45 protein-coding genes (1 of these 45 running past the window's edge) are annotated in these 57671 nt (G+C 36.5%); 18 read left to right on the forward strand and 27 right to left on the reverse strand.

Translation table 11 applies throughout. The annotated features are described in order from the left end of the window. Positions 1-715 precede the first annotated feature (715 nt). Both FB551_RS22585 and FB551_RS22590 read left to right on the forward strand, forming a co-directional pair. Positions 716-3613 carry a SusC/RagA family TonB-linked outer membrane protein gene (locus tag FB551_RS22585; RefSeq protein ID WP_142019004.1) on the forward strand — a complete coding sequence of 966 codons (2898 nt, stop codon included), beginning with the start codon at positions 716-718 and terminating at the stop codon, positions 3611-3613. Between the two features lie 15 nt (positions 3614-3628). Next, positions 3629-5524, forward strand: a complete 1896-nt coding sequence (locus FB551_RS22590) for a SusD/RagB family nutrient-binding outer membrane lipoprotein (protein WP_047435766.1) — start codon at positions 3629-3631, stop codon at positions 5522-5524. A gap of 136 nt (positions 5525-5660) precedes the next feature. Here the strand turns inward: FB551_RS22590 and FB551_RS22595 are convergent, their stop codons facing one another. From FB551_RS22595 to FB551_RS22640, 10 genes are all read right to left on the reverse strand, one after another. Beyond that, positions 5661-6230, reverse strand: a complete 570-nt coding sequence (locus FB551_RS22595) for a hypothetical protein (protein WP_052187150.1) — start codon at positions 6228-6230, stop codon at positions 5661-5663. A gap of 7 nt (positions 6231-6237) precedes the next feature. Next, positions 6238-6771: a hypothetical protein gene (locus FB551_RS22600; protein WP_142019005.1), complete on the reverse strand. Its 534-nt coding sequence runs from the start codon at positions 6769-6771 to the stop codon at positions 6238-6240. Further along, positions 6768-9521, reverse strand: coding sequence for a COG1470 family protein (locus FB551_RS22605; protein ID WP_142019006.1), 2754 nt, complete (start codon positions 9519-9521; stop codon positions 6768-6770). Before FB551_RS22605 ends, FB551_RS22600 begins: the two co-directional genes overlap by 4 nt. Continuing rightward, entirely contained in the window at positions 9514-10314 is an 801-nt protein-coding gene (locus FB551_RS22610) for a WxL protein host-binding domain-containing protein (RefSeq protein WP_142019007.1), read from the reverse strand. Before FB551_RS22610 ends, FB551_RS22605 begins: the two co-directional genes overlap by 8 nt. A 104-nt stretch (positions 10315-10418) precedes the next feature. Then, positions 10419-10997, reverse strand: a complete 579-nt coding sequence (locus tag FB551_RS22615) for a hypothetical protein (RefSeq protein WP_142019008.1) — start codon at positions 10995-10997, stop codon at positions 10419-10421. A 174-nt stretch (positions 10998-11171) separates the two neighbouring features. Beyond that, a complete protein-coding gene (locus FB551_RS22620) occupies positions 11172-13517 on the reverse strand; it encodes a phosphocholine-specific phospholipase C (protein ID WP_142019009.1) in 2346 nt (781 codons plus the stop codon). An 82-nt stretch (positions 13518-13599) separates the two neighbouring features. After that, a complete protein-coding gene (locus FB551_RS22625; RefSeq protein ID WP_226798772.1) occupies positions 13600-15120 on the reverse strand; it encodes a SusD/RagB family nutrient-binding outer membrane lipoprotein in 1521 nt (506 codons plus the stop codon). Between the two features lie 20 nt (positions 15121-15140). Then, positions 15141-18281 (reverse strand): SusC/RagA family TonB-linked outer membrane protein, encoded by a 3141-nt coding sequence (locus tag FB551_RS22630; protein ID WP_142019010.1) that lies wholly within the window; start codon positions 18279-18281, stop codon positions 15141-15143. Between the two features lie 329 nt (positions 18282-18610). Further along, positions 18611-20215, reverse strand: a complete 1605-nt coding sequence (locus tag FB551_RS22635; protein WP_226798773.1) for an autotransporter assembly complex protein TamA — start codon at positions 20213-20215, stop codon at positions 18611-18613. A 150-nt stretch (positions 20216-20365) separates the two neighbouring features. Further along, complete coding sequence (locus FB551_RS22640) at positions 20366-21154, reverse strand: SDR family oxidoreductase (RefSeq protein ID WP_142019012.1); 789 nt, start codon at positions 21152-21154, stop codon at positions 20366-20368. Positions 21155-21452: 298 nt separating this feature from the next. On the opposite strand from FB551_RS22640, the gene FB551_RS22645 reads away from it, so the two are divergent. The 4 genes from FB551_RS22645 (at position 21453) to FB551_RS22660 (ending at position 28586) form a co-directional block, all read left to right on the forward strand. Further along, complete coding sequence (locus tag FB551_RS22645) at positions 21453-21911, forward strand: hypothetical protein (protein WP_142019013.1); 459 nt, start codon at positions 21453-21455, stop codon at positions 21909-21911. Between the two features lie 300 nt (positions 21912-22211). Next, positions 22212-25100, forward strand: a complete 2889-nt coding sequence (locus tag FB551_RS22650; RefSeq protein WP_142019014.1) for a SusC/RagA family TonB-linked outer membrane protein — start codon at positions 22212-22214, stop codon at positions 25098-25100. A gap of 26 nt (positions 25101-25126) precedes the next feature. Next, positions 25127-26635 carry a RagB/SusD family nutrient uptake outer membrane protein gene (locus FB551_RS22655; RefSeq protein ID WP_142019015.1) on the forward strand — a complete coding sequence of 503 codons (1509 nt, stop codon included), beginning with the start codon at positions 25127-25129 and terminating at the stop codon, positions 26633-26635. Between the two features lie 124 nt (positions 26636-26759). After that, positions 26760-28586, forward strand: coding sequence for an alkaline phosphatase (locus FB551_RS22660; RefSeq protein WP_142019016.1), 1827 nt, complete (start codon positions 26760-26762; stop codon positions 28584-28586). A gap of 224 nt (positions 28587-28810) precedes the next feature. On the opposite strand, the gene FB551_RS22665 is transcribed toward FB551_RS22660, so the two are convergent. The 5 genes from FB551_RS22665 to FB551_RS22685 form a co-directional block, all read right to left on the reverse strand. Continuing rightward, on the reverse strand, positions 28811-29809 hold the full coding sequence (locus FB551_RS22665; protein ID WP_142019017.1) for a phosphatidylinositol-specific phospholipase C: 999 nt from the start codon (positions 29807-29809) through the stop codon (positions 28811-28813). Positions 29810-30148: 339 nt separating this feature from the next. Continuing rightward, positions 30149-30832, reverse strand: coding sequence for a hypothetical protein (locus tag FB551_RS22670; RefSeq protein WP_142019018.1), 684 nt, complete (start codon positions 30830-30832; stop codon positions 30149-30151). Between the two features lie 221 nt (positions 30833-31053). Next, the gene (locus FB551_RS22675) at positions 31054-32274 is read right to left on the reverse strand and encodes a 3-phosphoshikimate 1-carboxyvinyltransferase (protein WP_142019019.1); all 1221 of its coding nucleotides are present in this window, start codon (positions 32272-32274) and stop codon (positions 31054-31056) included. Positions 32275-32344: 70 nt separating this feature from the next. After that, a complete protein-coding gene (locus tag FB551_RS22680) occupies positions 32345-32671 on the reverse strand; it encodes a nucleotide pyrophosphohydrolase (protein WP_034692883.1) in 327 nt (108 codons plus the stop codon). Then, positions 32671-34080 carry a hypothetical protein gene (locus tag FB551_RS22685; protein ID WP_142019020.1) on the reverse strand — a complete coding sequence of 470 codons (1410 nt, stop codon included), beginning with the start codon at positions 34078-34080 and terminating at the stop codon, positions 32671-32673. Before FB551_RS22685 ends, FB551_RS22680 begins: the two co-directional genes overlap by 1 nt. Before the next feature lie 184 nt (positions 34081-34264). Here FB551_RS22685 and FB551_RS22690 point away from each other — a divergent pair, with 184 nt between their 5' ends. Continuing rightward, positions 34265-34516: a type B 50S ribosomal protein L31 gene (locus tag FB551_RS22690; protein ID WP_002976190.1), complete on the forward strand. Its 252-nt coding sequence runs from the start codon at positions 34265-34267 to the stop codon at positions 34514-34516. A 103-nt stretch (positions 34517-34619) separates the two neighbouring features. After that, positions 34620-35780: a GlmU family protein gene (locus FB551_RS22695; protein ID WP_185150231.1), complete on the forward strand. Its 1161-nt coding sequence runs from the start codon at positions 34620-34622 to the stop codon at positions 35778-35780. A gap of 77 nt (positions 35781-35857) precedes the next feature. On the opposite strand, the gene FB551_RS22700 is transcribed toward FB551_RS22695, so the two are convergent. Genes FB551_RS22700 through FB551_RS22710 form a run of 3 tightly spaced genes read right to left on the reverse strand, consistent with a single transcriptional unit; the run spans position 35858 to position 38909 of the window. Further along, complete coding sequence (locus tag FB551_RS22700) at positions 35858-37009, reverse strand: hypothetical protein (RefSeq protein WP_142019022.1); 1152 nt, start codon at positions 37007-37009, stop codon at positions 35858-35860. Positions 37010-37036: 27 nt separating this feature from the next. After that, complete coding sequence (locus tag FB551_RS22705; protein ID WP_142019023.1) at positions 37037-37603, reverse strand: DUF6705 family protein; 567 nt, start codon at positions 37601-37603, stop codon at positions 37037-37039. A gap of 16 nt (positions 37604-37619) precedes the next feature. After that, positions 37620-38909, reverse strand: a complete 1290-nt coding sequence (locus tag FB551_RS22710) for a tumor necrosis factor receptor family protein (protein WP_142019024.1) — start codon at positions 38907-38909, stop codon at positions 37620-37622. 268 nt (positions 38910-39177) lie between these two features. Between FB551_RS22710 and FB551_RS22715 the strand changes: the two genes are divergently transcribed. The 6 genes from FB551_RS22715 (at position 39178) to FB551_RS22740 (ending at position 46085) form a co-directional block, all read left to right on the forward strand. Then, a complete protein-coding gene (locus FB551_RS22715; protein WP_002976192.1) occupies positions 39178-39687 on the forward strand; it encodes an RNA polymerase sigma factor in 510 nt (169 codons plus the stop codon). Beyond that, positions 39662-40351, forward strand: a complete 690-nt coding sequence (locus FB551_RS22720; RefSeq protein ID WP_142019025.1) for a hypothetical protein — start codon at positions 39662-39664, stop codon at positions 40349-40351. The genes FB551_RS22715 and FB551_RS22720 overlap by 26 nt, the downstream gene beginning before the upstream one ends. Before the next feature lie 16 nt (positions 40352-40367). After that, positions 40368-41654 (forward strand): DUF4252 domain-containing protein, encoded by a 1287-nt coding sequence (locus FB551_RS22725; protein ID WP_226798774.1) that lies wholly within the window; start codon positions 40368-40370, stop codon positions 41652-41654. Positions 41655-41665: 11 nt separating this feature from the next. Then, positions 41666-42169 (forward strand): DUF4252 domain-containing protein, encoded by a 504-nt coding sequence (locus FB551_RS22730; RefSeq protein ID WP_142019026.1) that lies wholly within the window; start codon positions 41666-41668, stop codon positions 42167-42169. 241 nt (positions 42170-42410) lie between these two features. Further along, the gene (gene guaB, locus FB551_RS22735) at positions 42411-43871 is read left to right on the forward strand and encodes an IMP dehydrogenase (RefSeq protein ID WP_047435716.1); all 1461 of its coding nucleotides are present in this window, start codon (positions 42411-42413) and stop codon (positions 43869-43871) included. Positions 43872-44219: 348 nt separating this feature from the next. Further along, complete coding sequence (locus FB551_RS22740) at positions 44220-46085, forward strand: GEVED domain-containing protein (protein ID WP_142019027.1); 1866 nt, start codon at positions 44220-44222, stop codon at positions 46083-46085. A gap of 54 nt (positions 46086-46139) precedes the next feature. Here FB551_RS22740 and FB551_RS22745 read toward each other — a convergent pair whose 3' ends face one another. From FB551_RS22745 to ruvC, 5 genes are all read right to left on the reverse strand, one after another. Next, the gene (locus FB551_RS22745) at positions 46140-46370 is read right to left on the reverse strand and encodes a KTSC domain-containing protein (RefSeq protein WP_310024930.1); all 231 of its coding nucleotides are present in this window, start codon (positions 46368-46370) and stop codon (positions 46140-46142) included. Positions 46371-46436: 66 nt separating this feature from the next. Continuing rightward, positions 46437-47129, reverse strand: coding sequence for a T9SS type A sorting domain-containing protein (locus tag FB551_RS22750; protein WP_142019028.1), 693 nt, complete (start codon positions 47127-47129; stop codon positions 46437-46439). Positions 47130-47134: 5 nt separating this feature from the next. Continuing rightward, entirely contained in the window at positions 47135-47728 is a 594-nt protein-coding gene (locus FB551_RS22755; RefSeq protein ID WP_082002042.1) for a phage tail protein, read from the reverse strand. Positions 47729-47901: 173 nt separating this feature from the next. Beyond that, positions 47902-48972, reverse strand: coding sequence for a DUF4407 domain-containing protein (locus FB551_RS22760; RefSeq protein WP_047435704.1), 1071 nt, complete (start codon positions 48970-48972; stop codon positions 47902-47904). Between the two features lie 151 nt (positions 48973-49123). Next, a complete protein-coding gene (gene ruvC, locus FB551_RS22765; RefSeq protein WP_047435701.1) occupies positions 49124-49678 on the reverse strand; it encodes a crossover junction endodeoxyribonuclease RuvC in 555 nt (184 codons plus the stop codon). 102 nt (positions 49679-49780) lie between these two features. On the opposite strand from ruvC, the gene FB551_RS22770 reads away from it, so the two are divergent. Together FB551_RS22770 and FB551_RS22775 are read left to right on the forward strand one after the other, a co-directional pair. Beyond that, complete coding sequence (locus tag FB551_RS22770; RefSeq protein ID WP_142019029.1) at positions 49781-50266, forward strand: hypothetical protein; 486 nt, start codon at positions 49781-49783, stop codon at positions 50264-50266. Between the two features lie 2 nt (positions 50267-50268). After that, the gene (locus FB551_RS22775; protein ID WP_142019030.1) at positions 50269-51627 is read left to right on the forward strand and encodes a T9SS type A sorting domain-containing protein; all 1359 of its coding nucleotides are present in this window, start codon (positions 50269-50271) and stop codon (positions 51625-51627) included. 36 nt (positions 51628-51663) lie between these two features. On the opposite strand, the gene FB551_RS22780 is transcribed toward FB551_RS22775, so the two are convergent. Then, a complete protein-coding gene (locus tag FB551_RS22780) occupies positions 51664-52101 on the reverse strand; it encodes a 2'-5' RNA ligase family protein (protein WP_226798775.1) in 438 nt (145 codons plus the stop codon). A 170-nt stretch (positions 52102-52271) separates the two neighbouring features. Here FB551_RS22780 and FB551_RS22785 point away from each other — a divergent pair, with 170 nt between their 5' ends. Both FB551_RS22785 and FB551_RS22790 read left to right on the forward strand, forming a co-directional pair. Further along, a complete protein-coding gene (locus FB551_RS22785; RefSeq protein ID WP_123279028.1) occupies positions 52272-52595 on the forward strand; it encodes a PadR family transcriptional regulator in 324 nt (107 codons plus the stop codon). Beyond that, positions 52592-53311, forward strand: coding sequence for a hypothetical protein (locus FB551_RS22790; protein ID WP_142019031.1), 720 nt, complete (start codon positions 52592-52594; stop codon positions 53309-53311). The genes FB551_RS22785 and FB551_RS22790 overlap by 4 nt, the downstream gene beginning before the upstream one ends. Before the next feature lie 15 nt (positions 53312-53326). Here FB551_RS22790 and FB551_RS22795 read toward each other — a convergent pair whose 3' ends face one another. The 3 genes from FB551_RS22795 to FB551_RS22805 form a co-directional block, all read right to left on the reverse strand. After that, positions 53327-54439: a serine hydrolase domain-containing protein gene (locus FB551_RS22795; RefSeq protein ID WP_226798776.1), complete on the reverse strand. Its 1113-nt coding sequence runs from the start codon at positions 54437-54439 to the stop codon at positions 53327-53329. 210 nt (positions 54440-54649) lie between these two features. Beyond that, entirely contained in the window at positions 54650-55360 is a 711-nt protein-coding gene (locus tag FB551_RS22800) for a Dph6-related ATP pyrophosphatase (protein ID WP_142019032.1), read from the reverse strand. 72 nt (positions 55361-55432) lie between these two features. Continuing rightward, positions 55433-57671, reverse strand: the 3' portion of a protein-coding gene (locus tag FB551_RS22805; RefSeq protein ID WP_142019033.1) for a methylmalonyl-CoA mutase family protein. It continues 1109 nt past the right edge of the window; only the last 2239 of its 3348 coding nucleotides appear in the window; the start codon falls outside the window, past its right edge; its stop codon occupies positions 55433-55435.

Consider the following 57671-nt stretch of genomic DNA (forward strand, 5'->3'; position numbering starts at 1 on the left):
CCAGTTTTTATTTTATTTTTAAAAATCCTTTATCATAACGATAAAGGATTTTTTTTTGCTTTATACCCAGCTCAGGTTTATGGGTAATGGGTAATAAGCAATGAGCAATGAGCAATGAGCAATGAGCAATGAGCAATAAATAATAGATAATAGATAATAGATAATAGATAATAGATAATAGATGTGACGTAGTAAGCAATCATAAATTATCAATTATCATTTACCACTTATTATTTGCAGCTTATTACTATTGTCACATACTCCAATTGTCACTCCGCAGAGTCTCAACAATTAGAATTAACTATATCTATTAAACTTAAGCATATTTCCTTTTTTACTTTTTAAATCCATAAATTGTATATGGGATTCCTGCGGAATGCCTCACTATTTAGGTGATCACTTATTAATAATCATTTATAACGCAACAGTCACTCCATAGTAATTCTAACAAATCCATTATTTCCTTCAACCCATCCCTGCAGAGTATTAAATTTAGACCATAGCCCATCTCACTTTATTTTCACTTAATCATTTAATTATCAAAAGCTTTTCACTCATAGTAATGATTTATGATATTGTGATTAAAAAGATTTGGTTGCTTTTATTAATAGATTTCGCATAAATAATTAGTGATTGTGTATTAATTTAGTAATAATTACGTTTATTTGTTGAAGTATCTTGTGATATTGTTAAATATATACCAAATCTAATTTTTATGAAAAAAACCATTTTTAAGGTTGGACTGCTCCAATCCTTATTCTTTTTCAGTGGATTGTATGCACAAACTGATTCAACTAAAGCGTCAAAAATTGACGAAGTAGTTGTTACAGCTTATGGTGTAAAAAAGGAAAAAAAAGCACTTGGATATTCATTCCAGGATGTGAAAGGACAAACCCTTGTCGACGCTAAAGAAAATAATGTTACCAATGCATTAGTAGGAAAAGTTGCCGGATTACAAGTGATTAAAGCAGGTTTTGGACCAGGTTCTTCCTCCAAGATTAATCTACGGGGTTTTAATTCTTTTACAGGAGATAATCAGCCTCTTATTGTGGTGGATGGAGTTCCGTTAAGTAATAACTTAGGATCAAAGGTTAAGCAGAATGGAAAAGATTCTAATAACGATTTCTGGAATCCGGATCTTGATATGGGAAATGGCTTAAGTGATATTAATCCGGACGACATCGAAAGCCTTTCCGTTTTAAAAGGAGGTGCTGCTTCTGCTCTTTATGGTTCCAGAGGTGGAAACGGTGTTATTTTGATTACAACCAAAACCGGTAAAAGAAGAGGAGGATTAGGAATTACATATTCTACAAGTTTAGGTTTTGAAAATATTTTTATGAAACCTGATTTGCAGCATAGTTTCGCACAAGGAAGTAATGGTTTACCCAATCTACAAGGGGTTGATAACACAACTTCCTGGGGACCCGCCTTTGAAGGATCAAATATGACGGTCCATGATAACTTAAAAAACTTTTTTAAGACAGGAACTACCGCACAGCATACATTGAGCTTTCAGGAAAGCATTGGTGAAGGATCAAGCTTATACACTTCTGCTAATTATTTAAACAGTAATAGCCAGATTCCGAATTCAAAATATGAGAGGTTCAATTTTATGGCAAAAATGAATTCTAATTTTGGGGCTAATAAAAGATGGACTACTGAGATGAAAGCCCAATATATGAGTGTTAAAGGGACAAACAGACCTTCTGCAGGGCAAGGGGATGCTAATTACTACCCAAGAATCCTTCTGATGCCTCAAAATATTGATGTAAGAGATTATCGTGAGGGACAGATGCAAAATGAAGTAATGTCGCGCTGGATAACCTCCAATGGAGTTAATCCTTATTGGACAGCCTATAATGCATTAAACGCTGATAAAAAAGATAGATTTTTATTAAACGGTTATCTTAAATATCAATTTAATAACTGGCTAAGTGCAGATGTAAGGCTAGGGACAGATTTCTATTCTTTAAATAATGATGCAAGGGTTTGGACGGGATCGGGCCGTAATAATTCTTATTCTACCGGTCAGCAAAAGTTTTATGAGAATAATTATATCATAAGTCTTAATGCTAAAAAAGATAATATTGTTGGTAAATGGGGAGGATCGCTTTCTGTTTATGGGCAAATGATGGAAAGCAGGGATAAGGCACTCTATTTTTCCACACAAAATCTTATTCTTGCCAATGTCTTCAGCACTTCTAATACGAGTGATCTTGCTTCTGTTACAACGACTGAAGTTGATATGTGGAAAAAAATTAATTCAGTATTTGCTGCTGCTGAAATTAATTATGACGGATATTGGTTTCTGAATGCTACGGCAAGAAACGATTGGTCTTCTACTTTGAATATTAATAACAGGTCTTATTTTTATTCTTCCGTGAGTACATCATTAGTTTTGACAGATATGCTGAAAAAATTAAATGGTACAACTTTAAATGCCTTAACATTTGCTAAACTTCGCGCGGCTTACGCAGTTACAGGAAATTCTTTACCACCCCAACAGTTATATAATACCTATACCGCTTCCACAGATCCAAGCGGACATATAGTGCTTACAAGAAATAAAATTCTTTTTAATTCAAATCTTCATGCCGAGAAACTTAAAAGTTTTGAAGTCGGGGCAGATATGAAGTTTTTTGACAGAGTATCTCTGGATGTAAGTTATTTTAGTAATAATGCAACAGAGCAGTTGATAGATTTACCAATAAATCCTCTTTCAGGATATGAGAAAAAGAAAATTAATTCAGGAGGGCTGCATAACAAAGGGTTTGAATTTGTATTGAATACGGATATCTTTAAGAAGGAAAGTTTTGTATGGAATGTTAATGTCAACTTTTCAACATTAAAAAGTAACATCGATAAAATTGATGGGATTGTATCAAAATACCCTTTATCAGGTTTTGATAACGTTGCTTTCTTCGCAGAAGTAGGAAAACCCTACGGAGCGATTTATGGAACGAAATTCTTAAGAGTAGAAGATACCAGCAGTCCTCATTATGGAAAGCTTATTGTGGATCAAAACGGATTACCGCGGGCTACTTCTGATCAATATTATCTGGGAGATCAAACCCCAAGAGCTTTGTTTGGCTTTACAAACAGCTTTGTTTATAAAAATATTGGACTTTCATTTTTAATTGACGGAAGAATCGGAGGTAAATTTTTCTCTGCAACACAGGCTGCATTACAAGCGAATGGACTTGCTGCAGACACTGCACCCGGAGGAAAACGTGATAATATGATTTTGGATGCCGTAGTGGAGGGCAATGGCGGTTATACAGCAAATACCAAAGAAATTACTCAACAGGATTATTGGGGAGCTGTAACATCTGGAAACTTAGGAATTACAGAACAAAACATTTATGATGCTACCAATATTCGCTTAAGAAATATTCAGCTGACCTATAATTTCCCTAAAAGTATTTTCCAAAAACTGGCCTTACAGAGTGCTAAAGTAGCTTTTACGGCCAATAACGTATGGATGATCTATAGTAAAGCCAAAGGAATTGATCCGGAATCCGTATTTGCAATTAATTCTAATGCTACAGGATTTGAAAACCTTGCTTTTCCTACTTCAAGATCTTACTTATTTACAATCACTTTAGGCTTTTAATTAACAACTGAAACAATGAAAAAATATATCTTATCATTTTTTACGATTGGTTTACTATGTACTTCATGCAATGATTTTGAAGACATCAATAATAACCCGTTTGCCGTAGACGCTAATAAGGCAGAACCTGAATATTTTTTAAATAACTCAATTCTCGGTGCCCAGCAAGATCCTAATATCGCAGAACGTGTTTTTGTTTTATACTGGAAAACGGCAGCAAGACAGCATTTGACAACCGGAATTGCAGGTGGAACTTACGACGATTCCTGGACTTCCGAGTACTGGAAATACATTTCAGACTGGTTGAATAATGCAAATGCGGCCATTCAGTTGGCTAATGAGAAAAAGGTAGCCGGGCAGGGAAAACCTTATTATGACAATGTCATTCAGATTTCCAGAATCTGGAGAGCTTATTTAATGAGTGAATTTTCGGATAATTTCGGACCTCAACCTATTCAGGCTTTCCAGGGAACGAATCCTACTTTCAATTCTGAAAAAGAAGTGTATTATTTTATTTTGGAAGAATTAAAAGATGCAGTCGCAAAAATGGACACAACCCAAGGCGTACCATCCAATGCAAATGCCTATGATATGGTGTATGGGTTTAACTGGACACAGTGGGTAAAATATGCCAACTCTATGAGGATGAGAATTGCCATGAGAATTGCCGAAGTAGATCCTTCAAAAGCAAAAACAGAATTTGAAGCAGCGGCTAATTCAAATATGTTTATCGCTACAAGTGCAGATAATTTTAAAGTTACTGAAAAACCGGGATGGGATGCGCTGACAGGTGTAATGTCCAGAGAATGGAACTCTCAGATCTTATCAGCAACCCTTAATAATTTATACATTGGCTTGGGAGGAGTAAATTCTACAGACCAGTTACCAGCGGCTCAACATACACAGGTAAAGGCTTCTGATTATATTGGTATAAAATATGATCAACAGTTCACTACAATGACCAACGACCCAAGTGCAGGATACTGGTTGGACGGATTACCCAATAAAATAGATCCGAGAGCCTATAAAACATTCTATATTCCTGGGGATCTTACAAGCCCGGTTTACTCATTATATCCAACTTATACCAATCAGGCAACTACCAATCACGGAGATCTTACGTTTGAAGACAATTCTAAAATAACAGTAAATACCGTAAATACATGGAACGCCTATACCATTGGAAACTGGGGCGTAAAAGGACAGAGAAATGGCTTAAGAAATGTAGTAGGATGTATGCCGGCTTTAGGTAAGCAGTACAGGGAAAGTAAGAATGCAAGAATATTTTTTGCAAGCTGGGAAACCTATTTCCTTTTGGCGGAAGCTGCATTGAAAGGCTGGACCGTTCCAATGAGTGATGAAGCTGCCTATAATAAAGGAATTCAGGAAAGTTTTGTTTATAATGGAGTTTCTCAATTCTATGGTCAATATATTGCTTCAACGGATTATAACCGTGATGGTACTTCTGTTTCTTATAGTCATATTACAGAACCGGGAGCAAGCCATACCATGAAATATAAAGATCCTGTCAACGGAAACTTAGTTTCGGTTGAAATTAAATATCCTGTGAATACCATCTATAAGAATGGATCGGTAAAGAATGATAAACTCACAAAGATTATTACCCAGAAATATATTGCCAATATGCCTTGGTTACCATTAGAATCCTGGAATGATCAGAGAAGACTCGGGCTGCCATTTTTTGAAAACCCAGCCATCGAAACTCCATTGCCAAACCTTCCTAATTTGAGCTCAGGAAACTATATGACGAATTCTATTCAGAATTTTCCTCAGAGATTAAGATATCCAAGTACTTTCAGAAATACGGATCAGCCCGGATATGATAAAGCTGTACAATTACTTGGTGGCACAGATGCTGTACTGACTCCTCTTTGGTGGGCCAAACATTAATTAAGTTTACATACTAAAAAACAATTCTTTTCTGATTTTGAAAAGGATTGTTTTTTTTATACAAATTGACTGAATATCTCTTTAAATGGATTGTTCAATTAATGATGATAAGTAGTATCTGGATTGGCTTTGGAGTTTAATTGGCTGCAATTGTGAAAACTATTTGTGTACTGTATGCCGCCGCAGGAATTGTTACAGAAACGCCGCTAATTTCCAATTGTACATTAATAGCGGAATAATCAACATTGTGGCTCACACCTAACACTCCGGTAAAAGTAATTGTTGAAAGTGTTGCGGAGCCGGTTTGCGGTATTTCTACATAATTCACATTTCCTCCTGAAATTGTTGCAGCGCAGCCTACACAAAGGCCATTGATCTTGGTTGTACCTCCGCTTCTTTTTGCGTAGAGTTTCAAAGCACTATTCCAGGAAGTGGGAACATGCTGCATACTGATTCTGGCGCCGGCACTTGTAAGAAGACTCAGGAAAGATCCTGGTAAATGTCCGGACAAAACTAATTGCGAAGGATTATCATAAGTTCCGGCATAGTTACTTCCTGCCTCTGTAATGGTAGGAACACTGACCGTCCAGCTTGTTCCTGCAATGTTTATGGTTTGCCCTTCAAGATAACTTCCCATTAGTAAAGCAATAATGTATAGATATCTTTTTAAGAACTGTTCTTTGAGAAAAGGGCTTTTTATTTTCATTTTTAATTTATTCTGTGATGGTATAGGTGATGACAATTGCTGTATTGGCCTGAGCCTGTAAGTTGGCATAAGTATTAGTGGCAAGTGAAATGGTGAGCGCGTGGCCGTTATTCGCTCCATTTCCGGTAAATGCTCCTCCGATACCACTAATAATGGTAGTTGGAGTAGTGGTAAGCGTAACCTGTCCTGCAGATGTCCCCAATGTTCCACCTCCGGCTCCGGAAGCTGCAGCGGCCTGAATTCTTATATTGACCCCTGCAATAACCTGATTAACAGATGCCGTAATTCTTTTTGTAAGTCCTCCGGAAGCGATAGCGGATGTATAGTTGATCCACTTTGATGTATTGGGAGTTGGCGCTACCAAAGCATTTCCAGCCTCGGTAGGACGTGTAAAATTTAAGGTTATACTTCCGGTAGGTTCAACATCCATTAATGTTACTACAGGCAATGTTATACTGACAGTAGTACTTGCGGTCTGGGAATAGATTGGGCCGGATACAGCACAAAATACAATTAATAATATGGTACGGATCAGAATCATCTCTTCTTTTTTATTTCATTATATCCTACTTTCAAGGATTCCTGTTGATATTTGATCTCTATCTGCTGTTTAACAACATTGATACTTAATTTTTTTGTTTCCGAAGGTTGTAAAGTAAACAGGAGTTTATCTGTTGTGATTTTATAGCGTTTATCCAGTCCGTTACGGTAAACTTTTACAATCCAGTCTCCCGGGCGGAGATAAGTGAAATCAAAATCTTCTCCTATATAGCATACCTTACGGAAAGTCTGGTCATTATTGGTAGCTTCCACAATGATACTTTCCCTTTTCTTTTTTCCTTTTACAGGTGATAGTTGCCCATAATCTTGTTGATCTTTCTCTCCGGTTTCCAGGAACTTGACATGTCCCTGAACATTGGCTGCTGTTGTTAATCCGAAATTAAAAGTATTCTCCTTATTCACCAATGAAAGACTGGCAGGAAACGTTTGAGTGGGAATATCATTGATTGCTGTAGTGGAGCGGTCTATTTCAAGAAAATAATTACCCGGGATAACATTTTTAAACATATAATTTCCCTCCTTATCCGTAATAGACAGATAACTTCCAAGCATTAATCTTACGCCTTCAGTCTTTTTTATACCCAGATTGCTGACATTTCCCGACAGCGAAATATATTCGGCAGTTTTCTGTACCGGAATGTTAGGACGCCAGGTATACCGCATGGAAAATATAAAATCTTTATCTCCGATTTCTCCTCTCTGCAATGAATATCTTCCGGATAGATCAAGTTCATTTCCGGGAAATAACTGCTGGCGAAAAAGAAGTTCAAACAGATTTCTGTCTCTGAAATATTCCTCTGGCATATAATTGTTCTGATAGAAGATACTTAAACTGGTCTTATCAGAAAACTGACTGAAGATTCTGGCTCCATAATAAAAATTTTTCTGATTCTGAAGCTGATATCTTGAGCTGATGGCATAACTTCCGAAGATGTTAAAAGAGGTTCTGAATTTTTGAAATGAAAGATTGGCAGAATAAAAACTTGAATTACCGCTAAAGCCTGTAAGATAATTATCTGTTTTACCGAATTGTCCATCCATATTTATCTGAAATACTCCTATCTGTTGATTAATACTCACTTTGAAATACCGTTCATAGTAATCAAACTGTTTAGGGTCTAAACGGTCTTTATAGGTTTGATATCCATTATTAAGGATGATGGAGCCGCGAGGGAGATATTTGTACTGTACGCCATATTGAAAATACTTTCTGTAGGGAGCAGCCAGTAACAGTGTATCTCTTTGAAAGTTTTTGGCATCCTGCATGTAATTGGCAAATACGCTGATCTTTTTGGTGATATTATAGTAAATATTACCGTTAAAGGTATTTGTATTGGTAAAATATCCGGCAAAATCTGGGCTGGCTCTCATGTACATCAGGCTTCCGTTCAATTTTTTAAAAATGGCTTCTGCCTGTAATAAATAAGCAGTTCCATCTGTTTTTTGTGTTGTACTGTAGGCAAATTCTCCGGAAAGATTAATATTCTTTGAAACTTTAAATTTCCCTTTAGCATAAGGAAGGTGAGCATCTGAGTCAAGCTTTACATCTCCGAATCTGATCTCTTCATTTCTTGGAGTTTTGTAGAGATAGCCTACTGAAACTTCAGATTCTTTCCTGATTTTAAAGGCCGAATAGAAATTAAATTCATCTTTAATATCTCTGAAAAACCTCGGGTGATTATAGAACCCACCAAAGCTCACTTTATTAAAATCATATCGGATTTCTGCCCCGCGGCCATATCTTGCAAATTCTGTAAGATAAGAAGAAGAGTAGGTTTTGTCACCAAGATGAATATACAGTTTATCACGTTTATAATTCACAAAATATTCTTCATACTGGGTGAATGTATTAAGTTCTATCGGGTTGTGTGTGACAGCCCTGAATTCAATCTGATTTTTATTGTCTTTATCAAGAGTTCCTTTGCCATAAATTTCGCCTTGAAATCCATCATTATAAACGCCCATGTTCTGCATTCCTATGAAAGATAAAGAGAAGGCAACAGGTAATCTGTGATAAATATCGTTTTCAGATGGTTTTACCGAGATTACCTGAGTGGTTGCATAGACGTCCTGACTTTCTTTAGGATAATTCTTCGGGTATACCGAAAGATTTAAGTTTTGAAATTCGTTTTGAGGAAGTTCGGGGTTTGTTACTTTGTGAATAGTAATGATCCTGGATTCATTGGGAGTAAGAACCAGTGACGGTTCATTATCAACAATAGCATTTTTACTTTCAAGAACAATGCTTTCTGTTGTATTACCATTATTTTTTAAAAGAAAAGACGAACGGATCGTTTCTCCTGCTCTTACAAATTCAGGTGTATTTAAAACCGTAACCAAAAGCTTCCTGTTCACTGAAACTGTAATTTTTGCATTTTTTGTAAAAGCTGTTCCAATATTACGATCGGTAATGTTCAGGGTTACAGAATAAGTGCCCTGTCCTGTTTCTGATCCGATACGCAAAGGAACGAGATATACTGATGTCTCGTGAGGAGAAATCTGAAATTCTCCTTTTATTAGAATAGGACTAATCAACGGGCTTGATGTGGTAACTGAAATATCATAGGTCCGGGTTTCAGCCGAATTATTTTCCAATGTGAAGGGAATAGAAGTAGACATTCCCGGCATTAAACTATCTTTTTTACTGATCAATCGGTTGGATTGCTCCTGAGAAAAAATAAATACCGGGAATAGTGATATGATAATAAATAAAGTCCAAGTTCTAATCATTTTTTACTTCTAATTCCACATTGAGTGCAAAAGCATTCTCTTCTTCATCCGTAGCTATGATAGCTGCTTTGTATTTGTCAGGAGGTAGTTTACTGAGATCAATGTAAAATGTTTTGGAGGTGTCTGGTAACAGCCCCATCGTTAAACTTGAATACGTTCCCACCTTTTCACCCGTTTTACGGTTATAGATTTCAATGGAAGCTGTAGGTTTACAGTAAAGATTGCCATTATTGGCTATTGCTATCTTTGCTGTTTGTTTTCCCTCCTGTTTTTCCACTTTTACACTTTCAAATTTAAGGTCCGGTTTGGCCTTTTCTGTTTCAAAATCTGTAATGACCTGAATAGCATACCGTATAATAGAAGTGATACTGACTCCCGGTTTATTATCACTGGGTTTTATCTCTTCTACCGGTTCTACAATGATCACACTCCAGTAGCTTCCCGGTTCCATTGCCTGATCGGGAACTGTTATTTCATACAATATCTCGGTCTTTTCCTTGCCTTTAAGGGTAACAAGATTGGTATTGAGCTTTAACCATTCTCCGTTACTGCGTTTATTGGTACGTAAAGCTGTATAATTGATGGTTCCATCTGCGTGATAGGTATAATCCTGTAAAAATATTTTTACACTCTGAGGATTGCTGCCTGTGTTTTCAATAGCAACTTTTCCTTTATACACCTTTCCGTTTTCAATTTTATAAGAATGCGTAAGCCCGTTGATAATCACAATACCGGCATGTAAAAAGCTGAACTGCAAAATCAGGGTGATCAAAATAAGGATACGCTTTATCATGATGTAAAGTTTGGAGTTAAATTATGAATAATACAAAGCCAGGAAGAAACTGAATAACAGCTTCTTCTTGTTTTTGAAAGGCAAAATTGAATTTTAATTAAATTCTAATTATCTGATATTGTATAAGTAACGGTAGCAACAACAGTAGCTGTTGCCTGTAAATCTGCATAAGCTGCTACACCTCCAGGACCGCTTCCTGCAGCGAGTGCATAGGTGAGATTGTGACCGTTATTAGCTCCATTTCCTGTATAAGCACTTCCAATACCAGAAATAATAGTCTGGTCAGTACCGGTTAAGGTAAGCAGACCTGCAGAAGTTCCTAATGTACCTGCTCCTGCTCCGGTGGCAGCAGCAGCCGTTACATGAAGATCTACTCCAGGAATGATAGCGTTCATTTTTACGCTTACGTTACGGGAAGGATCTGCCACAGATTTAATAGAAGAATAATTAAGCCACAAAGTAGTGTTGGCCGCAGCTGGAAGAATAGGATTTCCCGCTTCAGTAGGAGCTGTAAATCCAAGAGTGATATTTTTTGTTGCTGCTGGTTCAATATCTACCAATGCGACTTCGGGAATAGAAATGGTAACCGTATGGTTATCTGTAGCAAGGTCTTGTGCACTCAGATTCCCAGATAAAGCAAATGCAAATAAAGATGCTGCAATAGTTAAATTTAGTTTTTTCATGACATTGTAATTAGTTACATGAAGATAATAAAATTCAGCTTATGGTGATAAAAATATACCACATTTTTTATTTAAGTGTTTATTTATCATATGTAATGCATTATAATTATGAAATAACTCAAAAAAAATCCTGCACAATTTCGTACAGGATTTTATCGGTATTATAAAGGTTTTTTACGCCCAATGCGGATCGGAAACAGAGACTTTTCCGGTTTCTATACGTCCGGCAAAGTGCCACAAATGCTCGTTTGATGTTATTTTCAGATCATACCACCCTTTAAATTTATCAAGATCGATCATTATTTTTTCCTCTGATTTTTGTACAGAAATTGTTTTCTTATTTTTTGTGTACAAATCTTCCAGACTGATGGTGAAATTTTTCTTTTTGTCACTTCTTATAGTCAGCTCCACTTGGTTTTTTGCGCTCACATTCACCAAAATTATCTCTATTTCCGGTGAAATACTTCCCTGGAATTTCCTGAAAAAGCCATTGGGACCGAAAATTTCATAATCATAGGCTCCGGAATGTACAGCATGGGATAAACTTTGCATGGAATATAAAGCATATGAAAAGTGATAATTATTACTGTTAAATTGCGTCCTGTCATAAACAAGCAAAGGAACTCCATTCTCTTTGAGATTCGTCATTTTGATCTGCCCGCCTTCTAAATTGACATGGAAGTGATACGGCAGCGGATTGGATGGCTTCAGACCTCTTTCCTGAATGTCAAGTAAGCTGTCTTTAAGCTCATCTTCAGAATACCATTTCAGATCAGGAACAGGCTTATTTCTGGCGGCATTGATGGTTTTAGCATAATCTTTCTGATTCAGATAATTCATCTGTGGAGCTTTTACACCGGAAGAGTTGAAAGCAGAGGTAAGATCTCCGCATATTGCTCTTCTCCAGTCACTGATATTGTCAATATGTACATTCTTCTTGAATTTTTTCATAATAAACTTCTCCAGAAACTGCAGTACAGAAGTGTGATCTGATACTTCGGAATTGACGAAGCCTCCTTTTGTCCATGGCGATGCGATAATCATCGGTACTCTATATCCTAATCCTACGGTTCCTTCAACTTTTTCATAATTTTTTAAAGAAGGATTACTCATATATTCCTGAGATTGATCTACATATTCCACCCCTTCTTTTCCGTTCATATCAACAGGCTGGCTTGGATTCACAGGTGGTGCGAAAGGCAGTACGTGGTCAAAATACCCGTCGTTTTCATCGTAATTGATGATGAAAATTGTTTTTTTCCAGGTTTCAGGATCTTGGGTCAGAATATTCAAAACTTCTGAAATATACCATGCTCCGTACCAAGGTGATCCCGGATGGTCTGAGAAATGTTCAGGAGCTACCAGCCATGAAACCAATGGAAGCTTTTTTTCTTCTACATCTTTACGGAACTGAAATAATACATCTCCTTCCGGCACAACCAGTCTTTCTCCGTTTTCATCTTTTCCGATCTCCAGTTTCCAGTAATCCGGATCGTTGGAATTGGTCGTAAAAGCTTTTTCGTGAAGGTTTTTCTCCTCTTTTGAAAGTTTGGAATAATTATCAGGATGGTATTTCACCTGATCTTCCTGTACCTCCGCCAGCATGGCTTCAAGTCTTTCTTTCTGTTTAGGATTTTTTTCAATTTCCTGCTTCAGATAAGCGATGATGTTGGGAATATTCTGATAATATCCTTTTGAAAATTTAACGTTGAATCTTGAAAACCATTCAATCGGGTTATCTGTAAAATTACTTAGCCAGGCTTCCTGCTCTCCGGACATTCCCTTTGGAAGGCTGATTTCGTTCTGATAAATTCTCCACGAAACATTCTGCTGTTCTAAGATTTCCGGGAAGCTTTTCCATTTTGCCTGTCTTGCTTTGTCATAGTCAATGTTTTCATTCACAACATTGGCTTTTACCTTTCCGTTTTGCTGTTCTCTCAAGGTTCCGGACCAAAGAAACAACCTGTTGGGAGTTGTTCCGGTAAGAGAAGAGCTGAAATACTGGTCGAATATCGTGAATGCATCGGCCAGCTGATAATAAAACGGAAGATCTTCACGGTTATAATAGCCTAATGTCAATGGGATATTCTTATAATCTTTATTACCTGAGGCTTTCGCCTGAAGCCATTGGTCAAATTTTCCTTTGTTCAATGCTTTTTGCTGATCAGCCCAGGAATGTGGAAGCGAGCTCATCCAGGTAGATTTTGTGTTTCTTAAATCCAGCCGGGCGGGAGATGCATATTTTCCGTCGTCATTTTTTTGAAAGAAAACAGAATGTCCATCCTGTTTTACAAAAGCTCTTTTATCCAAAAAGCCTCTTACTCCTTTAAGCGCACCAAAAGCGTGATCAAATGAACGGTTCTCCTGCATCAGGATGACAACATGCTCTGCATCATAAAATGTAGACTGAGCAGCCGGATCAATGGCTAAAGCTTTTAAAATAGAAGGATGCAGAACACCTGAAGTTCCTAATCCTGCTAATAAAAGACTTGATTTCTCTAAAAATTCTCTTCTGTTCATGTTCAATCGTAATAAGAAAGAAACCGCAAGTTAATAGGATTTTCCTGCGATTTCTTTGTTTTATATAAAAATAATCAGATTTTTATTGTAACCACCAGGGTTTGGAGTTGATATTATCATTTCCTCCATACTGAGCGGTTAAAGCAGCTTTTAAATTATTGCTGTTGTAATTATACTCAGACTGTGGATATCTGAATCTGAAAGGTGCTGCAACTCCTGCCTTTAAAGGATAATTTGGAAAGCCTGTTCTTAAATAATCAAAGTAAGAAGTCCATTGTGCCTGATGGAACATCGTCATGTATTTTTGAGTCATGATCTTCTCCAGTTGTGTTTGTAGTGGATCCGCATTATTATAAACGACTAAAGGAGTAGCCAGATATTGATTCACATCAAAGCCTGAGAAATATTGTCCCGGATTTTTTACATAGGTCTGATAAAAATTGAAACTCGCTTTAATGGCATTGTCATAATGAGTCTTTGCAGATCCCGAAATCCAGCCTCTTGCCGCAGCTTCAGCCAGAATAAACTCAAGTTCTGAGTAACTCAATACAGAAGAAGGTTCATTGGTAGGATCTTTATAAAAACGGTCGTTTACTTTAGAAATGTTTTTTGCCGTAATCAGTGCTGCATTATCAGAATAAGGGGAAGTAGGATTTCCGCCGTTATATCCAGTGTAATCTGTAATTGCTTTTCCGGCTTCTTTAGCTCCGGTAGTTTGTGCTGCAAAGGTGAACAAACGCGGGTCATGTCTGTCTTTGAACATATTAATAAAATAATCTGCCATGTACAAACTTGAACCATATCCACTGTTGTTAAACATAGTGTATCTGCTGTCAGCAGCATCCGCAAACTTAAGTTCACCATTATCTGCAATGGAAGTCATGAGAGACTGACTTCCTGCAATAGAAGCAAATTCTGCAGCGATATTATAACTTCCTATGGTTGTTTTTTTAGATAAAGTGATCAGAATTTTCAGACGGAATGAATTGATCAGTTTTTTCCACTTTAAAGCATCGCCGTTGTAGACAATATCTCCTTCAATTTTATCATTGGTATTAATAAGATCATTGGCTTCCTTTAATTCTGATAAAATTCCGGACATGATTGCTTCCTGGGTATCATATTTAGGCTGAGTAATTCCTGATTCACCTTTAGCTGCTTCAGAATAGGGAGCACTCCCTACTTTTAAGCTGATATTGAAAAAATGATAAGCTCTTAAAAACTTTCCAATGGCCAGATAATTTTTATTTCCTCTTTTTTCCGCCTCCTGCATCATTTTTCCGGTATTCAGGAGCTCTCTTGTATATACTTCAAATGAGGTATCATTCCATTTCATATACTGGTATGAATTCTCGCCATCGGTACCAATCATCATCCTTGAAGCGTACATATTATCTCCATTGACTTGGAAAGTATACTTTTCTACGTAGGTCAAAAGATATTTGGGGTCAATGCTGGCCTGGTCATTCGGGTTTTCATTGATAGTATCAAGGTTGGATTCACATGATGCTAATGTCAGAAGTCCGGCTGTAAATATAGATTTCATCATCCATATTGCGGTTTTACCTTTTTGCCCTTTCACTTTGTTTATATTATTTTTCATTGTCTAGACGTACTTTTTAGTTAAAACTTAAGATTAAATCCGATTCCAAACCATCTGCTGGATGGATCCTGAATGTCATTCTCTGTTTTTGCCTGAAAATCAGGGTCAGAATATAAGTTCTTTGATTTTTTCCACATTGCCAGATTATAAGCAGAAATATTAGCAGTGAAACCTTTTACCATTCCTTTAGGATTCAATAATGAAGAGAAGTCATATTCTAATACTACAGATCTAAGTTTGACGAAAGTTCTGTCGAAAACGTTCGCAAACTCTTCGCTTTCATCCTGCGTTACTCTTGCACGGTATGGATAATTTTGTGCCCAGTCCTGATAGCTGATTGCTTTGGTGTGTGGTGTATAAAGCCCGGTTGCCGGATTGTAATTAACCCCATCCGGTACAAAATAGTACGTTCCCGGATTCGCATATTCAAGATCTCTGTACGCTACAGAATTAGGATGTTTTCCTCCCCACCACATTTTTTCCACAACCTGCGACCTCATCACGCCTCCGATACTTCCATCGATTCCGATGTTTAAAGTGAATTTTTTATATTTAAAAGTGTTGTTGAAACCGAAAGTCCAGTCAGGATTGAAATGTCCCAGGTTACTTGGGTTATTAGCTCTTGTCGGCATTCCTGTATTAGCATCAAGAATTACTTTTCCATCCGGAGACTTTTGCCATGTATAATCATAATAGCTGTCCATTCTTTCTCCTAACTTAATATTCTTGTAGTTCGGCATATTATCATAAATGGAAGTCAGCTTTTGTTCATAAGTACTCCAGTTGATCAAGGTTTTCCAACTGAAATCAGCAGTTTTTACCGGAACTAAACCAAGGGAAACTTCAAATCCTTTCGTAGTATATTCATTTCCGTTTACATATTGTGAGGTAAACCCTGATGATTCAGCAGCCGGGAACTGAAGAATATTATTATAATCTAATGTTCTGAAATAGGTGGCATCGAAGGTAATTCTGTTATTCAGGAAACCTGCGCTTAACCCTAATTCATAAGATTTTGTCTGTTCCGGTTTCAAAGAATTTTCTACGTTCAGAGTGGTTGGGTAATAATACGTAGGATTTCCGTTGAATGTGATTCCCTCATTGTTCAGATAATAGTTTCTGATGGAATATGGCTGGAAATCATAAGCTACTTTTGCCCATGATGCGGAAAGTTTCAGCATGTTGATAGATTCCGGTAGTTTTACCAGATTTGAAATAACCGCACTGATGGAAGCAGAAGGATAGAAGTAAGATCTGTTGGCTTTAGGAAGAGTGGAAGACCAGTCATTACGTCCGGAAATATTGATGAAGAAAGCATTATACACTCCGATATCAATGGTTGAATAAGCACTGTAAATTAACTTTTCCTTTAAATAGGTATAATTTTTAAGCGCTCCGATAGAGTTTTCGAATGTGTATACTTCAGGAATCTTTAATCCGTCTGTAGACCTTTCATTGTTGTTGTTTTTATAATAGAAAGCAGAACCTCCGGCATTGATTGTAAAATCAAAGTTTTCAGATATTTTTTTCTTATAAGTTGCCAGAACATCATAGTTGAGATTCCATGTTTTATTATCTTTCAGAATATAACCACCACTTCTTGGTGCGCTGTAGTTGAAATAAGAGTAAGGACTCAATACTTCCGTTTTGCTGTGATTTTCAACCAGGGAAATTTTTCCTTTTACAGAAAGGTCCTGTGTTGCTTTATATTCTAACCCTGTCTGGGCATTGATAATATTGGTTCTGTTCTGATTTTTGTAATATTCCGCTCCAAACCATGGATTGTTGTACCATGCATAGTTCCAGTTGGCCTGTGCTCTTCCTTCTTTTCCGGGAATCCACATATGGTTTTTCAATGCTTTTCCGTCTACATCGCCTCCCATCCAGATCAGGATGGTGTACATATGTCCGCTTGGATTATAATCGTAATTAGGAATATTAGGAGTAAAAGCCTGGTTGAAGTTGAATTTTGTATCAAATATTAATTTTTCACCTAGATGATTTTCAGAAGAGAAATTGATTCCATATTTCTGAAGATAGGAATTGGGAACTCTGTCATCATAATTCATGAAGTTCCCGGAGAATCTGTAGATGTCTTTGTTGTTTCTATAGCTGATCGCAAAATTATTATTGTTGATCACCGCAGGCTTTAGGAAAGTGCTTAAGTTATCATGGTATTTCCAGTCGATCGGAACTCTTTCATACCTTGATTTATCATCATACTGAGTTCCTGTCACAGCTCCGTACCACGGAACAACCTGTCCTGTTACTTTATCTCTGATAGGGCTGTTCCACTGGGCAATCTGTAGCCCGGGAACAAATTTTGGGCCCCAGATCATATCTCCGTCATTCACCCCGCCATCGGCTCCGTCCCAGAATTCGTATTTTCCATGGGACCCGTTTCCATATTCAGTCTGGGTTTTTGGAAGATTGGTAAATCCTCCCGTAATCATGGTGTTTTGTGAAAACTCTACGGAGAATCCTTTTTTCTTAGCATTTTTTGTGGTGATTAAAACAGCTCCGTAACGACCTCTTGAACCGTATAGCGCAGAAGCGGTAGCTCCTTTCAGGACGTTGATGTTTTCAATATTGTTAGGATCTAAATTCTGGAAAACTTCTTTTTCTACAATCACACCATCAATCACAAAAACCAGATTGGAATTTCCTCTCAATGTAAATTGCGGAGCCTGCTGCATTCCCGTTGGATTGGAAACATTCAGTCCGGCTACCTGTCCGGAAAATAGATTCCCGATACTTGGCGTAGTAATGGTTTCAAACTGTTTCGTTCCCACTTCCTGAGTGGAATAACCAATCTTTTCTTTCTTCTTGGCAATACCTAACGCGGTAATAACAACGCCTTCAATCAGCTTTTCGCTTGGTTTTTTTAAAATAACGGCATACTGTTTTTTGGAAGAAACCTCAACGGTATAAACAGAAAAATCAGGAGCAAAAAATTCAAGAATGTCTTTGGGGTTTGCAGAAATAGTGAAATTACCATTTTCATCTGTAGTAGCAGTCTTTCCTGTGTTTTTGTCGGTGATATTTACACCGGAAACACTAGAACCGTTTTCTGATTTTACATTTCCTGAAATATTGATTTCCTGTGCAGAAAAACAAAGAGGAAGTAAAAAAACGGCAAAAGTGGCTAGAGTTTTCTTCATTTTTTTGAAGGCAAATTTAGCAGTGCACTGTTACCTGTACTTTAATGATGTATTAAAATAAAAATACGATTTAATATTTTTTAACATGAAGAATTAATAAATAAGTAAAATGGAAAATATCCTTTGTTTAGGGACTTTTGCTTTATTATATAGATATTAATATAAGTAGGGATGCTGAGAGAGGGAAGTTGGAAGTTATTGAGTCTTATCAACTTCCTGAAATCCTCAGTAATAAATTTTTGAAAAAAAACTTTTCTATAAAAACAACAGGATAGTAAAACTGTGACTTCGAGAACTTCCAGCCTCCAGCTTCCCTCTTCCTTTCTTTTTTAAAACCTGCTCAGAATTCCCCAGTGAATTTTGATATCATTAAATTTAAAAGGATTTCCAAACTCATTACCATTAGACAGCTGGAAACTCATCAGACCAATAGGAATAAAGAAATTGAAACCGAGTCCGACACTATAGAGTTTAGGTTTTACATTTAAAGATTTATTATTGAGCTGGCCATATTGTCCAAAGACGTCAAAGAATGCCTGATTACCGATCAGATACCGGTATTCCAGACTACCATAATAATAAAAGTCGGCGGCAAGAGAGTTTTCATTGAATCCCCGCATGGAATTCCAACCTCCAAAACGATATAATTCATTGGCGGAAAACTCTATTTTGGAATCCATCATGGCACCTTCCGCTTTAATGTTCAGAAAATGATTTCCTGAAATATGATAATTATGTTCACCAAAGAAATAAAACTGATTCTGATTGGCTTTAATATTATCTTTAGAATAGGTGGTTGTTAAGAAGTCATATCCGGCATTGATCCTTGTTTTGTAAAGGAAAAGGTCAATATCTGTGGGTTCTGTCATTTCATACCATATCCCGATCCCTTTTTTGTTGTAATCTTTTCCCTGAACGTATAGGGTGTCAATAATAGTAGAGGTTTCGAGAGTCGCTCTCAAACCGATTTTATTTCGGTTATTGATATGGTAATAAAAGGCCGGAAGGAATTTCACGTTGGCAAATGTTGAGTCCTGTCTGTAGATATTTACTTTCGTATCCATCCCGATATTCGATTTGAACAGGTATGGAATATCCACCCTAAGATCGAAATTCTGCCCTTTATCCGGGTTTCTCTGCCAGTATAAATTGACGGTTTCAAAACCATTGAACATATTCCTGAAATTGACATTCATGGTTCCGTTTAAGGTAAACTTGGAGCTTTTGTCATTTCCAAAACCAATCACTCCATCGAAGGTATTCGTCTTTTTCTTTTCCAGGAACAGGTAAATACTGGTAGAGTCTTTCGTAAATAAAGTTTGCGGCTGCCGTTCAAGTGTCAGGAAAGGATGGCTCTGGAAGGTTTTGTTGATGGCTAAAAGATTTTTGTCATCATAGTTTTTACCTTTAAACTCCTTTTCCAGGTTTTTGATAAATCTTTTGGGAACTTTTTCGTATCCTTTTACCACAAAGCCGTTGATCGTTCTTTTATCATTCTTGTTGATGTCGAGTTCTACAATGGGATAACCGTTTTTCTGCCCTTTATATTTTGATTTGATTCTGCTGAAAGAATACCCTTCATCAATATAAGTTTTGTTGATGCTTTTCTTGGTAGAGTCTAAATTTTTAGTGAAAAAATCTTTCTGAATCTTTAATTTCTGAACCAGAGAATCCGTAAGGTTGACATACGTTTCATTGAAATTTTTTCCTTTATCGTAGAAAATTTCCGTGCTGTCCCCTTTTACCTTTACGTTTTTCAGCTGGGTGAAAAAATAATTACTTTGGGCTAAGGAATCAAGAAACTTCACGGCAGAAGTGGAATCCTTTACCTTTTTTCTGACTTTGGTTTCCGTGTCAATCAGCCAATACTGCTTCTTCTGCGCTTGTGTAAAAACGCAGAACAGTACAAAAAATATTTTCAGAAACAGTTTCAATCCCAAATATATCTACACCATAGGTAGTGATGAAATTAAGCGTAGTTAAGATAAAACTTAAGGCGAAGCTTATCTTAATGATTCTTTACAACTTAATTCTTCTTAATGGTTTAAAATTTTATTATCAAATAGCTTTCTATACAACTGAAACTAATCCAGTTTATTATATTTTTTCATCAAATTCTCATAAGTTCCCTGTGGAAGAATCCATTTCAAAGGAACTCCTATTTTCTGCCCGAATTTACCAAAATAATAATGAGCTTTCCATTTATTTTTTGCTAAAAGTTGTTCAATGTATTCTGCTACTTCCAAAGGTTCTGTTCCGTCATTCACATGAGAATTCATCAAAGCATATACTTTATCAAAAACACTTTTATAAGGTTGAGAAACCTGTGCAATGACTCTGTTATCCGCAATATTGGTTTTAATATCTCCCAGGTGCAGAGAACATACATCAATATTCCAAGGGTAAACTTCATATCTCATCGCTTCCGTTACTTTATCCAGTGCCGATTTGGAAGCCGAATAAAATCCACGGAAAGGCAGCCCCATTTCACTTCCGATACTGGAGACATTAATGATTTTTCCGAATTTGTGCTCACGCATGTTCGGAAGAACGGCGCTCATCATCTGTACAGGTCCGGCAAGATTCAGGCTGAACAATTTCAGAATATCTTCTTTGGTAGAATCTTCTACCGCACCTACCATTCCCATTCCGGCATTATTGATCAGAACATCAATTTTGGTTTCTGTTTTTAAAACCTCAGCAACAGCATTCTGAACAGCGGTGTTGTCTGTTACATCTGTAGGTATGGATTTGAAGTACTCACTTTGTGTATACTTACGGCTTAATCCGTATACTTTATGTCCTTTTTTACCAAAATATTCGGCTAAGGCAAACCCGATTCCTGATGAGGTTCCTGTTATAATGATGGTCATTGAATTCGTATGATTTTTAATGTTTTTATTTTACTTCTGATGCCAGTGAGACATTTTTAAAGGTCTGTGTTCAAAAGTAAAATCTATTTTCAGCAAATGTAAAAAAAGAAAAATGAACTCAGGGATAGATAATATCTGAAAATTAGAGATATTATTTAAATAATAAAGCTTTTGAAAAATTACTTATATTTAATAATTAAAAACAAAGTGGATATAATGAGAAAAAATCACTTTTATTTTACCAGCTATGTGCAGGCTTTTTATGGGATTAAATAGTACAAGATATAATTGTTTACAGATGAAACTGATATTTATATTATTATTAATCACTGGTTCTTCTTTCAATGCTCAGGAAGTCATCCGTGAGAAAGATGGTACTGTTATTATAATAACCCATTGCGAAAGAAAGTATGCAAGAGATACACTGGCTTATCTTAAAGAATTTGAAGTAGCTAAAGACAGATATATTGGGAAACCTTTCTCCATATTGCTAAGCGATATGAGATTGGTACAACCTAAGATGGTATCGTCTGAGTTCCATGGCAGAAAGAAAAATATAACACCAGGTTCTATGTTTAAATTTTCTCCAGGAACGCCAGGTGTGGGTAATCCAGCAACTTTATTGATACGCTGGCAAGACCCTGTTCCAAGAGATCAAACAAAATATTACGAGCAAAAGAACAGTTTCTATTTTACCACTGAAGAAAAGAATTTCTACGGAAGTAAGATCGTAAAAGATATTATTATATATAGATAAATATTCTGAGCAATATATTTATATAAAATGGCCTCCAATTTTCTGGAGGCTATTTTTATAAGCTAACTTCTTATTTGTATTTGCTGTAAACTTAAAATAAAGTTAATCTCAATTATGCATAGAATATTTGAGGAATGATTACTTTTAATTGCTTATATGATTGAAATACAATTGTTTAATTTTGTTTTGTGATGACAGTCATCTTAAAAAAGCTAAAATTTCTTAATAAAAACATAAGAAAACCTTAATGAGTGGTGGGAGCAGGCTGATCTAATTTTGCACCTAATCAAAAAGGAGATCATGAATGTATTTAAAATCCCTGTATCCGTAACGTATTTAACGGGAAGGGTATTACTTATTGGTGCAATATCAGCTTCACCGATGTTCCTCGCTCAAAAAAAAGACAGCTTAAAAGAAAAATCCATCGACGAGATTGTTGTTGTCGGGTATGGAACACAGAAAAAAAGTAAAGTTTCCGGTGCTGTTTCGGAGGCTTCGCTGGATAAGCTTACTTCGAGATCTTTGTCCGGAGTAGGAGAAGTACTTCAGGGTAAAGCACCCGGAGTTACTGTAGTGAACGAGGGAGGCGATCCTAACGGCTCACCTAAAGTAAATATTCGTGGTCTGGGAGGAATCAATGGTGAAACGCCCTTGTATGTTGTAGACGGAGTAGTTTTTAATGGAACACCTTCTATTAATCCAAATGATATTCAGGATATTTCTGTGCTAAAGGATGCTTCTGCAGCTATTTACGGAGCAAGATCTTCAGGAGGGGTTATTCTTATTACCACTAAAAAAGGGAAAAAAGGAAATCTTACGGTAGATTTTGATGTTAAATACGGAGTCAACCAGGCTTGGAGGCTGAAGGAATCCCTGAATGCTGCGGAATTCCAGGATGTGATGTACAAAGCCTATGAAAATGCCGGGAAGCTGGGAAGTTTGCCGATGGCTTTTAATCCCAATCAATATCCGGACGGAAGAGTTACCAGAACAGACTGGATGAAAGAAATTTTCAGAACAGGAACAATCCAGGAATACAATGTAAACTTAAGTGGAGGAAGCGAAAAATCCAGATATTTTGTAGGTATGAACCACAGAAGTCTTGAGGGGATTTTATTGAATACTCAGGCAAAACGATACAATTTCAGAGTCAATTCTGAACATAAAGTAAAAGACTGGCTGACGATCGGAGAAAATATGTACTATAATTACTCTGACGGAAACACAGCCGATACAAAAAGTGGATATACAGGAGCTTTGGTTGCTGCCATGTACTATCCGCCAAATGTTCCGGTATATACGCCAAGTGGTGCATTTTCCGGACTACCCATTGATGTGGCAGGAGGTTACGGAGATATGATCAATCCGGTTGCTTATCTTAAAAGAATCAGCATCAGAAACCCTACCCACGAGATTTTAATCAACCCCTATGCTGAAATCACACTGGCAAAAGATTTAAAATTCCGTTCCAATTTTTCACAGACTTTTAAATTGGGAGATGTAAAGAACTTTACGTACAGAGTGTTGGAAGTAGGAAAAATTTTTGATACCAATAATCTAGAATATCAATCCAATAATTCGTCTACAGCTCTTGCGGAGCAGTTGTTGACTTATAAAATATCAGCGGGGCAACATAATTTTGATTTCCTTGGAGGTTTTACTTTCCAGAAAACAATTGATGATGGTTTTGTGGCAAAATCGTATGACTTCAGAAGTGAAGCTGAGGTTTTCCAACACCTTCAGAATGCTGCGGATACCAATAAAGATGTTTCAAGTTACAGATTCAAACAATCTTTGGTTTCTTATCTGGCGAGAATAAACTACGACTATGCAGGAAAGTATATCGTGAGTTTATTGGGAAGACGTGATGGTTCTTCACTGGTAGCCAAACAGAACAGATTTGCTAATTATTATGCCGTTTCCGGTGCATGGGTAGTTTCGAAAGAAAACTTTCTGAAAGATATTTCGTGGCTTTCAAGTCTGAAACTGAGAGGAAGTTACGGTATTCTTGGGAACCTGGGAGGAATTTCGCCACAGGCAGTGAACCCATTGATGACAAGAGATAATAATATTATTTTCGGACAGGATCCTTCTCAGAATATCGCTTATTATGCTACCACACGTCCGAATCCGGATCTGAAATGGGGAAAATCTGAGCAGACCAACTTTGGGGTGGATGCTTCATTCCTTCACAACAGTCTTTCTTTACAGTTTGATTATTTTGTGAAAAATTCTAAAGACCAGATCTTCAACGTAAGCTTACCGAGTACGGCAACCTATAATAATCAGTATGTGAATGCAGGATTATTTCAGGATAAAGGATATGAATTGGGAATCAATTATAATAAGGTGATTTCAGGTGATTTTTCTTTCTCAGTAGGCGCTACAATGAGTCAACTAAAAAATACGGTGAAGCAGCTTGCCAATGTAGATGAGATCTTTATCAATGATAACGGAGTAAGAGGAGTATTGAAACCAACCCGTGTGAAAGTAGGAGATCCTCTGTATTCCTTCTATGGTTATAAGACAGGAGGGATTTTCCAGACTCAGGAAGAAATCAACAATTATAAGGATGCTAACGGAAATCTTATTCAGCCGAATGCAAAACCCGGAGATATCAAATTCCTGAAGAAAGAAGGAAATACAGGAGTGCTTAATAATAACGATTTTGTCAATCTTGGAAGTCCATATCCTAAATTCTCTTACGGATTCTCTTACAACATGACATGGAAAAATTTTGATCTGAATTTATTCTTCCAGGGAGTATACGGAAATAAAATATTTAACGGGATGAAGTTTATTTCTTTGAACCCGGGTGGGACAGGACAGAATTATAATATGGACAGAGATATCCTGAATGCATGGACACCTCAGAATACCAACACCGATATTCCAAGACTGGTACATGGTGATCCAAGTGGTAATTATTCCAAAGTATCGGATTTCTATGTGGAGGATGGATCTTATTTAAGACTGAAGAACCTTACCATCGGGTATTCATTACCAAAAGAATTGTACAGGAAACTGGATGTGAACAAAGTGAGAATTTATATGACCACCAACAACCTGTTTACCATAACGAAATATACAGGATTCGATCCTGAAGTAGGAATGAACTCTTACGGAGTTGATACCGGAAGATATCCTCAGGCACGCTCATTCATCTTTGGAGTGGAGATCGGATTATAATTTTTTAACCAACAAAAAGTAAAAAAATGAAATTTTTCAATAAAATATTGTTAGTATCAGGAATATCTGTAATGCTTTTATCTTGTACAGGAGAGCTGGATGTGCAGCCGGAAGGAACCCCTACGGAAGCCAGTTTCTGGAAAACGGAAAACGATTTGGTTACCGGAGCAAATGCTATGTACAAGCCTTTATTCGATGGTGAATTTTATGGAAGAGGACTGTTCTGGTTCATCAATGCCAGTGATGATATGGTAACCGGAAGAGCAAAAAGTGAGGCGGATAATGCGAAAAACTTCAGCAGCAATTATATCGCGGCAGGTGATCTTGAAACTCAATGGAACAAAAGATATAATGTGATTGGAGTTGCCAACCGTGTGATCCGTAACGTTGATAATATTCAGACTTCACAGGCTACCAAAAATAAATACCTGGGAGAAGCTCTGTTCATGAGCAGCAGAATGTACTTTGAGCTGGCTTATTCTTACGGAAATGAAAAAGCCGGAGTTCCTATTATCGACCGTTCGAAAGATCCGGATACCAACCCGATTCCAAGAGCAGCCAATGTAATGGAGAATTACACTTATATTGTGAATGACCTGAAAAGAGCCGCAGAATTATTACCTGCACAGGCAGAACTTCCTGCAAAAGATTATGGAAGACCTCATAAAGCAGCAGCGTGGGCATTGTTGGCAAAAGTATATCTGTTTATGAAAGACTGGAAAAATGCAGAATTCTGGGCTAATGAAGTAATGACGAAAGGAAACAGAGCCTTATTGGGAAATTTCGCGGATGTTTTCAAAGCTGAAAATAACTACAGTTCGGAATACATCTGGTCGATCCCGGGAACACCAAAGTTTACCGCATGGGGAAGTATTCTTCCAGGAGTAATGCTTGAAAACAAAGGATGGGGAGAATATAACGGATGGGGATACTTCCAGCCAACGAAAGAGCTATTTGATGAATACGAAACAGGAGACCTTAGAAGAAGTGCTACCATCCTGAAAATAGGTGACAAATTTACTTTTAACGGAAAAGAAAGAATATACGCTTCTTCTAATTCCCTTACCGGATACCAATTCAATAAATATATGGATGCGTTCAAATATCAATTGAACAGTGGCCACGTGAGTGCCAACGGAGATTATCCATGTACAGACCTTGCCGTGCCGATTATGCGTTACGCTGAGGTAATTCTTATCAAAGCAGAAGCTTCACTGATGCAGGGGAAATCTGCAGATCAGGAAATCAATATGATCAGATTACGTGCTGGGTTATCAGCGAAAAACGGATGTACTCTGGCTGACCTGAAGCATGAAAGACGTTGCGAACTGGCAGGAGAATGGGCAGACAGACACAGAGACCTTGTACGTTGGGGAGACGCGCAGGCAGCTTATGCGAAACCTTTGCACGGTATCAATGGACAGGTAGTCTGGGCAGCAAGAAACTTTAATCCGGCAGTACATAATGTTTGGGCAGTTCCACAGGCTGAAATCGTAAACAGTCACGGGATCATTAAACAAAATGAGGGCTGGTAAAATTTTAATCTTCTTATATATAAGTCACTATATCATTACAGAACCTTATGTGGTGATATAGTTTTTTCAAAGGTATGGAGATAGGTCGTTTCATTTTGACCTATAAAATAATAATGATATACGAATGAAACTATCAAAAATATGGGCTGTATTGGCCCTGGCTGTTTTTTCTGAAAACCAGGCACAGAATTATTTAAATTATAATGTAGGGAATGCGCATTCGCATAATGATTATATGCAGGAAATTCCCTTTTGGCAGGCTTATTATGCTAACTTCGGTTCCATTGAGGCAGATGTTTTTCTGGTAAAGGGAAAGCTTTGGGTTGCTCATACTGAAAAGGAACTTTCTGCAGACAGAACGCTGGAAAATCTTTATCTCGATAATATTTCAAAACAGATTAAAATCAACAAAGGGAATATCTATCCTGACGCTGGTAAGAAACTTCAGTTGCTTATCGATATTAAGCAGGATTATAAAACATCACTGGATGCTTTGGTTAGTACCTTAAAAAAATATCCGGAAATAACGGATAATTCAGGAATAAAAATTGTGATCACCGGAGGAAGACCTCAGCCTGAAGATTTTAAAAATTATCCAAGCTATCTTTATTTTGATGGAGATCTGGATAAAAATTATTCTACAGATCAGTTAAAAAGAGTAGGAATGTTCAGCGCAGATCTTCCCGGATTGGTAAAATGGAACGGCAAAGGAATTCCAAGAGATGAGGAAACTACAAAAATTAAAAGTGCGGTTGACAAAGCTCATGCGCAGCAGAAACCTGTTCGTTTTTATGGAGCACCGGACTTCCCGAATGCATGGGTGAATTTTATGGATATGGGCGTGGATTATATCAATACCGATCATATTCCGGATCTTAAAAAATTCATGAACTCTATTCCAAGAAACTTTTATAAAAATACAAAAGAATACAGCACATATAAACCGACTTATGCATCAGATGGAGTAACTAAAAAAGTAAAGAATGTTATCCTCCTTATACCAGATGGAACTTCTCTGCCACAATATTATGCTGCCTTTACAGCCAACAAAGGGAAACTGAATGTTTTCAACATGAAATCCACGGGGCTTTCCAAAACCAACTCATCCAACGCTTACATTACAGATTCAGCACCTGGCTCTACAGCATTTGCAACAGGAGTGAAAACTAAAAATACTTTTGTTGGAGTTGATACTATGGGGAAAGCACTGGCACAAATTCCTGATATTATTGCTGAAAAAGGGATGACTTCAGGTCTTATTTCCACCGGAGATGTTACAGATGCTACACCTGCTGATTTCTATGCGCATTCAGATAACAGAAACAGTTCGGAACCTATTCTGAAAGATTTTGCAGCTTCAAAAACAAAAATTCTGATCGGAGGTCCTACCAGTGGATTGTCTCAGGGAAATATCCAGAAATTTAAAGAAGCGAAAATTGATTTGTATCAGAATCTTAAATCTGTAACGAAAATCAGCAACCGTACTTTAGTTATTGATCCTTTAGCTTCGCAAAGAGTAACTAATGGAAGAGGAAACTGGCTTTCTGATGCATTTGATCTTACTTTGAATGATTTAAAAAATAATGAAAAGGGATTCTTTATGATGATTGAAGCCTCCCAGACGGATGGCGGTGGCCATAGCAATAATATAGAACAACTGGTTACAGAATTGCTGGATTTTGATCATGTTGTAGGGAAGGCGATGAAATTTGCTGATGAGAATAAAGAAACTTTAGTGATTGTGGTGGGAGATCATGAAACAGGAGGTTTAACCCTTTTAGACGGAAGCCTGAAAGAAGGCTGGATTTTTGGAAATTTCAGTACGAATGATCATACCTCTATTCCGTCAAGTGTTTTTGCTTACGGGCCGAATTCAAAAGAATTCACAGGATTGTTTGAAAATACGGAGATCTTCAACAAAATACTGGCTGCTTACGGAATTAAGAAATAGCTTTTAATTATACTTTTACTTTTACAAAGAGAGATTGTTTCGTTTTCGAAGCAGTCTTTTTTTATGAATTAATTTAGAGCTCCTGCGGATTTAACAGATTAAGCAGATATTTATGGTAATCGGCGTTATCTGCAAAATCTGCGGGAGAGAAAAAGCAGAACAAAATTCAAAAAGGCTGTCTCAACAAGAGAAACAGCCTTTGAATAAATCTAACAAATAATAATTTAGAAATTGGTGTTAACGATCAATTGAGAAAGCTCAGTATTCACAAAATCAATTGGCATTATTCCGAATGATCCCTGAGTATTCGTCTGGAAGAATGTTTTAAGCCTTGGATTAATATTGTTGGATACCGTAGGAATACTTGGGATTCCAAAAATTCCCGGCTTATAACCGCTCGTGAAATTCACGAAAAGCTTACCGTTTGTATCATTTTTAGCTTCATTAAGAAGGCTGGAAATCCCATTCCACTTATCGTCATTATTAGTTACTTTATAATAATCCTGCACTTTCAACTGTACCCCGGAATTGTTGATATCAAAAGTAGTATTGTCTGCCCATGGTGAGGCGTTGATTCCTTTGGTTGTTCCTGAAGAGAATCTTCTTAGTAATTTGATCTTTCCCCTAACAGAACCCAGTGTAGGAATGTTTGCTCCAAGATCCCACTTAGAAGGATTTTTCTGTACATAAGCGTCAAAGGTCTGTTCAAAACTTCTGGTCGTGTTGGAAGCATCATATTCTTCCTTTACAGACATAATAATGGTTTCAGACGGATTGTTTTGAAGGAATGTATAGCATGCATTTAAAACATCATCAAAGTTCAGGTTTTGGTAAATTGCTCCGTGATGAATAGTGAAAGCATTGTCAATATGTCTGCAACGTATATCCAGAAAACGGACTCCTGCATTAAGTTGCTCCGCAATGCTGAGGTCTTGGGTTTTAGCCGTACCCGATACCACGGGGGCATCTACACGTGCTCCTGAATCATGAGTTCCGGGAATGGAGATTTTTGAAAGGGAAATATTATCCTGAAGACCAGACATCCAGTTATTCAGGGCAACAGGTAATAATGAAGCCTTATTACTTGTTTTTGCTAAAGAAGCCCTAGGATTCTCATTAGAATCTCTTTCCATCATGCTGTCATTTGAACACGAAAAAAAGATAGACGCAGTAACAACTCCAAGAGTAATGGCTGTAAAGCGTTTCATGTTTTGTTTGAACATAGTTTTTTATTTTTTAAGGTAGCTTAAAAATAAGAATATATCAAAACACGAGGAGTTAATTTAACTTTAAGAGATAATTAAGTTGGTATAAAGTCAGGGAGTTGGATGATGGAAGCTAGAAGAAATAAGACGATTTTTATTAACGCAAAGATTATTTTCTATTCTTAAAATTGAGGAAGCAAAAATGAAATCAATAAATTGATTTTTTCTAAGCGAATGCATAGCAATTAAGCTTCATTATCGACATTGTCACCTTCTTTGCTTTCTTTAAATAGAACTATAGAACTGTTTTTTTTTGCATTTTTAAAAGATATAGCTTTTTCCAGATAGAAGTCTCTCTTAAAACACAAAATCCTCTTTCAAACCGGGAAGCCTGAACTTGTGGTCTCCGATAAAGAAATCATTCATTTTAATAAGAGCCGGGAATTGATGAGTAAATTCTTTATGAGAGTTTTCTGGTACTTTGGTATCATCATCACAGGATGAATATTCTCTGTCAACAATCACCTGGCCTGTAGAAAAATTGATCTCATTCGTAAAACTGAAATCACAGGTATCTTCAAAATGATCGTATAAACCTATCAGATAAAAATCCCCGTTCTGAAATCTGAACGTATGCTTATATTGCTGGGTATGCCTTGAATTGGTAAAAAACAGCTGTTCGATAATAAGACAGTTATTTTTTATATCGATTGTAAGAGTATTATCGGAAGGATAAAATCCGAATCCGCTAGAAAAAATGATCTCGGAATTTTCTTTCCATACTTTCAGGCCGTTGTTTTCCTTTTTCAGAATATAGAAAACCCTTTTATAATCACTTGTACCTTCCGGGTTCTGCTCGTCTGATGCTTTTATATTCGTATTAAATATGAGGACTGTTTCATCTTTTCCATCTTTGTCAAGATCGCCTTTGGCTTCTGCAATCTGAGTATAGCCTTTCGGAACCGAAAAATTTTTCAGCTTCTGGGCAGATAAACTCGAAACAGATAAAACAAGCAAAAAGGAAAAGAAAGTTTTCATCATTATTATATTCAACTTGTTTAAACTTTTGTTTTTGAAACAGTAAGATTTGTATTAAAGTGTTGAGAGTAGTAAGATGAGCTTCGCGTTTAAGCTTGAAAATCAGAATGATTCATCTTAACTATACTTTATTTCTTCAATCCTTCTTAAACAACTTCATTGTAAAAATGTGGTAATCCGAAATAAAAATTATTCTTCAAATTACCACATTTTATAGTATTAAATTAATGGGATAGTATGCTTTCAAGATCTTTCCAGAACATTGGATAAGACTTTTCCACTACATCTTCATCTTCAATATTGAGCTCGCTGATCAGACAAAATGGTGCAAAACTCATGGCCATTCTGTGATCCTGATAGGTCTTAATAGAAATATGGCCCTGTGGCTCTCCAAAACTGATTGATTTAATCGTCTGATCTGTAATTTCTGTTTCAGTACCTAGTTTTTGCAGTTCATTATATAAGGCAAGAAGCCTGTCGGTTTCTTTTACTCTTAAGGTTCCCAGTCCTGAAATCTCAAAAGGGATTTTTAAAGCGGCTGCTGTTACACAAAGTGTCTGTGCAATATCAGGACAGTCATTCATATCCAGCACAATTTTTTCCGGGAAAGAAAAATCTGGCTGAGGTTCAAGTGTTAATTTATGCTCATCTTCAGAGAATGTAGTTTTAATTCCGAAGAACTTTTCGTAGATGTCAGCACTTGCAGAATCTCCCTGCGTTGACTCTTTATAAAAACTTTTCAGGTGAATCGTTTTTCTTCCCAATGCACAGATAGAGTAGAAGTAAGAAGCCGAGCTCCAGTCGCTTTCCACCTCATAATGTACTACTGCGGGATTGTCAGGAGTGAAAGGTTCTACTTTGATAGTATTCCCTTCAAAACTGCTTTGGATTCCAAACTTTGTCAGAATATCAAGGGTCATTTCAATATACGATCTTGAAGTCACTTCTCCCACAAGGTTAATCACCAATCCATTCTCAAGTTTTCCTGCAACAAGAAGCAGGGAAGTGATAAACTGGCTTGAGATATTGGATGGAACATTCACGGACGTCTCAGTAATCTTTCTTCCTGTAATTTTTAAAGGGGGAAAACCTTCGTTCTCCATATATTCAATTTCCACTCCAAGATCCCTCAAAGCACTTACCAGATTTTTGATAGGTCTTTCTTTCATTCTCCCGGAACCGGTAAGAATTGTCGTTTTACCTTCCTGAATAGAATAATAAGAAGTAAGAAAACGCATAGCCGTTCCCGCATGATGAATGTCTACCACTTCAGTATCCTCAGATAAAGCTTTTTTTAACAGTTGAGTATCCTGGGAATTGGATAGATTTCCGATTTTTATATTGCTGAACAGGCTTTCCAGAATCAATAAACGATTCGAAATACTTTTCGAACCGCTGATCTGTACTGTTTTATCTCCTGATAATTTTGATTTTTCTAGCTTCATTATGATCTGCATTATCTTAAAAAATAATGAGTTACAAATTGATGTATTATTTATAACTCATCATTTATCATTATTTCAATTTTTCGTTGTTCTGATGCCGGTCTTTATCCCGGTCAGTTTTAATTTTCATTTTTCTGTCAAAAGCGTCCTGTAGGTTGACTCCGGTTTGATTGGCTAAACATAACGTTACAAAAAGCACATCTGCCAGTTCTTCACCAAGATCTTTATTCTTGTCACTTTCCTTTTCGCTTTGTTCACCATATCTTCTGGCAATGATTCTTGCTACTTCACCTACTTCTTCTGTCAGCATCGCCATATTGGTAAGTTCGTTAAAGTATCTTACCCCAATGGTTTTGATCCATTCATCTACCTGCTGTTGTAACTGGGTAATTTCCATTATTGATAAGCTCCTAAAGTTGGGTTGGCAGTTCTTGATACATTCACAATATCAAAAGGTACTGTTGCTGCTACAGCTGTATTTCCTTTTCCAAGAGCTGGTGAACCCGGTTTTACTCTTAAATTCATTTTTGCCATAAAATAATTGACAAACTGAGGCTCTACGTTTTTTACCGTTTGTATCACATTCGGATTGTTGTCAAAAGTGAAACCTGCTCCGGTGGCACTGGTATATTTGATTAATGAATTTTGAAGTAAAAATTCAAACTGCTGTCCTGGGGTTTGCTCAAAATGAATAGCATCATCTCTGTCAGAATAGACAATACTGTTTTTGATGTCAAGCTGCTGTAAGGCTCCTTGCTGCGATTGCCCTGCATCATTTTTCCATTCATTGGCGGCAAAAATTCCTGTTCTGTCAAAAGAGCTCATCGTCTTGGAGTAATTCGCGATCGTAGCATGAGTATAGCTGTGTTTTCCACCCAGGAAAATCCCGACACATGATAAACCACAGTTGTTCATTACAAGATTGTTCGCATTTACTGTAGAACCTACAGCATAAATTCCATATTCAAAGAAAGTATGGATGAATGAATTGGTAATGGTAGCATTGGTTTGCTTCATATCCAATCCTCTCGTACCTCCGAAAAGCCTCGCATGGTTCATCTTAAGGGTAGAATTGGCTTCCATTTTAATAGAATTCCAGTTTTTAGGAATTGTATCATAATAAGGATCATTTCTGTCACCACGAAGAATAACCTGATCTGCCTGAGTTCCGTTAATATTCAAGACCGCTCCGGAAGATACTTTCATTCCACTGTTTTTGTGAAAATAAACCTTAGTTCCGGCATTGATATCAAGGGTTACACTTGGATTGATGGTAAGATTTCCGTAGATGATCTTTGCTTTATTGTTATTCCATGTGGTGGAACTGGTAATTACATTCGGGTTGCCAGGGGTCTGGATGAAAAATTCAGCATCCTGAACCACAGAAAATAAAGTCACATGTTGTTGTCCGGTTGGGCTGGTGAAAAGAACTTTGTCTTCTGCAATAGCTTCCGGTCCGGTAGCTTCCGGGGCAATTTCAACAAAAATATAAAGGCTGTCTTTCTTTCTTAAAGGAACATTTTTAAAATCATATCCCGGTTTTCCATCTACATTGATCCTATATAATGAAGAAGCTCCTTTTTCAAGGTTCACTCTTGGAATCATAATGTCCTTATCTTCATTATTATATACTTTCACAACGTAAGTTTCTGAACGTACCTGATGATATACTGTATCACAAAATACCGTATCTCTTGAGAAACGGAGTTCCTGTGAAGGACTGTCAAACGTTATATCATCTTTATTACATGATACTGCTACAAGTAACATCCAGAAGGAAAAAGCCAGTAATAATTTGAATTTCATTGAAATTAAAGTTTAAGTAAGTTCCAAATTTAACGAAAATACTTTGAATTTCTTATCTATAAAAAAATATTGAATTCAGTATTTGGAATTTAGAAAAAATGTTGTATTTTTGCAACCTAAAATTTAGCAGAGAAATATCCATTACTATTTCGAAAGCAAACTTAATTTTTTTAAAAATAGTATTATGAAAAACGGAATCCACCCAGAAAATTATAGACTTGTTGTTTTCAAAGATATGAGTAACGACGAGGTGTTTCTTTGCAAGTCTACTGCAGAAACAAAAGACACTATCGAGTATGAAGGACAAGAGTATCCTCTAATCAAAATGGAAATCTCTTCAACTTCTCACCCTTTCTACACTGGTAAAGTAAAACTAGTTGACACTGCAGGTAGAGTTGATAAGTTCATGAACAAGTATAAAAAATTCGCTAAGTAATTTTTATACATTTAAAATATTAAAGTCTTCCAATTTTTGGGAGACTTTTTTTATTGTAAATTTGTTGACCTTGAACATAAACCTTAAACTTAAAAACTGAATGATGCAGTTAGTATTTTCAGACGCACAATATTGGGAAGACTTTCTTCCGCTTACTTTTACACGACCGGTTGCAGCGATGCGATGCGGAATTCTTACATTCTCAGAACGTTGGCAGAAAATCCTTGAAAATACTGAGGTAGCCTACTTCACAGAAATGTATCTTCAGAATAAATTTAAAAGCCCGGAGGAAAAAGAAAGTCTTTTTTTAGTTCCTAATTTCCTTCCCACAGAAACTGTAATTCAACAGATTAAAGACCTTAAGCAGGGAGAAGCATTGGTTTATGAAGACGAACTGATCGCTGCTAAAATCAATATGAAAGGTTTTTCTCTGAACCAGATTGAAAAAATGACCGATATTAAGGAAGAACTTGTTTTTTTCAAAAGACCGAAAGATCTTTTTTCTTATAATCACCTGGCGATTGATTTTGATTTTGAATTATTGACTACAGGAAGAGCTTCACAAGAGCTATCGTCTACCAATGGCTTTTTAGGAGATAAAAAAGATCTGTTCATTGAAGAAGGTGCCGAAATTGAATTTTCTACCCTGAATACTAAAACCGGAAAAATTTACATCGGGAAAAATACTGAGATCATGGAAGGCTGTCATCTTCGCGGACCAATTGCGCTTTGTGATGATTCCAAATTCAACCTTGGCGCTAAAATTTACGGAGCTACCACCATCGGCCCTCACTGTAAAGTAGGTGGAGAAGTAAATAATATCATTATCTTCGGATACTCCAGTAAAGGACACGAAGGCTTTGTAGGGAATTCTGTGATTGGGGAATGGTGTAATTTCGGAGCGGATACCAATTCTTCCAACATGAAAAATAATTATGGTAGCGTAAAATTCTGGAACTACAGAACAAAAGCATTCGAAGATACAGGATTACAGTTTGCAGGTCTGATTATGGGAGATCATTCCAAAACAGCCATCAATACCCAGCTGAATACAGGAACAGTAGTAGGAGTTGCATCCAATATTTTCAAACCGGGTTTTCCCCCTAACCTTGTGGAAAACTTTTCATGGGGCGGACTGAAGGATGATGAAAGATTCAAACTTGATAAAGTATATGAAGTCGCAGAAAGAGCTATGGCGAGAAGAAAAGTTGCTTTAACAGAAGAAGATAAAGCGATTCTGAAACATATTTTTGATACGTATTAACTAAAAATAAACCCCTCAGAATTTTTTTGAGGGGTTTATTTTTAGTTTGAGTATAATAACTGTAAACTATCCAGATATCAATAATATTCAATTTCTCTCACCCATTTATAAAGATCTTTTCCGTCCACATTCTTAATCATTTCTATCCAGTTTTTTTGTTTGTCAAACTTATATTTGAAAGTTATTAATTTAGGAACTATGTTTTTATCTTCCATCCCGATTTTATTAAGGTAAGTCATATTGGTGATATAATTACCTTTATATTTAAAGCTTCTTTCAAATATAATTTTATCATTATAATACATGGTCTGTCTCTCCAGTTTTTGATCCTTAGTATAAATATATACAGTAGATTGTGTTGTTCCATTATCATTAATCTCTTCTTCCCTCACTTTTTTTCCATTCTCAAATACAACGGATGAAGATATTTTCCCATTTTTGAATCCTGTTTGCTTTACTAAGTTTCTAAACCCATCATATTCATATTTATAATGTCCGTTTAAGGATATTTTTTTATTTTGATAATCACTTTTATAATCAAAAAATTTCTCCTCAATTGTTTTAAAGTCGTTATTATAGATTTTTACACGGCTTAATTTTTTATGATAAATGGAATCTTTGCCTTCGGTGTAGGAACGTTCCCCTACTTTTTTCCAAATATCATTTGTAATGGCAAAAATACTGTCTGTTTTTGTTATGCTATCAAACTCTGTAACAAATAAGGGTTCGTAACTTTCATAATTAACTATAAATTTTTCTATAACATTTTTTCTTTTGTAATAGGATTCTGCAAATTTTGGGGTTTTATTATCTTTTTCGTAAAAATAATGAGAAGCAATATCTGAATATCTATTTTGTGATTTTTTTATTGTTAATCTGTTTAAATGATCATAGTGATAATTATAAAGATCAACAGTATCTCCTGATCTGTAATACCATATTTCTTTTACAATTTTCCGGTTTCTATTATAATAAGTTTCGTTATTAGTATATCTGCAAAAATAGGTTTCAAACCAGGAGCCTTCCATGCTTTTTCTTAAATTTTCAGGAGTCATTTTTGTTGCGTGACCATATTCATCGTCTCCATTCATAAATGTATAGGGACCGGAATTATCCAGAAAAATGACATTTTCTTTTACGAATTTAGGTTTCCCCAAAATTGAATCTTTAATGACCTGAGAAGATGAAAATGTAGATGAAAAAATAAGAAAAAGTAGTAAAGCTCTCATTATTTGTGATATTATTAAACTGGAATATTACTGTTTTGTAAAAATTAAATCCTTTGTTTCAGGGAGATAAATTGTATAATCTTTATCGGTAGGACAAGTAATATCATTTCTGGTAGTGGTTCCAGGATAATATCCCCAAGAAAGCTGAGTAGAATTTATCTTCTTTAATACAACAGTACCTATTCCTACGTTACAATTTCCTCCTGAAAAAAGTAAAGTAACACTATTTCCGCTATCCAGTGTGTAAGCACTTCTTACAGAAAATCCTGTATCATTTGTAAAATCTTTATTTAAAGTACTTTCTAATATTACTCCATTTTTTCTAACTTCATATCTGGTAAATAATTGATCCCTGTAAAAATTTTTTCCAAAAAGCTCTATTGGAGCTTTTATTTGTTTTGATATCTGTAGGGTTATAGCGTTATCTTGAAAAGTAGCTTTCCAGGTTCCAGTATAATAGTTTAGTTCGTTATTTAAATCTTTAAAGTATGCATTTGAAGCTAATTTAGATGCTGAAGTATTTAGTGGATATACTGGCTGTTGTGCCTTACAAGAGAAAATAAATAATGTGAGTATATAAATAATTTGTTTCATAATACTATTTTGTTTTTCAATTATTACATGGAACAGGTGTTGTAGTTCCATCTGAATTTTGAGTTATTGTATAAGCTTTATTATCTTCTATTTTTTGCAAAGTAACTTTATTTTGTAATCCCATTTTTTTCAAAGTAAATAAGAATATTTGTTCAAGTATTTGATTTGGTGAAATACTATTATCACCAACCATATTTAAATAATCATCCCATTGCTGGGTATTCCAATTTTTCAACTGACTTTCACTATAATTCCCATATGGGGGTAAATCCCCATGGCTCCCGTTAAAATACATTACATAATGTATGCCAGCTGGAGCCATTATTCCCATATATCCATTTCCTACATTTCCTACATTCTGATATCTTGCTATTTCAATTAAGGTAGAAATGTCGGTTGCAGAAAAAATGTTTACTCCAGTACCGGTATGATTATGGTAACCTCCATTCATAGTAGAAGGATTTCCAAAGTTTACACTGTGTCCGCTATTTTGGCTAGTCTGTGTGGGGACACCTGTTTTGTTATCCCGCCAACCTTTTTCTCCCGTACCATTGGCCATATGACTTTTTAAATCCTCGGTAATATTTTTGATTTTCTGGCTTTCTAATAGATTTTTCGTCTTTTCACAAGGATTTTTCTCTTCTGGTGGGTCTGGGTACTCATAACCATTACCACTCCCACCTCCGTCATCCATCCCAATAGGATCAAATGTTTTGGGTGTTGTGCCAGGTATCCATTTGCAAACCGTTTCTGATGTTGTATACGGGGTGCAATTAGGTTCTTTGTCTGTGCATCCTATGGTTATCCATCTGGTGTTACACTGAAAAACGGGGGTGTTTCTGGACGAGGTTGAGTTTTGAGAATCTGTTTTTTCTCCATAATCGGTAATCTTGGAAAAAATAACAGCATGGAAGAAATCAATTTTACCTTTGTCTTCTTTTTCAAAAAAATAGATTTTATTTCCTTCTCTTACAGCTTCCATCAGCAAAACCACTCTGTTATCTTTTACTACAGGTACCAAAAGATAGCTTTCTCCAAATTGGCCGAAAGTCATGGCATAATCCCAGTACAGATCACCATATCTGTTTTTTACGTGCTCCATATTGGCTACTTTCATAAATACCTGCTGTACCTTATGGATGTACACTTCGTCTTCCTTCCAGAAACTCTTTGATGCAAATCTCGCTGAAGAATTATAAGAGCGTTGTTGAGAAGAATCTTCTGTAGAGAATTCTTCATTCCGGCAGCACCATAAGGTAGACAGAATGGTAAGCAGAAAGCATAGCCGTAAAATAGCTTTTTTCATCACTGGCATTTAGTTTTTATGATGTTAAATATATAAAACTTTTATAATTCGACAAATGTGTGAATAATAAATCAAAATACTATGGTGAAACATTACGGATTTCCTTATGTATACTTCCTTTCCGAAAGGTAAATGTGTGATTTTGGAGTAGCTTTACTCAGGCAGTCCTGGGTTGAAAATAAAAAATATCAGAATTTTTCAAAGTTTTTTTATTTTTGATGTAATAGATAAGTAATGGCAATTGTCTTACCTATAAGAAACAAAACTCATGACCCAAGAAACTTTCAAGAATACGGTGTTTATTCTCAAAGACGAGATGTATCGTTTTGCGAAGCGGTTTGTCATGAGCAGTGATGAAGCGGAAGATGTAGTACAGGATCTCATGATGAAGTTTTGGCAGAAGAGGGATGAGCTTGAGCAATTCGGGAATTTTAAATCCTATGCGCTGAAGTCTGTCCGGAACGAATGCCTGAACCGCCTGAAGCATCATGATGTAAAGATCGGCTTTGCGGATATGCAGCTTCATCGCTCGGAGCTTTACAGTATGGAAGTTGATAACCTTAAGGAACATATTGTAGGATTTATCAATCAGCTCCCCGAAAAACAAAAGATGGTCATCCACTTGAAAGATGTAGAAGAGTATGATGTTTCCGAAATTTCTGAAATGCTGGAAATGGAGGAAAATGCAGTAAGGGTAAACCTGATGCGTGCGAGACAAAAAGTAAAAGAACAAATCTCACAACTGATGAGCTATGAAAAAAGATCAATTACAAGATAAATACAACGAAGTCTTCCGGGAAATTAAGGAAGAAAAAATGGACTGGAGTTTTGAAGACTTTCTTCAGACTGCAGAAGGTGCGGAACCTGAACAGAATATGGCCCCTATTATACCATTGGAAAAAAAGAAACCCTCTTTTCCGAAATGGTTCTGGATGGCCGCCAGTGTAATGGTGGTTTTTGGTATCGGCTTATTTCTTAATTATAATAATTCCAGGGCAGCAGATGCCCAGGACAGAGAAAAACTGGTAAAAGATGAAATCTTAAAACAGAAATCCGGATTTATTGAAGAAAACAGCGATCATCAGGAACAGGTTGCAGTGAATCATACAGACTCTATTTCCGGGGTGAAAAAAGATTCTGTTTTTCAGGACAACCCGATGGCAGAAAAAGATGTTATGGACGAAATTCTGCCAAAAAGAGGAAGACTTAAAAAGGAAAGAAAACCTAGATATGTGGATAATTCTTCCTACCGGAACAGTAGAGATATAAATGACTCTGCTTCTGCATACGATGACTCATATGTTATTGTAAACGGCAAAAGAATCAGCAGTGAAAAAGAAGCCATAGATGTTGCCAAATATTCCTTTATGAAATTAGGAAACGAATTTAAAAAAACAGTAGCATCTTCTCAAAAAAATGAAAATCTTGACAGCGAATACTAAAAATCAGAACAATCCCATGAAAAAAATATTTTTTATAATAGCCGTAATGCTAAGCAGCTTTGCAACTTATTCTGCACAGACTGAGAAATTAGACAAGCTTTTTCAGGATTTTGAAAGAAAGGGAAGAGTGACATCCATCAATATTAAAAAACCGATGTTCAAGCTACTGAATACCATTGATGTAGATGATGCTTATATCGGAAAAATAAAACCGATTCTGAACGATGTAGATGGACTTAAAATTTTAATTATCCCTAAAATTACCTTTCCGGATCGTTTAAAAGATGAGAATCTTGCCAATATAAAAATGAACGAGGATAAAACGGCGAGAATAAACGATGCCTTAAAATCATTAAACTTTAACGAGCTGATGTCTATGAGCAGTGATGGAACTTCTATGAAATTCCTGGCTGAAGATGAAAAAGATAACTATCTTGAAAATCTGGTGTTCAATGTAGACTCCAAAGAAGAAAATATCATTTTTATTCTGAATGGAAAAATGAAACTGTCGGATGTTAACAAAATCATTAATTCCGGCGAAACAATTACCTCTTCTGTGACAAGCTCGGTAAGAAGTGACCTTACATCAGGAAATACATCTTCTTACTTGAATGGTGATAACAGAAATGTTGGTGAGTTTTCAAAAATAGATGCCAGTGTGGGAGTAAATGTTACCTTCAAGCAGGAAAATAGCAGGAGTGTAAAAGTGATTGCAGATGCAGATAAACTTCAATATGTAATCACCAAAGTGGAAAACGGAGTGCTGAAAATATATGTGGATAATAAAGGAGTTCGAAATCTGAGATTTAAAAACCTTAATGTTAATGTTTCAGCACCCGGTATCAGTGCTATAAAAACATCGTCAGGAAGTGTCTTTACAGCAGTGAATCCTGTTACAGAAAGCAGCCTTGCAATCGAAGCAGAATCTGGTTCTATTATTAAAGGGACATTCAAATTGAATGAAAATGCTGCCATAGCAGTAAACTCAGGTTCGGTAATAGATATTGATATTAAAACACCAAAGCTGGCATTAGATACTTCCAGCGGAGCAAGTATTAGCTTATCAGGAGAGGCAGCCTCTGCCGTAATTGATGTCAGCAGCGGAGCTTCTTGTAGAGCTGATGATCTTAAAATCGCAACAGCAGTAGTAGAATCTACCTCAGGAGCAAGTATTTCTTTACTTGTTACAGACAAGTTAAAAGTAAGTGTTTCTTCAGGAGCCGATGTAAAACTGAAAGGGAACCCTGAGCTGGATGCTAAAGTGGACAAAATTTCAGGAGGAAGCTTGAGACAAATCAAATAAAAAACTAAACTATGAAGACTCTTAAAAACATTTTCCTCGCTATCTTGACAGTGGCTATGCTTCAATCATGTATTGTTTCAGAAAAACCGAACATAGATTTTTTTCAGAATTCAAAATATGACTTCAAGGGAGCACAGTTTGCAAGTATTAATGTACCCATGGTTTTGGCTAAGTCTTATATTAAGAAAGCCTTGAGAGAAGAAGGAGAAAGTGAAGAGACCATAGATCTGGTGAAGAAAGCTTCCAAAATAAAGGTTCTTACTGTAACCAATGGAAATGAGGAAATGCTTGATGACTACGCTCAGTTTTTGAATCATAATCATTATGAAGAGTGGGCCAGTATAAAACATGACGGAGATGATATCAACATCAGAGTAAAACAGGATGGGGAGACCATTAAAAATCTGCTGATTACAGTAGGCTCCAAGAAAAATGACATAGTATTCGTAGATGTGAAAGGAAACTTTACTGCCAGTGATATTTCAAAAATGGTTAATTCTGTTTCTGATAAATAATCATACTCTTTCAAACATTCAAACCGGATGAAACTGAAAACCTCGTCAAATAGACCTTCAATGTTCATATTTAACATATATATAAAGTAGTTTCATACTCATTCAATTATTTTGTACCGTAACCGTTCTGACAAAAGGACGGTTTTTTGATTTAAGTTATTGATTATTAATTTTTATTTAAACTATCAAAAAGGATTTTCATATCTCACTAAAATAACCTAATTTTGCAAAGAAAGTAAAGATGTCTATTCATAACAAAATTGTAGAGACAGCCATCACTTTCGATGACGTTCTTCTAGTCCCTTCTTATTCAGAAGTTTTACCTAACCAGGTTTCATTAAAATCAAGACTTACCGACAAAATCACGCTGAATGTTCCGATAGTTTCCGCTGCGATGGACACTGTTACTGAAGCTGATCTGGCAATTGCTTTAGCAAGAGTCGGAGGGTTAGGATTTATCCACAAAAACATGACAATCGCTGAGCAGGCAGCTCAGGTAAACCGTGTGAAACGTTCCGAAAACGGAATGATCTCTGATCCAGTTACTCTATCTAAAGATCATACTTTAGGTGAAGCTAAAGATCTTATGTCAAGGTATAAGATTTCCGGTCTTCCGGTAGTAGATCCCGATAATGTCCTGATCGGAATTATTACGAACAGAGATGTAAAATATCAGGAAAATCTTGATATGAAAGTAGAAGAGATTATGACCAAAGATAATCTGATCACTTCAGATAAAGATACCAACCTTGAAAAAGCTAAAGAAATTCTTCTTAAAAACAGAGTTGAAAAACTTCCTATCGTAGATAAAGATAATAAACTTGTAGGTCTAATTACCATCAAGGATATCGATAATCAGTTGGAATATCCTAATGCTAATAAAGATGAAAATGGTCGTCTTATCGTAGGAGCAGGAGTAGGAGTAGGAGAAGATACATTAACGAGAATTGAGGCTTTAGTACAGGCAGGAGTTGATATTGTAGCAATTGATTCTGCACATGGCCATTCAAAAGGAGTTTTAGATAAAATTTCAGAGATCAGAAAAGCATATCCTAACCTTGATATTGTAGGAGGGAATATTGTAACAGCAGATGCCGCAAAAGATCTTATTGCAGCAGGAGCAAACGTATTGAAAGTAGGTGTAGGACCCGGATCGATCTGTACAACCAGAGTGGTTGCCGGAGTAGGAGTTCCTCAGCTATCTGCCATTTATAATGTTTACGAATATGCTAAATCTCAAAATGTAGCAGTAATTGGTGACGGAGGTATCAAACTTTCCGGAGACATTGTAAAAGCTATCGCCAGCGGTGCAGGTGCTGTAATGTTAGGTTCACTTTTAGCAGGTACAGATGAAGCTCCGGGAGAGGAAATTATTTTCCAGGGAAGAAAATTCAAATCTTACCAGGGTATGGGAAGCCTTTCAGCAATGAAGAGAGGTGGTAAAGAAAGATATTTCCAAAGTGAAGCTAAAAAATTCGTTCCGGAAGGAATTGAAGGAAGAGTTCCGCATAAAGGAAAACTGGAAGATGTTATTTTCCAGTTGACAGGAGGTTTGAGAGCCGGAATGGGATACTGTGGTGCAAAAGATATTGAAACGCTACAAAGAGATTCAAAATTGGTTATGATTACCGGAAGCGGATTGAAAGAATCTCACCCGCACGATGTAATTATTACACAGGAAGCTCCGAATTATTCTTTGTAAAATTATAATTCATTTTAAATATGAAAAACCGCACAATTTGTGCGGTTTTTTTATTTTATGATTTTGTTTTAATGGTTTGATTAATAGGATGTTAATTTTAAATTTCCGATTTTTAGAATTATCTATTTATGTATATTTTTATTTGTTTATTGATTATATTGTAAATAAATTTACTCCTAATTGGTTTGATGTTAATTTTATTTTCAATTTAAATGTAACAATAGTTAAGTTTTTTCTACTAACTGTAATGAAATTTTAATTTTATTGCTTGTTTTTAGCTGTGAATATCACAGGTAGGTATGTAAACGCAGTAAATTTGTAAATTGTTTAATTTTTTAAATTAGTAAAATGAAGAAAACTATCCTTTGTGGGGCTTTGTTACTATCCCTTTCAGTATCTGCACAGCAAAAAAAAGATTGGTGTGACTTTGATAACGAACAGAGAGTACACCAAAAACAGAATGCGGAAATTGATCAAATGATTCGCAATATCCGTAACAAAATTATTAGCGGTAACCAAAATACGACTGCTAAAAATGCAAGTGCATACAAAATTGTAAACGGAGTTTATGAAATTCCTGTAGTAGTACACGTAATAACACCTACTGGTGCGGCTATTGGTACTGCTTACAATAAGAGTGATGCACAGATTCAGGCTTGGTTGGATCACTGTAATCAAATGTATGCAGGGACTTACCAGTGGACTCAGGGAGTTCCGGCAGATTTTGGTAGTGCTGCCACAATGCCGATTAAACTGGTATTGGCTAAAAGAGACCCTAACTGTAATGCCACTACAGGGATTGTTCGATATAACGGAGGAAGTCTTACAGGATATGATACTTATGGAGTAAAACGTAATGGCGCTAACGGAGTTACTACAGCACAAGTAAAAACTATTGCTCCACACTGGCCGGAAGCATCTTACTTCAACATCTATATTATGAATAAAGTAGATGGTGGCGGTACATATGGTATCATGGGATGGGCAGGATTACCTCAGAACCCTGATTCTTCTTATGAATCCTTTATGAAATCTTTTGTAGTTACACTACAGGATGATATTACTCTTGCACACGAATTTGGACATAGTATGGGATTACTTCATACTTTTGGAAATGTAAACCCGGATGCACCACAAGGAGATACTACTACTAATTTCTGCCCACCAACCACTGGTAACTGTGAGAATGATGATGACCAGGTTTGTGATACAGAAAGATCAAGAAGTTTGCTGAACGATCCGGCACCTACCAATAATGATATGAATTATTGTTCAGGGGTAAATTATCAGGGAGTACAGTATAATATGATGAACTACACAAATCCATCAGCATTTAAATTTACCAATGGACAGCATGATAGAGCAGCTCTTTATTTCTTCCTGATGAAAGGAGGGCTAAGTACTTCACTGGGAGCAACAGCTCCGTCTGCTGGAGCAGCTATTGGAACTCCTATTGCTGCGGCATGTAATCCAACAGGTATTACTACACCAAGTAACTATTTCGTAGGCCCTACTTTAGTGAAACTTGGAAATATTAATAATGCATCAACAGGATATTGGCAAAGTGCTGCTAATTTCTATGAAGATTATACAGGAGCTAGCTGCTTAAGAGCAACATCAACTGAACTTTCTGCTACGGGAACTCATAACCTTCAGGTGAATGTATCAGATTCAAATAATGATATAAGAGTGTGGATCGATTATAACAATAACGGAACCTTTGAAGCTTCTGAGCTTGTAGGTTCAGCGGATAATATTATTGCAGATCCAGTTACTTTAATTGGTACTTACAGTACTACGATTACAGCTCCTGCTTCAGTAGTATTGAATACTCCACTAAGAATGAGAGTTCTTGTAGATGATGAGAATACCAACATGACACCTTGTGGACAATTAAAATATGGGCAGGTTGAAGATTATACTGTGAAATTTGTTACCAACTTGGGAACAAGTGAAGTGAAAGCCGATAATGGTGATTTAACAGTTTATCCTAACCCGGTAGCAACCGGAGATAAAATCTTCATTAAAGCTAAAAATGGTAAAAACCTAAAAGTATCTATTTCTGATATGTCAGGAAGATTGGTATCAAGCCCATCTGTAACTGAAGAAGGAAATGGCGTTTTCAAAGTAGACCAGCAATTAGAAAAAGGAGTTTATATGATTCAGGTTTCTAATGGAAAAGACAGCAAGTCTTCTAAACTGATTATTAAATAAACTGATCATCATTTAAATAAATCTAAATGTCTCCATTTCAATGGGGACATTTTTTTATTCAATCTTCATGTATTTAAATCTGGGCTTGATCACTTTATTTAAAAATTGCCCTTTGGATCTTGCCTCCTTAAACTTTTCAATAATGTCAGACGGAACTTTAAAATAATCATAAACCGCTCCTGACTGATATATAATTCGTAATATTTCAGTATCCGGGAAATAAATGAAATGATGTACAACACTTGATGGCATATTCTGATTGATACAAAAAATGTTCCTTACCATGAAAAATTAAAGCTTCCGGAAATTCCGAAAGCTTTAGTAATTAATTTCTTAAAATACAATAATGCTCTATTTTTTCACGAATTTAAATTGATGCGTTTGAAAATTTCGGGTATTTATTTTTAATACATATCCACCAGGAACCAGCTTTGAAACATCAATCCTGGAATCAAACATTTCCGATTTTACAAGACGTCCGTCAATAGTGTAAATCTGGAAAGATAGCCCGTTGTCAATACCGGAAATATTTATAAAATCGGTAACAGGATTAGGGAAGATCTGAATTTTGCCTTTTGAAAGTTCCGAAGTCCCCAATGTTGAAGTCTGTACATCACCTGTCATAGTGGAATTGACCGCAGTAAGGTTTCCCCCGCATTGTCCGTTAGTCATTGTTGTATTTTCAACCCAGGTTCCAATATTGTTACCCGGAGGTATCGGGACAGAATTGTTACCTGTGGAGTTGTAATAAATCAGATAAGGAGCTGTAAAAGTTCCGTTTCCTTCATCACCGAGAAATTCCCATCTTGTAAGAGCGTTGTTCCATTGAATTTTAAATTCGCAGGTACCTAATCCACTACAATCCTGCCCGCCATCAACAGGAGTAGTCATATAGATGTTCTTACTGAAGGCATCTACCCCGGTTTTGTTAAAGACGTACGTATTAGGCGGGCTGTCAAACAGATTTGGACATCCGCTGAAAGTTATTGTCTGCGTGAAAGCTGAGCTTCCCATAGCAAGACATAATAAGTAAAGAATTTTCATAACGATTAGTTTTGTGATGGAAAGACTCCTGCCAATGCAATGATGCATTTCAGGGTAATAAAAGGAGGTCTGTTTTCATGAGGCTGACTTCCTCCGGTGTTTCCTACCATTGTGTTTTTCATCGTAGTATTAGCCGCGGCGTCGGAATATTCTTTGTCAAGCGTTTTGGTGTCTGCGGGAAGGCTGTTGGTAGGTGAGTTTTGATTTCCTTCCGCTGTTACCGCATTTATTGTGTGGTTATGAGCCGGCATTTGTGTTATCAGTAATGTTACACTTTCGGTTCCGCCGATTTCTCCCATAGTGTAGTTCGTTGGCCCTCCCGGAGCTTGTCCGTTATGAACGAGTACTCTTCCTCTCATGTCAGGTAAAGCAAATGTAGTGGTTCCGTTTCCTCCATAAGTAGTTCCCAGCAATGAAAAAAGTGCTTGATTTTGCGCGATGGGCAGAAGTTGCCCATTACATTCTGCCCAATATTTTGGAGCAAAATTATAAGGTACAAAGGCTATTTGCCCTAAAAATGGTTCTGATGCCTGTGCTTTTAGGGCAGGAGCAAATGCACTGCCTATCAGCAGTGTACATGCAAAAATTAAGTTTTTCATGATAGCAAGAATTTTAAGTAGTATAAAATTAGAAAATATTTTACATAAAATACCTTATTAAAAGAAAAACCTTTCGCTATATAGCAAAAGGTTAGATTTTATTTATTGAAAAATAATTTATTATAGATTTTTTCTCTAATGTTTGGAAGTGGATGCTCTAGGGAATGATCATTTTAATTTTTCAGATTATCTTTAAAATCATCAATTCTGAAATCGGTCAGAGCATTTCCTTTTTCAATTTTTTCTTTGGAATACAATCTGAAATCGTTTTCTGTTTTTTCTAAAAGATAATCGTATGGTCCTATATGAGAGATCAGTTTTACCAGAACCGGAGAAATTTCAAGACAGATAAACAATCCCATGATAAAAGCGGCTGCAAGTCCGATAATGGCAGAATTTTTACCAAGCTCATCCAACGCCTGAAGTCTTGCTGCAAAGCCATTGAACTTATCTTCAAAAGTTTCTGTAGATTTTCTTTCCGTTTCCAGATTCGTGTATACCTTGGATATTTCTTTATCCAGATATTCCAGTCTGGGAGCTGCCTGTTTCTGGTAATTTTCCAGATCCAGTCTGCGCTGCTCCTTCAGTTGCTGCTTACGTTTTGCATTGGGCCCATAACCTTCTTTTCCACTGGTTAATCCAGATTGTTTACCCAGAATCTCTTTTTCAAGCTCTACGGAAGCAGAATCATAAGACTGTTGGTACTGAGCAATTTTCCCTGAAATCTGCTGCTTTTCTGTTTCAAATGGACCACTTTGTTGAAGAATCCTGCCGTTCATTTCACCCTGAAGCTGTTTTTTATTTCTTTGAATAATAGTATTCAGCTGTTTGTTGACCTCCTTTTCAAAAATTTTAAGTTCTAAAGGTTTGGAAATAATAATTCCCAGGAATGTAGCAAGGATAAGACGTGGAATAGCCATTAAAATCTGATTCCACCATGTTCCCGTTTTTTTGATGGAAGAAACAATATAACGGTCAAGGTTGAATATCATCAGACCCCACAGAATTCCAAATCCTACAGCTGCCCAGATATTATCGAATACTGTATACATCGCATAGCCTGCAGACAAAGTGGCGAATACTGCAGTGAAAAGGACAATACCTCCAATGCCGGAAAACTTATTCCATTCACTTGGAGTCTTTCTTAAAATATGGATGTTCCCGCCTGAACATACCATCAGAAACTTTTGGAACCAGTTTATTTTATGAGTCCCTTGATTTATAGTTTGTTGGTTTGTTTTCATAACTGAAAATTTATACAAAGGTAGTACTAAAAATCATACCAATGTAAAAGATAGTATTATGTTTTACCAAGTAATTGTCTGTGTTTATGTAAGGTGTTGCTTTTTAGAGGGTTAATTTTTATTTTGAAAACGAGCAAGAAGAATTGGAAAACTATTTCAATCTGTCCGGATTTTGTTTCAGGAAGCTTTCCCATCCGGAATAGGATTTCGTATCGGTTATTGTTCCTGAATTAAAATGATGACATACTGCTACGGCAAGACCATCGGAAGCATCCAAATATTTTGTAGGGAATTCCTTTAATTTAAGAAGGTTTTGAAGCATTCCTGCTACTTGTTCCTTACTGGCGTTTCCGTTTCCGGTGATCGCCATTTTGATTTTTTTTGGAGAATACTCTGTAATCGGGATATTTCGGTAAAGACTGGCGGCCATAGCAACGCCCTGAGCACGGCCCAGTTTCAGCATACTCTGAACGTTTTTTCCATAGAAAGGAGCTTCAAGAGCAACTTCATCAGGGTGAAACTCATCAATAAGAGAAAGGGTTCTTTCAAAAATATACTTCAGCTTGGTTTCGTGATTGGGATATTTTTTTAAGATGAGCTCGTGAATAGAAACCATCTCCATTTTTCCTTTTTTTACGGAGATGATACCAAATCCCATTACTGTTGTCCCCGGGTCAATTCCTAAAATTATTTTCTCTGAAATCATTGCTTCAAAGATAGCAACTTTCTATGTTTTTTAAATGGAAAAAGTATTGACAATGATTTTAGTTTATGTTTAAAATTTTAATATCTTTAAATAAAAATGATCATGAAAAATGTATTTAACGTATTTATCGTTCCTGTTTTTCTCTTTTTTGGTGTTCAGGAGAGAAATAATTTAGTTCATAATAAGCGTTCGGAAACTTTGACAACGAAGAGCGAACGGATTATTTATTTGTTTTTCAAGGCAGATAAAGATCAGTCTGGAAATGCAAAAATTACTCTGCAGAGTACTAAAATTGCAGATGGCAGATTAAAACATATGCCTCCATTTGAAAGAAGCAACATCCGTAAGGGTGATCTTGTGATTACATTAGCAGGAGCTGATGGGAAAGAAGTAGGAAAACAACTTGTGAAAGATCCTTTTAATCCTGAACTGGAGGTGTATGAAAAAGAAGGAATATCAAGACATAAAGCTTCCCTTCAAAATACTGAATTCAGTGCCAGGTTTTCTTATTCTGAAAATGTACAGTCAGTAAAGATTGAAAAAGCAACTGATGATGGTTCACAAGTAATATTCACTCAAAAACTATAATCATGAAAAAAACTTTATTATCCCTTTTAATTGGAAGCAGTTGTTTTGCACAGACATTCGAAACCGTTCCGCTTTTACAGAATGGAGACAACAGTAAGCGGATTGTTATTGCAGTGTTAGGTGACGGATTCACCTCTGCACAGCAAACTGCTTTTACAACATCAGCTCAGAATACAATTAATTATCTTTTTACAAAAAGCCCTTATACTGAATATAAAAATTACTTCAATGCCTATGCGGTAAAAGTGATTTCCACAGAATCAGGAGTGAAGCATCCCGGAACTGCAACTGATGTGGCAGAGCCTGTAATTCCTGTAACCAATCCCAATAACTATCTAGGATCTACGTTTGATGTAGGAGTCCACAGGTGTATATACAGTAATACAACCAATAAAGTAGGACAAGTTCTGGCAGCCAATATCCCGGACTATGATATTACTTATGTACTGGGTAATTCTACAGAATATGGAGGTTGTGGAGGCACTTATGCTTTTGCTTCGCTCAATGGATCTTCCAATGAAATTGTAGTGCATGAGCTGGGACACTCATTTGGTAAGTTGGCCGATGAATATTGGTTTTCAGGTTCGCTGGAATCTCCCAACAAAACACAGAATTCTAATCCGGCCACGATAAAATGGAAAAACTGGGTAGGATTAAATGGGGTAGGTGTGTATGCCCATGCTGAAAGTCCAAGCTGGTTCAGACCGCACCAGAGCTGTGAAATGAGGTACCTTAACCAACAGTTCTGCTCTGTATGTAAAGAGGCAATTATTGAAAGGATTCATAGTCTGGTTTCCCCTGTAGATTCTTATACTCCGGCCAATAATACAACCGTTGATGCTACATCCAATATTACTTTCACAGTAAACGAAATTCTTCCTATTCCGAATACTCTGGTCAATTCATGGAGCTTGAACGGAACGGCCCTCGGAGCAACAGGAAATAGTATTACAATAACTCCAGGGCAGCTTAATAACGGAAATAATACTTTGACATTTTCGGTAGTTGATAACAACCCACTTTTGAAAGTAGACAATCACAGTACGCTTCATGTTACCAATGTTTCATGGACTCTGAGTAAGTCAACGCTTAAAATTTCAGAAGTAAAAGCTGAAGAGCGTCGTTTGAGTATTTATCCCAACCCAACAGATGGAGAAATTTTCATTAAAGGAAAACAAGGTTTTTCAAAAGAGGTAAAAGTAGAAGTATATGATGCTTCAGGAAAGCTTATTCCATCCAGGTTTGAACTGAATGATTCTGCAATAAAGGTTGATATTAAAAACTATCCGGCAGGTACTTATCTGTTGAATGTAAAAGAAAATAAAAATCTGATTATTTCTCAGAAAGTCATTAAAGAATAAATGAAATGATATGAAAACCGGCTCCAGCAGCCGGTTTTATTTTTTCAGTTTTTTCTCTGCGATAGGGATCCACTGGCCATCATGACGAAGAAGTACTATTTTATCAACTAAAAACTTAGTTTTATATTCCCTGTTTTCATATTTTTCCCAGGCTTTAAGATAATTTTCCCAGGTCAGATCTCTGTATCCTACAGTCATATGCGGGTGAAAAGAATACTGAGCAAAATTAAAATACTCCTTTACCCTATGATAAAGCTCTGTTAATTGAATGTTTTCTTTTGGCTGAATGTAAAGTACAGGATTTTTAGGATTGGGAAAGCTTCCGAAGCCATCCAGTTCCACTTCAAAAGGTGTGATTTCCGTGTTGATCTTCTGAAAAGCAATATGAATATCCTCCTCTAATTCAATTTCTCTTGAAAACGGAGGAAAGAGTGTAATATGTGCTTCATTTTTCAAAGCCTTGGAATTTGGCATAGTTTGTTGCCAGATCTTTTTTAAATACTTTTATATCTTCAATAATCTCCTGAGGAGGATAAACCGCAATGAAGTACATTTTTTTCATTCGGCAATTTAAAAAGTTTTTGTATTAAATTTACATGCATAAGAAAATTATGCATAAGTTTGCAATGTATATAAATCATTCTATGAAAAAGAATAGTCTTTATAAAGGTACCCTGCAGAATATTATTTTGAAGCTCCTCTCAAAAGAAGTTAAAATGTATGGGTATCAGATTACTCAAAGAGCGAAAGAACTTACTCTTGGTGAGCTTGAAATGACAGAAGGGGCACTCTATCCATTGTTGCATAAACTGGAAAGCGATGGAATGATCACTTCCGAAATTCAGAAGATTAACGGGAGAGACAGGAAATATTACCTGTTGACAGAAAAAGGCAAAAAACAACAGGCAGAACAGGAGACTGAGATGAAAAGCTATTTACTTAACCTACAGACAATATTCAATATATGATCACCGAATTACAGGAAAATAAAATTACGGATTATCTGATCACTCAGGAGCTGTCCTTAGATATTCTGGTGGAAATCAGAGATCACATGATCAGCCAGATTTCAGATATTCAGTTTAATGAGAATATCAATTTCGAGGAAGCTTTCTTAAAGGTAAAAGAATCCTGGGATGGCGAGTTTAAGATGGTTAATTACCTGTTATTTTATCCCACTAAAATTCCTTTGATTGCTAAAAGAATTATTCAGGAAAAATACAGCAGCCTTTTCAAAAAATCTTTGATGATAGGTGTTCTGGCATTTGGTGTTAACCTTATATTGATTTTTTTGGCAGGAAATCAGGAGGACTATAAAATACTTTTCAGACTTCTTAATGGATCATTTGTATTGACAACCATATTGATATGGATTTTTAATTATAAAATCTGGAAATATATAAAAGCAGACTTTAAATACAAAGGAAAATGTCTTTATACCATGTATCAGCAGAATCTCGGATTAATGGTTGTATGCACCACTTCTATGACGCAGGTAGCATTGAAGAGCGGAGATTATGCTTACCAGTTTTTCAGCCAACAAAATTATACAGATGTTGTTGGAGTTCTGGTGACTCTAGTTCTTCCTTTCGTATTGCAGGTATCTCTTGCTTTTGCGGTATTCAGTTTTCTGGAACATAAAAAGAACCTTGTAAAAATGCAGGAATTTCTGGATCCGGCATAGAAAATTACCAGTAAACTAATGCTTTGGTCTAAGTTGTGTAAGTGTATTCTCCAGATGATCAGTGATCTTTTTTACTTCAATATGAGGTCTGAAGATCGCACCTTTTCCTTTTTCCTCATCAGCAATATTCGAAAGAATGATTATGGATGTTTTAGTGTCCGGATAATAAATATTTAAAGAGGGAGAACCTTTTACATAACCACTGTGGAAATAGGAATTAGGCTGGCCGATATTAAGCATGATTCCGTAAGCATAACCCATTTTTCCAAATGTAGCATGATGCCTTTCTGCGCTTTTGGCCATGAAAAGTTTCAATGTTTCAGGTTTCAAAATTTTTCCGCCGTACAGTGCATTATTCCATGAGTGAAGATCCTGAATGGTAGAAAGTATTCCACCGGCAGGCGTTCCGATTTCTGGTCCTCCTAATCTTTTCGGCATATTGGGAACCTCTGAGAATTTAACAGGAGTACCAACATAAGCACTGGCAAAATTATGACCTTTAAAAATATCTCCTGTTGAGGAATGAGTCATCCCTGCTTTTCTAAAAAGTTCCAATGCATTTTCATGATAAGATTTTCCAGAGACTTTTTCCACAATTTTTCCAAGTGCATTGAAGCCATCATTGGAATAATAGAAATCTGTTCCGCTTTTGAACATCAGCTTTCCACCCATAAGATTCAATCCGGAAGTATGGTTTAACAGTTGATGAATCGTAATATTTTCATATTCCCTGGTCTGAAATTCTTTCAGGTATTTTGATGCCTTATCGGTTACATTAAGTTTTCCCTGTTCCATCTGAAGCAAGACTAAAACAGCGGTGAATTGTTTGCTCACAGATCCGATCGCAAAAATGGTATTGCTGTCAATTTTAGTTTTTCTTTTAAAATCTGAGTATCCGTTTTCCCTTCTGTAAAGTAGGGTAGAATCTTTAAAGACGGCAATACTTCCATTGAAATGATATTTTTTGAAAGCAGAATCAATCTGTTGCTCTAAAAGTGTTTTCTGAAAAGCAACAATGGTTGAATCAATGATAGCTTTTTTATCAACCGGGGCAATTTTTGAAACCTCAGTTGTGGTACAGGAAGATAAAAAGCAGAAAAAGGACAGGAATAATAAATTTTTGATCACAGGTGTTGTATTTTTAAATGATGATTGATATTCTTAAAGATACTAAAATATCCTGAAGAGCAGTAAGGGAAGCAAATTGCGTGCTAAGATAGGCTGGCGGATCAAGTTAATATAAATTTAATGAGTCTTTGTATCATATTTTATACTCTAACCGGAAGTACCGTCGAAAAGAGAATACATTGAAAAAGCCTGTGTAAGAAATTCACAGGCTTATTTTAATACCAGGTCACTGAACCAGAAAACATATTCGCTATCTTCTTCTTCAGGGCTTGTTTTAGGTTTGGGATAAGTCTTTTTCACGGTTTCCCTGATTTCGAACTGAATCGGATTTTTGAAAATGGGCCCATCAAAAGTAAAGGTGTGAAATTCTCCGTTTTCTCCGCATGGATCTACATTTTCAGGAAGGTCATCAATGAATTGCTGATCAATAATTCGTCCGGCAAAACTTTTATCCAGATAAGTTCCGTTTACACAGGTTACAATGGTTTTAAAACCAAGATCTAAAAATTCATGGATGAGGTTGGATGTATCTTCTTTCCACAAGGGAAATACGGCTTTCATACCGACAGCACTTAATTGGTCTTCTCTGTATTTTCGCAGATCTTCCAGAAAAATATCACCGAAAACGGAATGGGTAATACCCTGAGCTTGAATTCCGGCCATTGTTGTACTCATAATTTGCTGATACTCTTCCATTGACGGTTCTTTAGGAAGCTCCATTTTAATCAATGGAATTCCGAGGCTTTCCGCTTGTCTTTCTAAAAGCGATACATGAACTCCATGCATGGAAATCCGTTGAAACTTCTTATTAATGCTGGTAAGCAGTGTGGAAATCTCATATTGATCCTCCTGTAGTATTTTGTAAAGAGCCAGGGAAGAATCTTTTCCGCTGCTCCAGTTGAATAAAGCTTTTGGTTTCATTGTAAAAATAAAAATCTCCCAAAAATAGGGAGATTTCATGTATTTATAAATTATAATGATTGTATCTGTAGATTACATATTTCTTCTGTACTTACCACCCACTTCAAATAAAGCGTTGGTAATTTGTCCTAAAGAACAGTATTTCACTGCATCCATCATTACTTCAAATAAGTTTTGCTGGTTGATGGCTGCATGCTGAAGTTGTTTCAGAGCCTCTTCGGATCTGCTGTCATTTGCTTGCTGGAAGTTATGAAGGGATTCAATCTGTGCCTGTTTCTCTTCCTCCGTAGAACGGATAACTTCTCCAGGTAAAACTGTTGGTGAACCGTCTTTTCCTAAGAAAGTATTTACTCCGATAATCGGATATTCACCTGTATGTTTCAGCCATTCGTAATGCATTGACTCTTCCTGGATTTTTGAACGCTGATACATCGTTTCCATCGCTCCAAGAACACCTCCTCTTTCTGTGATTCTGTCAAATTCTGCATATACAGCTTCCTCAACAAGATCCGTTAATTCTTCAATAATAAATGATCCCTGAAGCGGATTCTCGTTTTTAGCCAATCCTAATTCTTTATTGATGATTAGCTGGATTGCCATTGCTCTTCTTACAGACTGCTCGGTAGGAGTTGTAATTGCTTCATCATAAGCATTGGTATGGAGAGAGTTACAGTTATCATAGATGGCATACAGTGCCTGAAGCGTAGTTCGGATATCGTTGAAATCAATTTCCTGAGCGTGCAGAGAACGTCCCGAAGTCTGGATGTGGTATTTCAGCATCTGGCTTCTTTCGTCAGCGCCATACTTTAATTTCATGGCTTTTGCCCAGATTCTTCTTGCTACACGTCCGATGACAGAATATTCAGGGTCAATACCGTTGGAGAAGAAGAAAGATAGGTTGGGAGCAAAATCATTGATATCCATTCCACGGCTTAAGTAATATTCCACGTAAGTGAATCCGTTAGCCAGTGTGAATGCCAATTGGGAAACCGGATTCGCTCCTGCTTCAGCAATATGATATCCTGAAATGGAAACAGAGTAGAAGTTTCTTACTTTTTCTCTGATAAAATACTCCTGAACGTCACCCATCAATCTCAGGGCAAATTCCGTAGAGAAAATACACGTATTCTGAGCCTGGTCTTCTTTTAAGATATCTGCCTGAACAGTACCACGAACCGTAGCAATCGTTTTAGCTTTAATTTCTGCATATACATCGGCAGGGATTACTTCATCACCGGTTAATCCTAAAAGCTGTAGTCCTAAGCCATTATTGGATGGAGGAAGTTCACCGTTATATTTTGGCCTTTCTAACCCCTTATCGTCAAATTTTTCTTTAAGCTTAGCTTCTACTTTAGCTTCTAAACCGTTTTCTTTGATATATTTTTCAACATTCTGATCGATGGCAGCATTCATAAAGAAAGCCAGTAGCATCGGTGCAGGACCGTTGATCGTCATTGAAACTGAGGTTAGTGCATTGACAAGATCAAATCCGGAATATAATTTCTTCGCATCATCTAATGTTGCAATAGAAACTCCCGCATTCCCGATTTTACCATAAATATCCGGTGGTAAAGCAGGATCCTGACCGTATAACGTTACAGAGTCAAATGCTGTAGATAAACGTTTTGCAGGCATTTCTGCAGAAACATAATGGAATCTTCTGTTGGTTCTTTCAGGACCTCCTTCTCCTGCAAACATCCTTGTTGGATCTTCACCTGTTCTTTTGAACGGATAAATACCTGCAGTATAAGGGAAGCTTCCCGGAAGGTTTTCCTGGCCTTTCCATTTGATCAGATCTCCCCAGTCATTGTATTTTGGTAATGCAATTTTTGGAATTCTCAAGTGAGATAAAGATTCTGTGAACGTTTCCACTTTAATTTCTTTACCTCTTACGTAATAAGAATAAAACTCGGCATGGAAAGCCTTTTTCGTATCGTCCCAAGTCTTTAAGAAGTCGATGTTATCCTGTTGAAGCTCTTTTTCTGCCTTTTGGTATTCAGCATCCAGAACTTCATTCGAAATGATATTTTTAACGCCTTCAATATGATACATTTTTCTGGCTAACTCAGCCTGCTTTTCAATATTGATGTCGTATTGTTTGTTGTTTTCAACGATTTCAGAAAGGTAACGGACTCTTTTTGGAGGAATAATGGTTACTTCTTCTGTAACTTCCTGTTCTACAAAAGTTTTTAGATTTAATTCAGAGAATTTATTATTTACTTTTGATACTAATCTGTTGTATAATTCTGTTGTTCCGTGATCATTAAACTGAGAAGCTTTGGTGGCATATACCGGCATATCATCTAACGGG

Origin of the sequence: Chryseobacterium aquifrigidense (assembly GCF_006716485.1) — a bacterium.
Classification (GTDB): Bacteria; Bacteroidota; Bacteroidia; order Flavobacteriales; family Weeksellaceae; genus Chryseobacterium; species Chryseobacterium vietnamense.

Excerpts from the sequence above, each read along its gene's own strand:
- FB551_RS22585 (WP_142019004.1), top strand. The coding sequence starts at position 716 with ATGAAAAAAACCATTTTTAAGGTTGGACTGCTCCAATCCTTATTCTTT.
- FB551_RS22590 (WP_047435766.1), top strand. The coding sequence starts at position 3,629 with ATGAAAAAATATATCTTATCATTTTTTACGATTGGTTTACTATGTACT.
- FB551_RS22595 (WP_052187150.1), bottom strand. The coding sequence starts at position 6,230 with ATGAAAATAAAAAGCCCTTTTCTCAAAGAACAGTTCTTAAAAAGATAT.
- FB551_RS22600 (WP_142019005.1), bottom strand. The coding sequence starts at position 6,771 with ATGATTCTGATCCGTACCATATTATTAATTGTATTTTGTGCTGTATCC.
- FB551_RS22605 (WP_142019006.1), bottom strand. The coding sequence starts at position 9,521 with ATGATTAGAACTTGGACTTTATTTATTATCATATCACTATTCCCGGTA.
- FB551_RS22610 (WP_142019007.1), bottom strand. The coding sequence starts at position 10,314 with ATGATAAAGCGTATCCTTATTTTGATCACCCTGATTTTGCAGTTCAGC.
- FB551_RS22615 (WP_142019008.1), bottom strand. The coding sequence starts at position 10,997 with ATGAAAAAACTAAATTTAACTATTGCAGCATCTTTATTTGCATTTGCT.
- FB551_RS22620 (WP_142019009.1), bottom strand. The coding sequence starts at position 13,517 with ATGAACAGAAGAGAATTTTTAGAGAAATCAAGTCTTTTATTAGCAGGA.
- FB551_RS22625 (WP_226798772.1), bottom strand. The coding sequence starts at position 15,120 with ATGAAAAATAATATAAACAAAGTGAAAGGGCAAAAAGGTAAAACCGCA.
- FB551_RS22630 (WP_142019010.1), bottom strand. The coding sequence starts at position 18,281 with ATGAAGAAAACTCTAGCCACTTTTGCCGTTTTTTTACTTCCTCTTTGT.
- FB551_RS22640 (WP_142019012.1), bottom strand. The coding sequence starts at position 21,154 with ATGACCATCATTATAACAGGAACCTCATCAGGAATCGGGTTTGCCTTA.
- FB551_RS22645 (WP_142019013.1), top strand. The coding sequence starts at position 21,453 with ATGAAACTGATATTTATATTATTATTAATCACTGGTTCTTCTTTCAAT.
- FB551_RS22650 (WP_142019014.1), top strand. The coding sequence starts at position 22,212 with ATGAATGTATTTAAAATCCCTGTATCCGTAACGTATTTAACGGGAAGG.
- FB551_RS22655 (WP_142019015.1), top strand. The coding sequence starts at position 25,127 with ATGAAATTTTTCAATAAAATATTGTTAGTATCAGGAATATCTGTAATG.
- FB551_RS22660 (WP_142019016.1), top strand. The coding sequence starts at position 26,760 with ATGAAACTATCAAAAATATGGGCTGTATTGGCCCTGGCTGTTTTTTCT.
- FB551_RS22665 (WP_142019017.1), bottom strand. The coding sequence starts at position 29,809 with ATGTTCAAACAAAACATGAAACGCTTTACAGCCATTACTCTTGGAGTT.
- FB551_RS22670 (WP_142019018.1), bottom strand. The coding sequence starts at position 30,832 with ATGATGAAAACTTTCTTTTCCTTTTTGCTTGTTTTATCTGTTTCGAGT.
- FB551_RS22675 (WP_142019019.1), bottom strand. The coding sequence starts at position 32,274 with ATGAAGCTAGAAAAATCAAAATTATCAGGAGATAAAACAGTACAGATC.
- FB551_RS22680 (WP_034692883.1), bottom strand. The coding sequence starts at position 32,671 with ATGGAAATTACCCAGTTACAACAGCAGGTAGATGAATGGATCAAAACC.
- FB551_RS22685 (WP_142019020.1), bottom strand. The coding sequence starts at position 34,080 with ATGAAATTCAAATTATTACTGGCTTTTTCCTTCTGGATGTTACTTGTA.
- FB551_RS22690 (WP_002976190.1), top strand. The coding sequence starts at position 34,265 with ATGAAAAACGGAATCCACCCAGAAAATTATAGACTTGTTGTTTTCAAA.
- FB551_RS22695 (WP_185150231.1), top strand. The coding sequence starts at position 34,620 with ATGCAGTTAGTATTTTCAGACGCACAATATTGGGAAGACTTTCTTCCG.
- FB551_RS22700 (WP_142019022.1), bottom strand. The coding sequence starts at position 37,009 with ATGAGAGCTTTACTACTTTTTCTTATTTTTTCATCTACATTTTCATCT.
- FB551_RS22705 (WP_142019023.1), bottom strand. The coding sequence starts at position 37,603 with ATGAAACAAATTATTTATATACTCACATTATTTATTTTCTCTTGTAAG.
- FB551_RS22710 (WP_142019024.1), bottom strand. The coding sequence starts at position 38,909 with ATGAAAAAAGCTATTTTACGGCTATGCTTTCTGCTTACCATTCTGTCT.
- FB551_RS22715 (WP_002976192.1), top strand. The coding sequence starts at position 39,178 with ATGACCCAAGAAACTTTCAAGAATACGGTGTTTATTCTCAAAGACGAG.
- FB551_RS22720 (WP_142019025.1), top strand. The coding sequence starts at position 39,662 with ATGAAAAAAGATCAATTACAAGATAAATACAACGAAGTCTTCCGGGAA.
- FB551_RS22725 (WP_226798774.1), top strand. The coding sequence starts at position 40,368 with ATGAAAAAAATATTTTTTATAATAGCCGTAATGCTAAGCAGCTTTGCA.
- FB551_RS22730 (WP_142019026.1), top strand. The coding sequence starts at position 41,666 with ATGAAGACTCTTAAAAACATTTTCCTCGCTATCTTGACAGTGGCTATG.
- guaB (WP_047435716.1), top strand. The coding sequence starts at position 42,411 with ATGTCTATTCATAACAAAATTGTAGAGACAGCCATCACTTTCGATGAC.
- FB551_RS22740 (WP_142019027.1), top strand. The coding sequence starts at position 44,220 with ATGAAGAAAACTATCCTTTGTGGGGCTTTGTTACTATCCCTTTCAGTA.
- FB551_RS22745 (WP_310024930.1), bottom strand. The coding sequence starts at position 46,370 with ATGGTAAGGAACATTTTTTGTATCAATCAGAATATGCCATCAAGTGTT.
- FB551_RS22750 (WP_142019028.1), bottom strand. The coding sequence starts at position 47,129 with ATGAAAATTCTTTACTTATTATGTCTTGCTATGGGAAGCTCAGCTTTC.
- FB551_RS22755 (WP_082002042.1), bottom strand. The coding sequence starts at position 47,728 with ATGAAAAACTTAATTTTTGCATGTACACTGCTGATAGGCAGTGCATTT.
- FB551_RS22760 (WP_047435704.1), bottom strand. The coding sequence starts at position 48,972 with ATGAAAACAAACCAACAAACTATAAATCAAGGGACTCATAAAATAAAC.
- ruvC (WP_047435701.1), bottom strand. The coding sequence starts at position 49,678 with ATGATTTCAGAGAAAATAATTTTAGGAATTGACCCGGGGACAACAGTA.
- FB551_RS22770 (WP_142019029.1), top strand. The coding sequence starts at position 49,781 with ATGAAAAATGTATTTAACGTATTTATCGTTCCTGTTTTTCTCTTTTTT.
- FB551_RS22775 (WP_142019030.1), top strand. The coding sequence starts at position 50,269 with ATGAAAAAAACTTTATTATCCCTTTTAATTGGAAGCAGTTGTTTTGCA.
- FB551_RS22780 (WP_226798775.1), bottom strand. The coding sequence starts at position 52,101 with ATGCCAAATTCCAAGGCTTTGAAAAATGAAGCACATATTACACTCTTT.
- FB551_RS22785 (WP_123279028.1), top strand. The coding sequence starts at position 52,272 with ATGAAAAAGAATAGTCTTTATAAAGGTACCCTGCAGAATATTATTTTG.
- FB551_RS22790 (WP_142019031.1), top strand. The coding sequence starts at position 52,592 with ATGATCACCGAATTACAGGAAAATAAAATTACGGATTATCTGATCACT.
- FB551_RS22800 (WP_142019032.1), bottom strand. The coding sequence starts at position 55,360 with ATGAAACCAAAAGCTTTATTCAACTGGAGCAGCGGAAAAGATTCTTCC.